At 63.7% G+C, this 56,346-nt stretch carries 54 protein-coding genes and 1 tRNA gene (1 of these 55 running past the window's edge); 28 read left to right on the top strand and 27 right to left on the bottom strand.

Annotated elements, in window-relative coordinates:
- The first annotated feature begins 63 nt into the window (after positions 1-63).
- Genes AU381_RS15570 through AU381_RS15545 form a run of 6 tightly spaced genes read left to right on the top strand, consistent with a single transcriptional unit; the run spans position 64 to position 6,273 of the window.
- Positions 64-1,269, top strand: coding sequence for a beta-hydroxybutyrate-binding protein (locus AU381_RS15570; RefSeq protein ID WP_064242635.1), 1,206 nt, complete (start codon positions 64-66; stop codon positions 1,267-1,269).
- A gap of 12 nt (positions 1,270-1,281) precedes the next feature.
- Positions 1,282-2,064: an ABC transporter ATP-binding protein gene (locus tag AU381_RS15565; RefSeq protein ID WP_064242634.1), complete on the top strand. Its 783-nt coding sequence runs from the start codon at positions 1,282-1,284 to the stop codon at positions 2,062-2,064.
- Between the two features lies 1 nt (position 2,065).
- The gene (locus AU381_RS15560) at positions 2,066-2,767 is read left to right on the top strand and encodes an ABC transporter ATP-binding protein (protein WP_064242633.1); all 702 of its coding nucleotides are present in this window, start codon (positions 2,066-2,068) and stop codon (positions 2,765-2,767) included.
- Positions 2,768-2,770: 3 nt separating this feature from the next.
- Positions 2,771-3,658 carry a branched-chain amino acid ABC transporter permease gene (locus tag AU381_RS15555; RefSeq protein WP_064242632.1) on the top strand — a complete coding sequence of 296 codons (888 nt, stop codon included), beginning with the start codon at positions 2,771-2,773 and terminating at the stop codon, positions 3,656-3,658.
- A gap of 1 nt (position 3,659) precedes the next feature.
- On the top strand, positions 3,660-4,652 hold the full coding sequence (locus tag AU381_RS15550) for a branched-chain amino acid ABC transporter permease (RefSeq protein ID WP_082910040.1): 993 nt from the start codon (positions 3,660-3,662) through the stop codon (positions 4,650-4,652).
- Between the two features lie 25 nt (positions 4,653-4,677).
- Positions 4,678-6,273, top strand: coding sequence for a GMC family oxidoreductase (locus AU381_RS15545; protein ID WP_064242630.1), 1,596 nt, complete (start codon positions 4,678-4,680; stop codon positions 6,271-6,273).
- A gap of 4 nt (positions 6,274-6,277) precedes the next feature.
- Here the strand turns inward: AU381_RS15545 and metH are convergent, their stop codons facing one another.
- The 4 genes from metH to AU381_RS15525 all read right to left on the bottom strand — a co-directional run bounded on the left by metH (position 6,278) and on the right by AU381_RS15525 (position 13,281).
- Positions 6,278-10,048 carry a methionine synthase gene (gene metH / locus AU381_RS15540; protein WP_064242629.1) on the bottom strand — a complete coding sequence of 1,257 codons (3,771 nt, stop codon included), beginning with the start codon at positions 10,046-10,048 and terminating at the stop codon, positions 6,278-6,280.
- A 414-nt stretch (positions 10,049-10,462) separates the two neighbouring features.
- A complete protein-coding gene (pmi, locus tag AU381_RS15535; RefSeq protein ID WP_064242628.1) occupies positions 10,463-11,620 on the bottom strand; it encodes a mannose-6-phosphate isomerase Pmi in 1,158 nt (385 codons plus the stop codon).
- Positions 11,621-11,631: 11 nt separating this feature from the next.
- Positions 11,632-12,129 (bottom strand): heme-degrading domain-containing protein, encoded by a 498-nt coding sequence (locus AU381_RS15530; protein WP_064242627.1) that lies wholly within the window; start codon positions 12,127-12,129, stop codon positions 11,632-11,634.
- 255 nt (positions 12,130-12,384) lie between these two features.
- Positions 12,385-13,281: an ROK family protein gene (locus AU381_RS15525; protein WP_064242626.1), complete on the bottom strand. Its 897-nt coding sequence runs from the start codon at positions 13,279-13,281 to the stop codon at positions 12,385-12,387.
- Positions 13,282-13,502: 221 nt separating this feature from the next.
- Between AU381_RS15525 and AU381_RS15520 the strand changes: the two genes are divergently transcribed.
- From AU381_RS15520 to AU381_RS15510, 3 genes are all read left to right on the top strand, one after another.
- A tRNA-Arg gene (locus tag AU381_RS15520) sits at positions 13,503-13,579 on the top strand.
- 69 nt (positions 13,580-13,648) lie between these two features.
- Positions 13,649-14,368, top strand: coding sequence for a hypothetical protein (locus AU381_RS29765; protein WP_156528611.1), 720 nt, complete (start codon positions 13,649-13,651; stop codon positions 14,366-14,368).
- A gap of 242 nt (positions 14,369-14,610) precedes the next feature.
- Positions 14,611-15,348 carry an SGNH/GDSL hydrolase family protein gene (locus tag AU381_RS15510; RefSeq protein ID WP_082910038.1) on the top strand — a complete coding sequence of 246 codons (738 nt, stop codon included), beginning with the start codon at positions 14,611-14,613 and terminating at the stop codon, positions 15,346-15,348.
- A 276-nt stretch (positions 15,349-15,624) separates the two neighbouring features.
- On the opposite strand, the gene AU381_RS30315 is transcribed toward AU381_RS15510, so the two are convergent.
- Complete coding sequence (locus AU381_RS30315) at positions 15,625-15,786, bottom strand: hypothetical protein (RefSeq protein ID WP_082910037.1); 162 nt, start codon at positions 15,784-15,786, stop codon at positions 15,625-15,627.
- 182 nt (positions 15,787-15,968) lie between these two features.
- Between AU381_RS30315 and AU381_RS15505 the strand changes: the two genes are divergently transcribed.
- From AU381_RS15505 to AU381_RS15490, 4 genes are all read left to right on the top strand, one after another.
- Positions 15,969-16,280, top strand: a complete 312-nt coding sequence (locus tag AU381_RS15505; protein ID WP_064242624.1) for a PepSY domain-containing protein — start codon at positions 15,969-15,971, stop codon at positions 16,278-16,280.
- A gap of 38 nt (positions 16,281-16,318) precedes the next feature.
- Positions 16,319-16,924 carry a general stress protein gene (locus AU381_RS15500; protein ID WP_064242623.1) on the top strand — a complete coding sequence of 202 codons (606 nt, stop codon included), beginning with the start codon at positions 16,319-16,321 and terminating at the stop codon, positions 16,922-16,924.
- Positions 16,925-17,104: 180 nt separating this feature from the next.
- Entirely contained in the window at positions 17,105-17,914 is an 810-nt protein-coding gene (locus AU381_RS15495) for a hypothetical protein (RefSeq protein ID WP_064242622.1), read from the top strand.
- A gap of 11 nt (positions 17,915-17,925) precedes the next feature.
- Positions 17,926-18,636 carry a metallophosphoesterase family protein gene (locus AU381_RS15490; RefSeq protein WP_064242621.1) on the top strand — a complete coding sequence of 237 codons (711 nt, stop codon included), beginning with the start codon at positions 17,926-17,928 and terminating at the stop codon, positions 18,634-18,636.
- Positions 18,637-18,723: 87 nt separating this feature from the next.
- Here the strand turns inward: AU381_RS15490 and AU381_RS15485 are convergent, their stop codons facing one another.
- Together AU381_RS15485 and AU381_RS15480 are read right to left on the bottom strand one after the other, a co-directional pair.
- Positions 18,724-19,893, bottom strand: coding sequence for a zinc-dependent alcohol dehydrogenase (locus AU381_RS15485; protein WP_064242620.1), 1,170 nt, complete (start codon positions 19,891-19,893; stop codon positions 18,724-18,726).
- Between the two features lie 59 nt (positions 19,894-19,952).
- Positions 19,953-20,936, bottom strand: coding sequence for an SDR family oxidoreductase (locus AU381_RS15480; RefSeq protein WP_064242619.1), 984 nt, complete (start codon positions 20,934-20,936; stop codon positions 19,953-19,955).
- A gap of 370 nt (positions 20,937-21,306) precedes the next feature.
- On the opposite strand from AU381_RS15480, the gene AU381_RS15475 reads away from it, so the two are divergent.
- Positions 21,307-22,386: a DNA topoisomerase IB gene (locus AU381_RS15475; protein WP_244520075.1), complete on the top strand. Its 1,080-nt coding sequence runs from the start codon at positions 21,307-21,309 to the stop codon at positions 22,384-22,386.
- Here the strand turns inward: AU381_RS15475 and AU381_RS15470 are convergent, their stop codons facing one another.
- The 3 genes from AU381_RS15470 to AU381_RS15460 all read right to left on the bottom strand — a co-directional run bounded on the left by AU381_RS15470 (position 22,387) and on the right by AU381_RS15460 (position 23,661).
- Entirely contained in the window at positions 22,387-23,070 is a 684-nt protein-coding gene (locus AU381_RS15470) for a BON domain-containing protein (RefSeq protein WP_064242617.1), read from the bottom strand.
- Between the two features lie 123 nt (positions 23,071-23,193).
- Positions 23,194-23,388: a hypothetical protein gene (locus AU381_RS15465; protein WP_064242616.1), complete on the bottom strand. Its 195-nt coding sequence runs from the start codon at positions 23,386-23,388 to the stop codon at positions 23,194-23,196.
- A gap of 27 nt (positions 23,389-23,415) precedes the next feature.
- Complete coding sequence (locus AU381_RS15460; protein WP_064242615.1) at positions 23,416-23,661, bottom strand: hypothetical protein; 246 nt, start codon at positions 23,659-23,661, stop codon at positions 23,416-23,418.
- Between the two features lie 167 nt (positions 23,662-23,828).
- On the opposite strand from AU381_RS15460, the gene AU381_RS15455 reads away from it, so the two are divergent.
- On the top strand, positions 23,829-24,686 hold the full coding sequence (locus AU381_RS15455) for an SDR family oxidoreductase (RefSeq protein WP_064242614.1): 858 nt from the start codon (positions 23,829-23,831) through the stop codon (positions 24,684-24,686).
- An 18-nt stretch (positions 24,687-24,704) separates the two neighbouring features.
- Here AU381_RS15455 and AU381_RS15450 read toward each other — a convergent pair whose 3' ends face one another.
- On the bottom strand, positions 24,705-25,028 hold the full coding sequence (locus AU381_RS15450) for a hypothetical protein (RefSeq protein WP_064242613.1): 324 nt from the start codon (positions 25,026-25,028) through the stop codon (positions 24,705-24,707).
- A gap of 17 nt (positions 25,029-25,045) precedes the next feature.
- Complete coding sequence (locus AU381_RS31030; protein ID WP_082910036.1) at positions 25,046-25,177, bottom strand: hypothetical protein; 132 nt, start codon at positions 25,175-25,177, stop codon at positions 25,046-25,048.
- Between the two features lie 170 nt (positions 25,178-25,347).
- Here AU381_RS31030 and AU381_RS15445 point away from each other — a divergent pair, with 170 nt between their 5' ends.
- Positions 25,348-25,854, top strand: a complete 507-nt coding sequence (locus tag AU381_RS15445) for a ferritin-like domain-containing protein (RefSeq protein WP_064242612.1) — start codon at positions 25,348-25,350, stop codon at positions 25,852-25,854.
- 172 nt (positions 25,855-26,026) lie between these two features.
- On the opposite strand, the gene AU381_RS15440 is transcribed toward AU381_RS15445, so the two are convergent.
- Positions 26,027-26,539, bottom strand: coding sequence for a DUF1236 domain-containing protein (locus AU381_RS15440; protein ID WP_064242611.1), 513 nt, complete (start codon positions 26,537-26,539; stop codon positions 26,027-26,029).
- On the opposite strand from AU381_RS15440, the gene AU381_RS30755 reads away from it, so the two are divergent.
- From AU381_RS30755 to AU381_RS15420, 4 genes are all read left to right on the top strand, one after another.
- On the top strand, positions 26,529-26,960 hold the full coding sequence (locus AU381_RS30755) for a hypothetical protein (protein WP_244520070.1): 432 nt from the start codon (positions 26,529-26,531) through the stop codon (positions 26,958-26,960). The genes AU381_RS15440 and AU381_RS30755 overlap by 11 nt on opposite strands.
- Before the next feature lie 71 nt (positions 26,961-27,031).
- Positions 27,032-27,310 carry a hypothetical protein gene (locus AU381_RS30750; RefSeq protein WP_244520069.1) on the top strand — a complete coding sequence of 93 codons (279 nt, stop codon included), beginning with the start codon at positions 27,032-27,034 and terminating at the stop codon, positions 27,308-27,310.
- 132 nt (positions 27,311-27,442) lie between these two features.
- Positions 27,443-27,781, top strand: a complete 339-nt coding sequence (locus AU381_RS15425) for a hypothetical protein (RefSeq protein WP_064242609.1) — start codon at positions 27,443-27,445, stop codon at positions 27,779-27,781.
- Between the two features lie 58 nt (positions 27,782-27,839).
- Positions 27,840-28,031, top strand: coding sequence for a hypothetical protein (locus tag AU381_RS15420; protein WP_064242608.1), 192 nt, complete (start codon positions 27,840-27,842; stop codon positions 28,029-28,031).
- A 142-nt stretch (positions 28,032-28,173) separates the two neighbouring features.
- On the opposite strand, the gene AU381_RS15415 is transcribed toward AU381_RS15420, so the two are convergent.
- Positions 28,174-28,449, bottom strand: a complete 276-nt coding sequence (locus AU381_RS15415; RefSeq protein ID WP_064242607.1) for a hypothetical protein — start codon at positions 28,447-28,449, stop codon at positions 28,174-28,176.
- 484 nt (positions 28,450-28,933) lie between these two features.
- Positions 28,934-29,659: an META domain-containing protein gene (locus AU381_RS15410; RefSeq protein WP_064242606.1), complete on the bottom strand. Its 726-nt coding sequence runs from the start codon at positions 29,657-29,659 to the stop codon at positions 28,934-28,936.
- Positions 29,660-29,821: 162 nt separating this feature from the next.
- Between AU381_RS15410 and dxr the strand changes: the two genes are divergently transcribed.
- Positions 29,822-30,997: a 1-deoxy-D-xylulose-5-phosphate reductoisomerase gene (dxr, locus tag AU381_RS15405; protein ID WP_064242605.1), complete on the top strand. Its 1,176-nt coding sequence runs from the start codon at positions 29,822-29,824 to the stop codon at positions 30,995-30,997.
- A 163-nt stretch (positions 30,998-31,160) separates the two neighbouring features.
- Here dxr and hemA read toward each other — a convergent pair whose 3' ends face one another.
- From hemA to AU381_RS15385, 4 genes are all read right to left on the bottom strand, one after another.
- Positions 31,161-32,375: a 5-aminolevulinate synthase gene (gene hemA, locus AU381_RS15400; RefSeq protein WP_064242662.1), complete on the bottom strand. Its 1,215-nt coding sequence runs from the start codon at positions 32,373-32,375 to the stop codon at positions 31,161-31,163.
- Positions 32,376-32,587: 212 nt separating this feature from the next.
- Positions 32,588-33,385 (bottom strand): FAD binding domain-containing protein, encoded by a 798-nt coding sequence (locus AU381_RS15395; RefSeq protein ID WP_064242604.1) that lies wholly within the window; start codon positions 33,383-33,385, stop codon positions 32,588-32,590.
- Between the two features lie 15 nt (positions 33,386-33,400).
- A complete protein-coding gene (locus tag AU381_RS15390) occupies positions 33,401-35,746 on the bottom strand; it encodes a xanthine dehydrogenase family protein molybdopterin-binding subunit (protein ID WP_064242603.1) in 2,346 nt (781 codons plus the stop codon).
- 58 nt (positions 35,747-35,804) lie between these two features.
- Entirely contained in the window at positions 35,805-36,293 is a 489-nt protein-coding gene (locus AU381_RS15385; RefSeq protein ID WP_064242602.1) for a (2Fe-2S)-binding protein, read from the bottom strand.
- Positions 36,294-36,721: 428 nt separating this feature from the next.
- Between AU381_RS15385 and AU381_RS15380 the strand changes: the two genes are divergently transcribed.
- Positions 36,722-36,973: a glycine zipper domain-containing protein gene (locus AU381_RS15380; RefSeq protein ID WP_064242601.1), complete on the top strand. Its 252-nt coding sequence runs from the start codon at positions 36,722-36,724 to the stop codon at positions 36,971-36,973.
- A gap of 83 nt (positions 36,974-37,056) precedes the next feature.
- Here the strand turns inward: AU381_RS15380 and AU381_RS15375 are convergent, their stop codons facing one another.
- From AU381_RS15375 to AU381_RS15365, 3 genes are all read right to left on the bottom strand, one after another.
- A complete protein-coding gene (locus AU381_RS15375) occupies positions 37,057-37,497 on the bottom strand; it encodes a DUF1801 domain-containing protein (RefSeq protein WP_244520068.1) in 441 nt (146 codons plus the stop codon).
- A gap of 49 nt (positions 37,498-37,546) precedes the next feature.
- Entirely contained in the window at positions 37,547-38,110 is a 564-nt protein-coding gene (locus AU381_RS15370) for a DUF1801 domain-containing protein (protein WP_064242599.1), read from the bottom strand.
- Positions 38,111-38,251: 141 nt separating this feature from the next.
- The gene (locus AU381_RS15365; protein ID WP_064242598.1) at positions 38,252-39,331 is read right to left on the bottom strand and encodes a mechanosensitive ion channel family protein; all 1,080 of its coding nucleotides are present in this window, start codon (positions 39,329-39,331) and stop codon (positions 38,252-38,254) included.
- 646 nt (positions 39,332-39,977) lie between these two features.
- On the opposite strand from AU381_RS15365, the gene AU381_RS15360 reads away from it, so the two are divergent.
- Positions 39,978-41,891 (top strand): autotransporter assembly complex protein TamA, encoded by a 1,914-nt coding sequence (locus AU381_RS15360; protein ID WP_082910035.1) that lies wholly within the window; start codon positions 39,978-39,980, stop codon positions 41,889-41,891.
- A 97-nt stretch (positions 41,892-41,988) separates the two neighbouring features.
- On the top strand, positions 41,989-47,610 hold the full coding sequence (locus AU381_RS15355; protein WP_064242596.1) for a translocation/assembly module TamB domain-containing protein: 5,622 nt from the start codon (positions 41,989-41,991) through the stop codon (positions 47,608-47,610).
- A gap of 204 nt (positions 47,611-47,814) precedes the next feature.
- Here the strand turns inward: AU381_RS15355 and AU381_RS15350 are convergent, their stop codons facing one another.
- Positions 47,815-48,294: a VOC family protein gene (locus tag AU381_RS15350; protein ID WP_064242595.1), complete on the bottom strand. Its 480-nt coding sequence runs from the start codon at positions 48,292-48,294 to the stop codon at positions 47,815-47,817.
- 79 nt (positions 48,295-48,373) lie between these two features.
- Positions 48,374-48,808, bottom strand: a complete 435-nt coding sequence (locus AU381_RS15345) for an Lrp/AsnC family transcriptional regulator (RefSeq protein ID WP_064242594.1) — start codon at positions 48,806-48,808, stop codon at positions 48,374-48,376.
- A gap of 140 nt (positions 48,809-48,948) precedes the next feature.
- Between AU381_RS15345 and rocF the strand changes: the two genes are divergently transcribed.
- The 4 genes from rocF (at position 48,949) to AU381_RS15325 (ending at position 54,120) form a co-directional block, all read left to right on the top strand.
- Positions 48,949-49,872 carry an arginase gene (rocF, locus tag AU381_RS15340; RefSeq protein WP_064242593.1) on the top strand — a complete coding sequence of 308 codons (924 nt, stop codon included), beginning with the start codon at positions 48,949-48,951 and terminating at the stop codon, positions 49,870-49,872.
- 65 nt (positions 49,873-49,937) lie between these two features.
- Positions 49,938-51,143 (top strand): ornithine--oxo-acid transaminase, encoded by a 1,206-nt coding sequence (gene rocD / locus AU381_RS15335; RefSeq protein ID WP_064242592.1) that lies wholly within the window; start codon positions 49,938-49,940, stop codon positions 51,141-51,143.
- Between the two features lie 197 nt (positions 51,144-51,340).
- Complete coding sequence (locus tag AU381_RS15330) at positions 51,341-51,820, top strand: chemotaxis protein CheW (protein ID WP_064242591.1); 480 nt, start codon at positions 51,341-51,343, stop codon at positions 51,818-51,820.
- Between the two features lie 521 nt (positions 51,821-52,341).
- A complete protein-coding gene (locus AU381_RS15325) occupies positions 52,342-54,120 on the top strand; it encodes a methyl-accepting chemotaxis protein (RefSeq protein WP_064242590.1) in 1,779 nt (592 codons plus the stop codon).
- A gap of 265 nt (positions 54,121-54,385) precedes the next feature.
- On the opposite strand, the gene AU381_RS15320 is transcribed toward AU381_RS15325, so the two are convergent.
- The 3 genes in view from AU381_RS15320 to fdhF are tightly spaced (at most 28 nt apart) and all read right to left on the bottom strand, a layout consistent with a single transcriptional unit that may run on beyond the window.
- Positions 54,386-54,619, bottom strand: coding sequence for a formate dehydrogenase subunit delta (locus tag AU381_RS15320; protein ID WP_064242589.1), 234 nt, complete (start codon positions 54,617-54,619; stop codon positions 54,386-54,388).
- A gap of 28 nt (positions 54,620-54,647) precedes the next feature.
- Positions 54,648-55,553, bottom strand: a complete 906-nt coding sequence (gene fdhD / locus AU381_RS15315) for a formate dehydrogenase accessory sulfurtransferase FdhD (protein WP_064242588.1) — start codon at positions 55,551-55,553, stop codon at positions 54,648-54,650.
- A gap of 8 nt (positions 55,554-55,561) precedes the next feature.
- On the bottom strand, positions 55,562-56,346 hold the 3' end of the coding sequence (fdhF, locus tag AU381_RS15310) for a formate dehydrogenase subunit alpha (RefSeq protein ID WP_064242587.1). It continues 2,095 nt past the right edge of the window; 785 of the gene's 2,880 nt are visible here — the last part of the coding sequence; its start codon lies off the right edge, out of view — the gene reads right to left on this strand; its stop codon occupies positions 55,562-55,564.

Raw genomic sequence — 56,346 nt, 5'->3', positions numbered from 1 at the left:
GAGCCCTATGTGTTTGCGCATTGCGGCCAGCGTCGCCCTGAACATCCTTTGGGAGGAGGACAAATGAACAATAAACTGATCGCCACGCTCGCAATGCTGCTCGCCAGCAGCACCGCCGCTCTTGCCGACGCATCGGACGGCAAGGTCAAGATCGGCATCTTGAACGACCAGTCCGGCGTCTATGCCGATTTCGGCGGCAAATTCTCCTATGAGGCGGCGCTGATGGCGGTCGAGGATTTCGGCGGCAAGGTGCTGGGCGTCCCGGTCGAAGTGGTGACAGCCGATCACCAGAACAAACCCGACATCGCCTCCAACATCGCCCGGCAATGGTACGATACCGAGCAGGTCGACAGCATCATGGAGCTTACGACCTCGTCGGTGGCTCTTGCCGTCCAGGCGATCTCGAAAGAGAAGAAAAAGATCGACATCGTCACCGGTGCGGCGACGACGGAGCTCACCGGCAAGCAATGCAGCCCCTACGGCTTCCACTGGGCCTACGATACGCATTCGCTCGCCGTCGGTACCGGCGGCGCCCTGGTCAAGCAGGGCGGCGACAGCTGGTTCTTCCTGACCGCCGATTATGCCTTCGGCTATTCGCTCGAGGAAAACACCAGCAACTACGTCAAGGAAAACGGCGGCAACGTGGTCGGCGCGGTGCGCCACCCGCTCGCAACAACCGACTTCTCGTCCTTCCTGCTGCAGGCGCAGTCGTCCGGGGCCAAGGTGATCGGGCTCGCCAATGCCGGTCTCGACACCTCGAACGCCATCAAGCAGGCGGCCGAGTTTGGCATCGTCCAGGGCGGCCAGCGCCTCGCAGCACTGCTCTTCACGCTTGCCGAGGTCCATGGCCTCGGGCTCGAGGCTGCGCAAGGCCTGACGCTGACCGAGGGCTTCTACTGGAACCGCAACGAGGAAAGCGCCAAGTTCGGCAAGCGCTTCATGGAGCGCACCGGCAAGATGCCGAACATGGTCCATGCCGGCACCTATTCCGCCGTGACGCAATATCTGAAGGCGATCGAAAAGGCCGGCAGCGACGACGCGGACGCCGTTTCCAAGGAACTGCATGCGATGCCGGTCAACGACGTCTTTGCCGAAAATGGGACGGTGGCGCCGAACGGCCGGATGATCCACGACATGTACCTGCTCGAGGTCAAGAAGCCGGAAGAGAGCAAGGAGCCCTGGGACTATTTCAAGGTCCTCGCGACCATTCCCGGCAAGGAGGCCTTCATCGATCCGGCCCAGAGCGGCTGCGACCTCGTGAAGTCCTGATCGGCGACGAGGATGTCTGTCGCCACGCCTTTGGAGAATGGAGCGCCGCGGGTGGTTCTGTCCGCCCGCGGTCTCCGCCGCGACTTCGGCGGCTTCACCGCCGTCAAGGACGTCGACCTTGATGTCCACCATGCGCGAGTGCACGCGCTGATAGGTCCGAACGGGGCCGGTAAGACTACGGTCTTCAACCTGTTGACCAAGTTCCTGCAGCCGACCCACGGGACGATCACGCTGCTCGGCGAGGACATCACCAACATGGCGCCGGACAAGGTCGCCCGCATGGGCCTCGTCCGCTCGTTCCAGATCTCGGCGGTGTTCCCGCACCTGACGGTCCTCGACAATGTCCGCGTCGCCCTGCAGCGGCCGAACGGCCTGGCGATCCAGTTCTGGAAACCGCTGTCGGCGCTCGACGCCTTGAACGCCAGGGCCGATCAACTGATCCGCTCCGTCGGCCTCGAAAAGGAGCGCAACGCCGTCGCGGCCGATCTCTCCTACGGGCGCAAGCGGGTGCTCGAGATCGCCACCACGCTCGCGCTCGACCCGAAGGTGCTGTTGCTCGACGAACCCATGGCCGGAATGGGCCACGAGGACGTCGGCATGGTCGCCGAGATCATCCGCGAGGTGGCGCGCGAGCGCGCCGTGCTGATGGTCGAGCACAATCTCTCCGTCGTCGCCACGCTCTGCCACCATGTCACCGTCCTGCAGCGCGGCGAAATTCTCGCCGAGGGCGACTATGCCACCGTGTCGGAGGATCCGCGGGTGCGCACCGCCTATATGGGCACGGAGGAGGCCTGATATGAAACCGCTGCTCAAGGTCTCGGGCCTCAATGCCTGGTACGGCGAGAGCCATATTCTCCATGGCGTCGACATGGTGGTCGGCGAGGGCGAGATGGTGACGCTGCTCGGCCGCAACGGCGTCGGAAAGACGACGACACTGCGTGCCATCATGGGCATCGTCCGCGAGCGTAAGGGAGAGATTACCTTTTCCGGCGAGGATCTGATCCGCGTGCCGCTCCATCGCGTCGCCCATCGCGGCCTCGGCTTCATCCCCGAGGAGCGCGGCATCTTCTCGACCCTCTCCGTCTACGAGAACCTCTTGCTGCCGCCGGCCGTCGCTGAAGGCGGCATGTCGATCGACGAGATTTTCGAGCTTTTCCCCAATCTCCACGAACGCCGCAACAGCCAGGGAACCAAGCTTTCCGGCGGCGAGCAGCAGATGCTGGCGATCGCCCGGGTCCTGCGCACCGGCGTCCGGATGATGCTGCTCGACGAGCCGACCGAAGGCCTCGCCCCGGTCATCGTCCAGCGCATCGGCGAGGTGTTAAAGAAGCTCAAGGAGCGCGGCATGACGGTCCTGCTGGTCGAACAGAACTTCCGCTTCGCCAGCAAGGTCGCCGACCGCTTCTATCTCATGGATCACGGCAAGGTGGCGGGCGAGTTTCCGGTCTCGGAGCTTTCCGCGCGCATGGACATGCTGCACGACGTGCTCGGGGTGTAAGAGATGACGACGATCTTCGGAATTCCGCTCCAGGCCTTTCTCGGACAGCTGCTGATCGGCCTCATCAACGGCTCCTTCTATGCGCTCTTGAGCCTCGGGCTCGCCATCATCTTCGGCCTGTTGCGGGTCATCAATTTCGCCCACGGCGCGCAATACATGCTCGGCGCCTTCATTGCCTGGCTGCTGCTCGCGCATTTCGGCATCGGCTACTGGCCGGCGCTGATCCTGGCGCCGCTTCTCGTCGGCCTCATCGGCGCCGCCATCGAGCGCACCATGCTGAGGCGCCTCTATTCGCTGGACCCGCTCTACGGCCTGCTCTTCACCTTCGGCCTGGCGCTGACGGTCGAGGGCACGTTCCGCTATCTCTACGGCGCCTCGGGACAGCCCTATGCGACGCCGGCGCTTTTGACCGGCGGCGCCAATCTCGGTTTCATGTTCCTGCCCATCTATCGCGGTTGGGCGATCGTCTTCTCGCTGTTCGTCTGCCTCGGCACCTGGCTCGTCATAGAGAAGACCAAGCTCGGCTCCTACCTGCGTGCCGCGACGGAAAATCCGGTGCTGGTGCAGTCCTTCGGCATCAACGTGCCCTTTCTGCTGACGCTGACCTACGGACTCGGCGCCGCACTCGCCGCGCTTGCCGGCGTGCTCGCCGCGCCGATCTATCAGGTCTCGCCGCTGATGGGGTCGAACATCATCATCGTCGTCTTCGCCGTGGTGGTCGTCGGCGGCATGGGCTCGATCATGGGGGCGATCCTCACCGGTTACCTGCTCGGCGTCGCCGAGGGCCTGACCAAGGTCTTCTATCCGGAGGCCTCGAATATCGTGATCTTCGTGATCATGGCCATCGTTCTCCTGCTGAGGCCTGCCGGCCTCTTCGGCCGGGATGCTTGATATGACGCTGACACTCGAACTTCAAAAGCAGAAGGAACGCTCGACCGTCGTCGCCCAGACGGTGTTTCTCGGGCTCGGCCTGGCGCTTCTCCTGCTTGCGCCCCTGTTCTTCTACCCCGTCTTCCTGATGAAGATCCTGTGCTTTGCGCTCTTCGCCTGCGCCTTCAATCTGCTGCTCGGCTATACGGGGCTGCTCTCCTTCGGCCACGCGGCCTTCTTCGGCGGCGCGGCCTACTTCACCGCCCATGCCATCAAGGAATGGGGCCTGCCGGTCGAGCTAGGGCTTCTCGTCGGCGTCGCCGGCGCCGCACTGCTGGGGGCGGTGATCGGCTTTTTCGCCATTCGCCGCCAGGGCATCTATTTCGCGATGATCACGCTGGCGCTGGCGCAGATGTTCTATTTCTTCTGCCTGCAGGCCGAGTTCACGCATGGCGAGGATGGCATCCAGTCGGTGCCGCGCGGCCATCTGTTCGGCTTCATCGACCTCTCGCAGTCCTCGAACATGTATTACTTCGTGCTCGCCGTCTTCATCGTCGGCATTGCCGTCATCTGGCGGATCATCAATTCGCCGTTCGGCATGATCCTGAAGTCGATCCGCGAAAACGAGACGCGGGCGATCTCGCTCGGCTATTCGGTCAGGAACTACAAGCTCGCCGCCTTCGTCATGTCGGCGGCGCTGACCGGGCTTGCCGGCGGCTTGAAGGCCCTCGTCTTCCAGTTCGCGACGCTCACCGACGTCGGCTGGCAGATGTCGGGCGAGGTCATCCTGATGACGCTGCTCGGCGGCATCGGAACGCTGATCGGACCGCTGTTCGGCGCCGCGCTGGTGGTGACGCTGCAGAACTATCTGGCGACCTCGGAATTTCCGGTGACGATCGTCACCGGCGTCGTCTTCATGGTCTGCGTGCTTTTGTTCCGCCGAGGCATTGTCGGCGAGTTCTATAATTCCCGCCTCGGCCGCAGGCTCGGCTTCGAGCACCGGCACAAGCACTGATCCCGCGCCGGGTAAGAGAAAGCCAATGGACACGTTCGACTACATCATCGTCGGAGCGGGAAGCGCCGGCTGCGTCCTCGCCAACCGCCTTTCCGAGAATCCGGCGCACCGCGTGCTGCTGCTCGAAGCGGGCGGCAACGACAACTACCACTGGATCCACATTCCGGTCGGCTATCTTTACTGCATCAACAATCCGCGCACGGACTGGTGCTTCACGACCGCGGCGGAGGAAGGCCTCAATGGCCGCTCGCTGGCCTATCCGCGCGGCAAGGTACTCGGCGGCTGCTCGTCGATCAACGGCATGATCTACATGCGCGGCCAGGCGCGCGACTACGACCTGTGGCGCCAGCTCGGCTGCACCGGCTGGAACTGGGACGAGGTGCTGCCCTTCTTCAAAAAATCCGAGGATCACTATCGCGGTGCCGACGACATGCACGGCGCGGGGGGCGAATGGCGGGTCGAGAAGGCGCGCGTCCGCTGGGCGGTGCTCGACGCTTTCCAGAAGGCGGCAACCGAGGCAGGCATTCCGGAAACCGACGATTTCAACCGCGGCACCAATGAAGGTTCCGGCTATTTCGACGTCAACCAGCGCTCCGGCATCCGCTGGAATACGGCCAAGGCCTTCCTGAGGCCCGCGAGAAACCGACGCAACCTTACGATCCTGACCAAGGCGCATGTCCGGCAGCTGACCCTCGAAGAGGGGCGCATCGCCGGCGTCGAGTTCCAGCATGACGGGGTCGCCAGGCGTGCGCGGGCGCGGCGCGAGACCGTGCTTTCCGCCGGCGCCATCGGCTCGCCGCAAATTCTCGAACTCTCCGGCATCGGCCGGCCGGAGATCCTGCGCCAGAACGGCATCGACGTCCGCCACGAACTGCCGGGCGTCGGCGAAAACCTGCAGGATCATTTGCAGCTGCGCCTCGCCTATAAGGTCACCGGCGTTCCGACCTTGAACGAGAAGGCGAGCTCGCTTGTCGGCAAGGCGGCGATCGGCCTCGAATATCTGATGCGCCGCTCCGGGCCGATGTCGATGGCGCCGAGCCAGCTCGGCATCTTCACCCGCTCAGGACCTGAAAAGGAGACCCCGGACCTCGAGTATCACGTCCAGCCGGTGACCCTCGAGAAATTCGGCGAACCGGTGCATCCCTTCCCGGCGATCACCGCCAGCGTCTGCAATCTCAGGCCCGAAAGCCGCGGCTCCGTGCATCTGAAGGGGCCGGATTTCGCCGCCGCGCCCGACATCCGGCCGCGCTATCTCACCGCCGAGGCCGATCGCGACGTCGCCGCGAAGGCGATCCGGCTTACCCGCCGCATCGTCTCGCAGCCGGCTTTCGCCCGCTACAAGCCGGTCGAATTCAAGCCCGGGCCGAGCTACGAGACCGATGAGGAGCTGAAGCGCGCCGCCGGCGACATCGGCACGACGATCTTCCACCCGGTCGGCACCTGCCGGATGGGGGCGGACCCGGAGAGCGTGGTCGATCCCGAGCTGCGCCTGCGCGGCCTTGCAGGCCTGCGCATCGCCGACGCCTCGATCATGCCGACAATTACGTCCGGCAACACCAACTCGCCGACCATCATGATCGCCGAAAAGGCGGCCGAGATGATCCTGGCGGCGAACCGGTAGCAGCCTATTCCGCCGCTTGCGTCTCCGGCATCGGCACGTAATTGAGGATAGGCGAAAGCCAGCGCTCGACCTCTCGGACCCCCATGCGCTTGCGCGCCGCATAGTCCTCGACCTGGTCGCGCTCGATCTTGGCGACGCCGAAATAGTAGGCGTCCGGATGGCCGATATAGAGGCCGGAGACGGAGGAGCCCGGCCACATGGCGTAATTCTCCGTGAGCCGGACACCGATCGCCCCCTCGGCATCAAGCAGCCGGAAGAGCGTTTCCTTTTCGGTGTGGTCCGGCTGTGCCGGATAGCCGGGCGCCGGGCGGATCCCCTGATAGGGCTCGGCGATCAGTTCCTGTGGCGTGAAGGATTCGTCCGGTGCATAGCCCCAGAGCTCCTTGCGGACATATTCGTGCATGCGCTCGGCAAAGGCTTCGGCGAAGCGGTCGGCGAGCGCCTTGACGAGGATCGAGGAATAATCGTCGTTGGCGCGCTCGAAACGCTCGGCGATCGCCACTTCCTCAATGCCGGCCGTCACCACGAAGCCGCCGAGATAGTCGCACCTGCCGCTCTCGACCGGAGCGACGAAATCGGCCAGCGCGACATTCGGCCGGCCGTCGCGCTTCGCCAATTGCTGGCGGAGCGTGAAGAAGGTGGCAAGCTCGTGCTTGCGCGTCTCGTCGGTGAAAAGGCGGATGTCGTCGCCGGCCGCGGCTGCCGGCCAAAAGCCGACCACCGCCTTCGGCGCGAACCATTTCTCCGCAATGATTTCCCCAAGCATCGCCTGGGCGTCGGCGAAGAGCTGCCGCGCCGCCGGCCCCTGGTGCTCGTCGTCGAGAATGCGCGGATAGACGCCCTTCAGCTCCCAGGTCTGGAAGAACGGCGTCCAGTCGATGTAGCGGGCAAGCTCCGCCAGATCCCAGCTCTCGAAGACGCGCGTGCCCAGGAATGTGGGCGTCTTCGGCTGATGAGCATCCCAGTCGATCTTCTGTGCGTTGGCGCGGGCCTGCGACAGCGGCAGGCGACGCTTTTCCGCTTCGTTGCGCGCATGCGCGTCGGCGACCTTCAGATACTCGGCGCGGATCGTCTGCTTGTAGCCGTCCCTCGCCTCCGGCGACAACAGGCTCGATACGACGCCGACGGCGCGGCTGGCGTCGGTCACATAGACCGTCTGGCCGAGGCTGTAGCGCGGATTGATCTTGACCGCCGTATGCACGCGGCTGGTCGTCGCTCCGCCGATGAGCAGCGGAATGTCGAAGCCCTCCCGCTCCAGCTCGGAGGCGACATGCACCATCTCGTCAAGGGACGGGGTGATAAGGCCGGACAAACCGATGACGTCCACCTGCTCTTGCCTTGCCACGTCGAGGATCCTCGCCGAGGGCACCATGACACCGAGGTCGATGATCTCGTAATTGTTGCAGGCGAGCACGACGCCGACGATGTTCTTGCCTATATCATGCACGTCGCCCTTGACGGTCGCCATCAGGATCTTGCCGGCGCTCTCGCGGGTCCCCGTGCCGCCATTGGCAAGCTTTTCCGCCTCCATATGGGGCAGCAGCACGGCGACTGCCTGTTTCATCACGCGGGCCGATTTGACCACCTGCGGCAGGAACATCTTGCCTGCGCCGAAGAGGTCGCCGACCACGTTCATGCCGGCCATCAGCGGACCCTCGATGACATTCAGAGGACGCTCGGCGGCAAGCCGCGCCTCCTCCGTGTCCACCTCGATGAACTCGTTGATGCCGTTGACGAGCGCATGCTCGAGCCGTTTGGCGACCGGCCACTCACGCCAGGCGAGGTCCTTTTCCCTGCCCTGCGCGCCGCCCTGCCCGCGATAACGCTCGGCGATCTCCAGGAGGCGCTCGGTCGCATCCGGACGGCGGTTCAGCACCACGTCCTCGCAGGCGTCGCGAAGCTCCGGGTCGATCGCGTCATAGACGGCGAGCTGGCCGGCATTGACTATGCCCATGTCCATGCCCGCCTGAATGGCATGATAGAGGAACACGGCGTGCATCGCCTCGCGCACCGGCTCGTTGCCGCGGAAGGAGAAGGAAAGGTTCGACACGCCGCCGGAGATATGGACATGCGGCAGCGTCGCGATGATTTCATGCGCCGCCTCGATGAAATCGACGCCGTAGTTGTTGTGCTCTTCGATGCCGGTGGCGACCGCGAAGATGTTGGGATCGAAAATGATGTCCTCCGGCGGGAAACCCACCCCTTCGGTCAGCAGCCAATAGGCGCGCCGGCAGATCTCGACCTTACGTGCCTTGCTGTCGGCCTGCCCCTGCTCGTCGAAGGCCATGACCACGACGGCGGCGCCATAGGCGCGCACCAGCCGCGCGTGATGCAGAAACGCCTCCTCGCCTTCCTTGAGCGAGATCGAGTTCACCAGCGCCTTGCCCTGGACGCATTTGAGACCGGCTTCGATCACCTCCCATTTGGAGGAATCGATCATCACCGGCACGCGGGCGATGTCCGGCTCGGAGGCGACGAGGTTCAGGAACTCGATCATGGCGCGGGTCGAATCGATCAGCCCCTCGTCCATGTTGACGTCGATGATCTGCGCGCCGTTCGCCACCTGGTCGCGCGCCACGTCGAGGGCCGCGGCATAGTCGCCGGCGGTGATCAGCTTGCGGAACTTCGCCGAGCCGGTGACGTTGGTGCGCTCGCCGATATTGACGAAGGGAATTTCGTCGGTGAGCGTGAAGGGTTCGAGGCCGGAAAGCCGCATGCGGCGTTCGATCTTCGGCACCGGGCGCGGCGGATATTTTTGCACCGCCTCGGCGATGGCGCGGATATGGGCCGGCGTCGAGCCGCAGCAGCCGCCGACGATGTTGACGAGGCCGTCGCGGGCAAATTCTTCGATCTGCGCCGCCATCGCCTCCGGGCTCTCGTCGTAGCGGCCGAATTCGTTCGGCAGACCGGCATTCGGATAGGCGCAGACGAGCGTGTCGGCGACGCTCGAAAGCTCGTCGATATGGGAGCGCATCGCGTCGGCGCCGAGGGCGCAGTTGAGGCCGATGGTAAAGGGCGCCGCATGGCGCACCGAATACCAGAAGGCGGTCGGCGTCTGGCCGGAAAGCGTCCGGCCTGAAAGATCGGTGATCGTGCCGGAGATCATCACCGGCAGGTGGACCTCCTTCTCGGCGAAGACCTCCTGCGTCGCGAAGATCGCCGCTTTGGCGTTCAGCGTGTCGAAGATCGTCTCGATCAGGATGATGTCGGCGCCGCCGTCGATCAGGCCGCGCACCTGCTCGGCATAGGCGAGCCTCAGATCGTCGAAGCTGACGGCACGGTAGCCGGGATTGTTGACGTCGGGCGAGATCGAGGCGGTTCGGTTGGTCGGGCCGAGCGCGCCGGCCACGAAGCGCCGCCGGCCATCCTCCGCTTCGGCGCGCTTCGCCGCCCGCCGCGCCAGACGCGCACCGTCGCGGTTGAGGTCGTAGACCATGTCCTCCATGCCGTAGTCGGCCTGGGCGATCCGGGTCGAGGAGAAGGTGTTGGTCTCGAGAATGTCGGCGCCGGCAAGGGCGTAGCGGTAGTGGATCTCCTCGATCGCCTTCGGCTGCGTCAGCGTCAAGAGATCGTTGTTGCCCTGCTGGTGGCAGGCGCAACCGCCGAACCGCTCTCCGCGAAAATGGTCTTCGGCGAAACCGAGCTGCTGGATCTCGGTCCCCATCGCCCCGTCCATGATTAGGATGCGTTCGGCCGCTGCCTGCCGCAGCGCGCGGAAGACTTCCGAGCCGTCGGGCCTGGGGGAGAGTTCTCCAAAGAGGGACGCGGCGGACATGGGAATTCTCCCGTTCTGAAAACGACAAATGCTTTGTCGATTAAGTCACATAAAGATATCTTTATGTCAACATACGACCCGATCACAATTTTGGCCAGAGGCAACAACGGGACGCAACAAAAAGCCCGCCGCGACGGGCCATCGAAGGGGAAACAGGATGGGGAACCGAGGAGAGATTCTTGCGGGGGCGCCCCTCATCCGGCTGCCGCCACCTCCTCCCCGCAAGCGGGGCGAAGGGATATGTCGCGCCGCCCAAGTCCCCTCTCCCCGCAGGCGGGGAGAGGGCTAGAGCGGGATGCGCTCACATACGTTCGCGCCTCCGCTCTAAGCCATTGTTTTTGCCGCATTTTTGCGACGTCAGGTGATTCCACCTGACTGCAAAATGCTCTAGGGTGAGGGGCAAATCAACGCCCGTCACATCCGCTCCAGGCAATCCTCGACTTCATAAATCGCACAGACGATATGATAGAAGCTGCTGGCCGGTGCGGGCTCGTCGACGAAACTGCCATCCGCCTTCTGCTTGTCGCGCCAGAGCCCGCGGATCGGCGTTTCGAGGAAGCGCTGAAGTGCTCCCGCCGCACGTGAGGCCGAGGCGAGATAGCGTTGCCGCTCGCTGCCGTCCGAAAGCGTGGCAAAGCGGATCGCCGCCTTCAGCCATTCCGTCTGCGGCCAGAGCCGCGCCACCGGGTCGGCGACCGACAGGTCGTCGAAGAGCGTCATGATCGCCACGTCGCGCTTGCCGCAGATGCCGTGTGTTTCGCCGATGTCGAAAAGCCGGCGCGCCTTGACGATCGCCTCCGCATTGCCGCGCCGCTCTGCCCAGCGCAGGAGCAGCCATGCCCATTCGAATTGGTGCCCGGGCTCGACGATGCGCCCCTTCTCGCCCGGAAAGGGCGCCCAGTCGCGATCGAAGAACTCGCGCAGCACGCCGGTCTTGGCGTCGACGAAGCAATCCATCGCCAGATGGGCGATCTCGTCGGCGAGGTTGGCCCAGGCGACCCGGTCGAACCCCTCGACCGCTTCGCTGGCGAGACAGGCCTCGAAGAGATGCATATGCGGGTTGGACCCAAGCGGCAGGCGCGGGGGGTTGTCCTCATCGAAACCCGCGACCGGATGCTTGCAGTGAGCCTCCAGCTTGCGCCTGAGATCGTCGCTGCGGCTGGCCATCTCGGCCTTCAGCTCCGGGATCACCTCAGCCAGATCGGCGAAGGAAAGCAGCGCGAAGGCCTGATTGTAGAGGTCGAAGGACGGGTCGACGATCTCCCCGTCGGCATTGGCAAGCGCACCATAGAAGCCACTCGGCTGCCTATAGACGCGATCGAAATAGGAAAGTCCGCCTTCGGCGACCGTGCGCCAGTCGCCGCTCCAGCCACGCCGCCCCGCCTCCGCGAAACAATAGACCTGGCGCGGCTGGACGCGCGAGCGGCGATCGGCCCGGGTCGGTTCGCCGGCCATGTCGATCGTTTCGACGAAGCCGCCGCCGGCCGCATCGAACCCCTTTTCGCGCCAGAGCGGCAGGGCGGCCTCCGCGAGCCAGCGGTCGAGCTCCCTCGCCTGCAATGCGATGTCCATCGGTCCGTCCGTCAATTCTCGAGTTTCAGCGCATCGTGATCGGCGCCGAGGAGTTCGGCCAGCGCTTCGACGACGAGATTGTGGTCGTCGCGCTGCGGCAGGCCGGAAACCGTGACGGCACCGATGCAGCCGGTTCCCTTCACGACGATCGGGAAGCTGCCGCCGTGGGCGGCGAACTCCGCATCCGGCAGGCCGAGCTTCGCCTGCAGGTTCGTCTGCTGTTTGAGGAGGTTGAGGCCGGTGGCGTAGCTGCTCCTGAACAGGCGGAAAACCGTGTTGCGCTTGCGCCGCACCCAATTCGGATTGTCCGGCGTCGCGCCGTCGAGCGCCGCATAGAAGACCTGCATGGAGAACAGGGTGATGTCGATGGCGACGCCGAGCTTGCGCTCGGCCGCCATGCGGCGAAGCGTCGAGCCGAGCGTCCAGGCCGTGTCGAGATCGAAGCGCTCGAACTGCAACTGTTGTTCCTGGAGCGCGATCCGGCGCAGATCATTGTCGATATTGTTCATGATGCCTCCGCTGTCGTTAGGGGAGCTGGACGGATGGGACTGGGGTGATGGCGATGCCCCCTCTGGCCTGCCGGCCATCTCCCCCACAAGGGGGAGAAAGGATGTGGCACGGTCTACGCATCCATGTAAGAGTTCCGTGTTCAGCAGTGTCTCGGCCGGAACGAGAGGTGAGCCGCCCGTATTCTCCCCCCTTGTGGGGGAGATGGCCGGCAGGCCAGAGGGGGAAATAGGGCGGACGCCGAGGCTTGACACGCGCTACTCCTTCCAGAGCCAGGCGGCACCGCGCACGCCGGAGCTATCGCCATGCACGGCCTTGCGGATCGGCGTCTCGAAACTGTCGCCGAATAGATACTTGGTTATCAGGTCCGGCAGCTCGCCATAAATCTCGTCGACATTGGACATGCCGCCGCCGAGCACGAAAACGTCCGGGTCGACGATATTGGTCAGCAGCGCCAGGCTGCGGGCGAGCCGGTCGACGAAGCGGTCGTAGACGCCGGTCGCGTCCGGGTCCCCGGCACGCTTCGCTTCGATGATATCGCGGCCGCGGCGGTCGACGCCGGTCGTCAGGCGATAGTCGAGCTCAAGCCCGGTGCCGCAGGCATACATGTCGAGACAGCCGAGCTTGCCGCACCAGCATTTGTGCCCGGGATATTCGTCTTGTCTCATCCAGGGCAGTGGATAGTGGCCGATCTCCGCAGCAACACCCTGGTAGCCGGCATGCACCTTCTTGCCGATCGCCAGCCCGCCGCCATGCCCGGTGCCGACGATGATGCCGAAGACGACATGCGCATCCTTGCCGGCCCCGTCGACCGCCTCGGAGACCGCCAGGCAATTGGCGTCGTTGGCAAGCCGCACCTCGCGCCCAAGCGCCGCCTCGAGGTCGCGCCCGAGCGGCTTGCCGTTGATGAGCACGGCGTTGGAGTTGCGCACGATCCCGGTGCGCGGATTGGGACTGCCGGGAATGCCGATGCCGATCGAACCGCGCGCGCCGGCCGTCTGTTCGGCGGCGGCGACGAGATCGACCACGGCGCGGATGCACGCGTCATAGCCGCTGGTCGGAGTTGCAACACGGTGCCGGGCACGCGTTTCGCCATCGCGGTCAAGCGCGATGACTTCCATTTTGGTGCCGCCCCAATCGATTCCGATAAACATGCGCGGATCAGGTCCCAGGATGGATTCGGGAAAGGCGGCATCTCCTCCGACCGCCGCCGGCCCCTGCTTAGCATTCACTCTGTCGGCTATGCTAGCCCCATGACTCGCATCGCCACATCGGAACTTCGCACTCGCCTTCCGCCTGCGGCGGCAAATCGCCGGCCATGAGCGCAAAAACACTTGGCGAACAGGCCTCGCTTTTGTAAGGGTCTATACCGAGTGGTCCCGTAGCTCAGCAGGATAGAGCACCAGATTCCTAATCTGGGGGTCGCGCGTTCGAATCGCGCCGGGATCACCATTTAAGCGTCTTCCTCCGAGATAGCGCGATCGGTCATGACTCGATCGGTGGGAAAAATCGCCGGCGATTGTGATCATCTTCGATGATGGCGTAGCGCCGCTGCATGCCGACTTGATGACTGGGATTGCCGAGAAGGATACTGCCTGCCGCCATGACGCAAGATGGCGGTGGAGGGCTAATTCGCGGAACCTTGTTGGGGCCTGCCGGTTCGAAGCGGTGCGCGTGGTGCGCGCTGACAAAAGGACAACGCAGATGAAATACAATTATCTTCTGGCGGCCGCCATTTCCCTTGCCATGGCATCCGCCGCCATCGCTCAAAGCAGTTCCGGTTCTACATCGGGCAGTACATCGGGCTCCGCATCCGGGACGACGTCCGCCACTCCTGAAAGCAGCTCCGGAACGCCGGGGATGATGCAGATGAATGAAGCGGAAAGGAGCACTACGTCGAAATGGCCAGAGCCGGTTCGCAATGCCCTCTTTTCCGATGCCTCCGGTTCGACCTTGCGCAGCCAGGATGAAATCAAGGCGAACTGGTCGAATCTCACGGCCGAGCAGCAGAACCAGATCAAGGAGGATTGCAATACGATGCAGACTGCATCGGCAGCGGGAGCCGGCAGTGCATCAGGCGACGCGAGCGGTTCGGCGGCTGGAACCACACCCAAGGTTTCGGGTGAGACCACTGCAAGCACCACCACCGGATCGACGGCATCCGGTTCGGCGGCGGGCACTTCCGCTACAGGCGGCACGATGACGATCGCGCAACTCTGCACCATGGTCAACGCGATGTAGAGCTGAACAGCCGTATCGCGGGTGATGCCGGCGCTCCCGCGATACGACCATCCTGCCGGAGCCCGCTCTACTTCATCTCCATCGGCCTGATTGACGTTTGCTGGTGTGGCCTGTCCATGCGGCCGACCGCCATGTTGTCGTCCAGTCTTTGATCATGGCCTCGCCCGGGCGTCGATGTAACCTTGCCTTGAGGGACAGCGCCATTAGCTAATTCAGGACAGCTGCCTGGAGGAGGAATTCCGGTGAAATTCCCGATGCCGCGCCGGCACTTCTTTCTGTTCGCAGCCGCCGCACTGTTTGCAAAGCCGGATTCGCAGAACGCTTTCGCCAGGGATGTGGCAATGACGAACAAGATCGTTCTTCTAGGGGATTCGGTATTTGACAACGGCTCCTATGTAGCCGCCGGCGCCGACGTAATGGCTCACCTGACTCGACAGCTGCCGGTCGGCTGGTCTGCCGCGCTGCTTGCCAATGACGGCAGCGTCATGAAGGACGTGCGCCTGCAGCTGGAGCGCCTTCCCGCCGCTACAACCCACCTCGTCGTGAGCATGGGCGGTAACGATGCTCTCGGCGTTTCCTCCGTCTTGGACGCTCCCTCGCGCTCTGTCGCAGACACGTTGCTAAGGCTGGCAGACATAAGAGAGCAGTTCTGCTCTGAATACGCCTCCACATTGGATGCTGTTTTGGCCGCCAAGCTGCCGACGGCCATATGCTCGATCTATGACGTCCGGTACCCGGAGCCGGACCGAAGGCGCATCGCCGTCACGGCACTCGCGATCCTCAACGACTGCATCACGCGCGCGGCCACTGAACGTGGTGTCCCGTTGATCGACCTTCGCGTCATCTGCAACGAGGACACGGACTTCGCCAACGCAATCGAGCCCTCGGCAGAGGGTGGCAAAAAGATCGCCGCCGCGATCATATCTTTTCTCACACGAGAAAAGGCATCAAGCGGCCGCGCCGAATTGATCGCGCGATGACGCTGCAGGACTTCGGTCTCTCGGCTTCGGACGAAGGTCTGGGTTAGGGCAACGGAGGACACAGCAGCGACAAGAGCCTGCGGATTAAATTGGCTAGCCGAACGCAGGGTCCGCGAAGACATAACCATCCATTTGGCCGTCTTGCCACTGCAACAATCGGCCCCTACACTGCCTTTACTGTCCCTCTCGTCGCTGACCACGGATGTACTGGCAGCGGCGGGAGGTGGCGATGAAAGGTCGGGCTGAGCCCGGCCTTTTCGTTTGAGGGCTGTTGCCTCAGCCCTTGCCCCGCTGCGGGTCCTTGCCCGCCGCCTGGCTGCTCTTCTTGACCTCGCCTTTTTTGGCCGCGTCCCTGTTGGGCTGGTCGCCGGCACGGTTTCCGCCATGCGTGCCTTTTGAACTCTTGGGCGCCTTGCCGTCCTTCACATTCGTAGCCATTACGCTCTCCTCGAAAATCTCGGTTCACGGCAGCGGCAACCGGCCAATCTCAAGAAAGTTCCGCGGGAGTAGCTTCTCCCCGGCGCGGGCGGCCGGTTCGATCCTCCCCGGGAGGCTTCGGAACCAAACCATGCCCGGACGGTTTGGTTGGTCGGGAAATGACCCCCGAGAGAGGAAAGGCCATGAAGAACACGATCTTTGGCGTTGCAGTGCTCTTGAGCGCTGCCGCGATGCCGGCGCTTGCGCAGACGGCGACCTCGGGCGGAAGCACACCGGCAATCGCCACGCCCGGCACGCAAAATCCCGAGGCGCCCGTTCCCGGCAAGAACAGCTTTACGGAAGACCAGGCGCGTGAGCGGATCGAGGATGCCGGCTACGCCGACGTCGGCGACCTGAAGCTCGACGACAAGGGCATCTGGCGGGCAACCGCAATGAAGGACGGCAAGTCCGTCACGGTCGCTCTCGATTACCAGGGCAACGTCACCGCCCTCTAGGTCGATGATTGCTCGGCGCTACAGAAAGGGAGAAGAAGATGAGAACAGTGGCAGGGCTTTTCGACGACTACCACGATGCCCGACAGGCGGTGAACGATCTGGAGGCGGCCGGCATTCCGTCGGAGGATGTCAGCATCGTCGCCAACAATGCCGGCGATCGTTATTCGGGTGAGAGTTCCGGGGCTGCCGAAGGAGCAGGCATCGGCGCGGGGCTCGGTGCGGCCGGCGGCGGCGCGGTCGGCCTCCTGACCGGACTGGGGCTGATGGCCATTCCGGGAGTTGGGCCCGTCGTCGCCGCCGGTTGGCTCGCATCGACAACAGTGGGCGCGGTCGCCGGGGCGGTGGCTGGTGCCGCCACCGGCGGTATCATCGGGTCGCTGACCGATTCGGGCATCCCGGAAGAGGACGCGCATCTTTACGCCGAGGGCGTGCGCCGGGGCGGCACGCTGGTCGTGGCCAAGGTCGACGAGTCCCTGGTCCCGCAGGCAGACGCGATCCTCAGAAACCGCAATGCCGTCGACACCTCGGTGCGCCGGCGGGCCTACACGGAAGAGGGCTGGACGCGTTTCGACGAGGCGGCCGCGCCCTACAGCCTCGACGAGGTTCAACGCGAGCGTGAACGCTATCGACCGCCGGCGCTGTAACTGTCGCCATCCGGCAAAGTGCTCAGCGACTGCCGTGCGCCAGAAGAGACGCACGGCAGCCGCTTGTGGCTGCTTATGTCACTGTTCGCCATCTATTTCCTGCGGCGTTCGCCTCGATGCTGCGGAACTTAGCCGAGTTCTCGCGTGTTCTCGTAGGTGTTCCTTCGCAGGAGAAAAAGCATGCCATCGGCAATGCCACCGAAGTCGAAGACGCCGCGAGCGGCCCGTCATCCACTTGCCCTGCCACAGCTTGTCGACGAGAAGGCGGAGGCCTTCGTCGCCGGCGCCATAGCCGAGCTCGTCAGATCGAAAATCCCGTTTCTGATCGCCGGCACCTTCGCCGTTAGCGCCTATACCGGCATTTCGAGGCCGACGAAGGATCTCGATGTCTTCTGCAAGGCCGGCGACTACACCCGAATACTCAAGCATTTCAAATCGCGCGGCTACTCGGTGGAAATCGAGGACGACCGGTGGCTGGGGAAGGTCTATAAGGGCAAGTTCTTCTTCGACGTCATCTTCGCCTCGCCGAACGGAACCATGCTCGTCAACGATGCATGGTTCGAACACGCTCTTCCGGTGGAGATCAGCGCGTCGCGGGTGTTGATCGTCGCTCCGACCGAATTGGTCTGGTCCAAATCCTTCATCCAGCTTCGCGAGCGTTACGACGGCGCCGACGTCGCCCACACGATCCTAAAGACCCACGACCGGATCGACTGGCGCCGGCTGCTCGAATATATGGAAGCGCACTGGGAAGTGCTCCTGATCCATCTCCTCAACTTCCGATGGATCTATCCCTCCGAGCGTGACCGGATTCCCTTGTGGCTCATGGACGAGCTCCTCAGCCGGCTGGCGGCGCAGCGGGATCTGCCGCTCCCGCAGACGAAGATTTGCCGCGGAAGAATGTACTCGCGGCGCGACTATGAGATCGACGTCACCGAATGGGGATTCGCCGATGTCGGCGGCGACGTCGAGATGCGGACAGCAAAATAGGGAGTAGCACCATGAGCAAGCTGAAGGTGGCAGCGGTCGCGGACCTCCATATGAAAGAGGATGGCTCCGTCTCCTATACGGAGTTGTTTTCGGAGATCTCAAAAATCGCCGACGTGCTGGTGATCGCCGGCGACCTGACGGATCTCGGCAAACCCGCCGAAGCGGAACTTCTCGCCGCCGATCTCAAATCCTGCACGATCCCGGTGGTCGCGGTTCTCGGAAACCACGACCATCAATGCGATGCCGTCGAGGAGATCTCGTCGATCCTGATGAAGGCTGGCGTCCATCTCCTTGACGGACAGGCTATCGAAATCGCCGGCATCGGCTTTGCCGGCGCGAAAGGCTTCGTCGGCGGGTTCGGGCGTTACATGCTCGGCTCTTTCGGTGAGGCCGCCATCAAGTCCATGGTCTCGCATACGGTCGACGAGGCGATGCGCCTGGAAAATGCCCTGCGCAAGATCAGCGCCCAGCACTCGGTGGTCGTGCTTCATTACGCGCCGATCGCCGAGACCGTCGCGGGGGAGCCGGAAGAGATCTTTCCGTTCCTCGGTTCCTCGCGCTTCGCCGAGACCATCGACCGCTTCCGTGTCAGCGCCGTCGTTCATGGTCACGCCCACAAGGGCACATACAAGGGAAAGACCCCGGGCGGCGCGCCCGTCTTCAACGTCGCCGCCCATGTGGAGAAACCGACGGGACGGCCCTATGCGATCCTGGAGTTCTGATTGCCGATCGTCGCCTGCGGCGTGTCCGGCAAGGCTTCATCTCCGTGTACCGTGCATCCGACAAGACGCGCGGCGCTGTCGCCGATCTCACGGTTTCAGGACAACCTTGACGCAGCCGTCCGCCCTCTTGTTGAAAGTCTGGTAGAGGTTCGGTCCGTCATCGAGCGAGCCGCGATGGGTGATCACGAAGGAGGGATCGATCTCGCCCTTGCGGATGCGGTCGAGCAGCAAGGGCAGGTAGCGCTGCACGGGTGTCTGCGCCATCCGGAAGGTCAGGCCCCGATTGATCGCGGATCCGAAAGGAATCTTGTCCAGATAGCCGCCATAGACGCCGACGATGGAAACCGTCCCGAAATTCCGGCAGCAATGGATCGCCTGCCGCAGCACATGCGGACGATCGGTGCCGAGATAGGCGGCAACCTTGACGCGGTCGACGAGCGAATCGAGGCTTGCCCGGCTGTCGGCCTCCGTCCCCACCGCATCGATGCAGGCATCCGCGCCGCGCCCCTGGGTCATCTCCATGATGCGCTCGTAGATGTCCTCCTGCATGTAGTCGAGGGTTGCCGCGCCCGCCGTTTCCGCAAGCCGCAGCCGCTCCGGGATTGTGTCGACGGCGATCACCCGTTCCGCTCCGAGCAGGAAGGCGGAGCGGATCGCCATCTGGCCGACAGGCCCGCAGCCCCAGACGGCGATCGTGTCGCCGGGCTCGATCTCGCAGAATTCGGCCGCCATGTATCCGGTCGGGAAGATGTCCGAGAGGAACAGGACCTGCTCGTCGGTGAGTTCCTCCGGTATTTTGATCGGCCCGACATCCGCATGCGGCACGCGGAGATACTCCGCCTGGCCGCCGCTGTAGCCGCCGAGAAGATGCGAATAGCCGAACAGGCCGGATGGCGAATTGCCCCACATCTTCACCGCTTTCTCCCGGTCGGGATTGGTACGCTCGCAGGCCGAGTAATAACCCCGCTGGCAGAAGAAGCACTCGCCGCAGGCGATGGTGAAGGGCACCACGACCCGGTCGCCGACCTTCAGTTCCGTCGCGGCCTTGCCGACCTCGACCACCTCGCCCATGGTCTCGTGACCGATGACGTCGCCGTGCTCCATCGCCGGAATCAGGCCGTTGTAGATGTGCAGGTCGGAGCCGCAGATGGCACAGGCGGTAACCTTGATGATGGCATCGCGTTCGTCCTCGATCGCCGGATCGGGAACGCCCTCGCACCGGATGTCGCCCTTGCCGTGCCAGGTCAAAGCCTTCATTGGGGATTGCCTCCTCTGTTGTCGAACGGGCTATGTGTGCCGAGGCGGCAGGCGGGCCTTCAGCGCCGTCGATACGAGATGCGGGGTACGCCGCCGATCACGGCAGCAAGTGCCAGGCCGACGACGGCCGCGGCCGCAACAGCGGCGATCGGAACTCTGCGCTCGGAACGCCATCCCCCTTCGATGCCGCCGGGATTTTCCGGAGCCCTGAACAGGTTGCCGTTGCTCCTTTCGGCGCGCGGCGCCCGCCTGAGATAGGACGAGGTCAGGCGGGCGAGGAGCCGGGACGTCGTATTTGGAGCGAGAAAATGCGCAAGGCGCGCCAGGTCGGCGACGGCACCGACGGTGACGGAGCTGCGCGGATGCTGCGCCAGGCGGACGATGGCGCGAGCGGCCCGGCGTGCATCGTAGACGGGAGGCGGAACGCTGAGCCTGCGGCCGGTGTAATTCGCACCATGTGCGACCCCGGGCGTGTCCATGAAGGTCGGGTAGACGTCGCAGATATGAATGTCCGGTTCATCGGCGAGCTCGGCTCGCAGCGCTTCGGAAAAGCCTCTAAGGCCGAATTTGCTGGCGCTATAGGCAGCCGCGTAAGGCGTCGAGGCGAAGCCGCCGAGCGAGATCATGTTGATGAAAGTGCCGCGGCCCTGCTTAAGAAAAATCGGAATGGCGGCATACGCATCGTTGAAGTGGCCGATGAGGTTCGTGCGTATGACCTGCTCGTGGGCCTCGATCGGCGTTTCCTGGAACCGGCCCACCGCGCCGACGCCGACATTGCTGAACCAGACGTCGATTTTGCCGAAGCTCAGCGCCCTCCTCGCCAATTGCTTGACCGCATCCGCATCCGTCACATCGGTCGGCACGACCAGGACCTCTGCCCCGAGATTGCGGCAGCTCTTCGCAACGAGCTGCAGCGCCGCCGCGTCGCGCGCCGCAAGCACGAGTTTCGAGCCTCGCCGGGCAAACTCTTCCGCCGCTGCCTGCCCCACGCCGGATGAGGCTCCGGTGATCACTACGACCGCATCTTTGAGAGATTTCCTCATGGCGCGCCTCCCTCTCGACGACAGCGCCGTGCGCCTTCCAGACGCACAAAGGACGCTGTAGCGTTTTGATTTGCTGCATGTTTTGCCCTTAATCGACTGCGATTTAAGGAAACATGCAGTGGTGCCGATGGAACTGCCCGCGACCGATTATGTTCCCCTGCCGCTGCAAGCTTCGATGCCTAAATCGACCCGGCGCCGCATCTCGCATGGAACCTGACCCACACGCCGATGCGTTAGTCTGCGATCGAAAATTCAGAGCCCGAAGAAGAGGCCCGCGATGCCGCTGCAACTCACCTCCAATCCGGCCTGCCGTGCGGCGGCACGTGGCCGGCCCGGCGCCGGGCGCAGTCGCAACCGGCTAGATGTGGCCATGGAAGAGGTTCCGCCGAAGGAAAGCGGGCTCGTCTATGTCAGCGATTCCGAGCCGGGCATCAGACGCCAGCGTTCCGGCAAGGGGTTCGTTTACCGGCTGCCGGACGGCTCGATCCTCACCGATCCTGCGGTGAAAGCTCGAATAGCGTCGCTGGGCCTGCCGCCCGCCTATGAGAGCGTATGGATCTGCCTGAACGAGCACGGCCACCTGCAGGCGACCGGCTATGACGCGCGCGGCCGAAAGCAATACCGCTACCACACGGAATGGCAGGCGCTGAGAAGCGGCGACAAGTTCGCTCAGCTGCTCCTCTTCGGCAAGGCTTTGCCGAGGATCCGGCGCACGATCCGCCGCCACATGGAAGGGGAAGCCGGCGACGCCCGCACCGTTCTCGCCGCGCTGGTCGCCTTGCTCGACGAAGTGCATCTGCGCACGGGAAGTCCCGCCTATGTCCAGGCGAATTCGACCTATGGCGCGACGACGCTTTTGAAGCGCCACCTGCGGCTCCTCGACGGCTGCATAGAACTGCGGTTTACCGCCAAGGGAGGCAAGCGCGTGCAAAGGCGGCTGCGACGCCCGAAACTGCAGCGCCTGCTCGAGGACATCGCCGACCTGCCGGGACGGCAGCTCTTCGTCTGGAGGGACGACAACGATATCCTGCGTCCCGTCGACTCGGGTCGTCTTAACCGTTACCTGGCGGATGTCGCCGGGTTCCCGGTTTCGGCCAAGACATTCCGGACCTGGGCGGGCAGCGTTGCCGCCTTCACGGCCGCACGCGGGGCGATGGAGAAAGGCGACCGCCCGACTGTCAGAGGGATGTGCGAGGCGGCCGCCGAGGTTCTCTGCAACACGCCGGCAATCTGCCGCAAGAGCTACATCCATCCGGACGTCATCGCTCTCGCGGATAGCGGCAGTGCCGCCTCCGCCAAGCAACTGCGCCGTCGCGGGCGGGCGAACCCGGAACTTCGCGCCGAGGAGGCGCGCATGCTCAATTTTCTTGCGCGCACAGCCCGTGCGGAGTCGAAGGCAACCGCCCCGTTGAACGGAGTGACGGCGGGACTGAGCCCCGCCGTCGGCTGATCAGAGATTTTGGGTGGTCCCGCCCGTCCAGCCGGACGTTCCCCCGGACGACCCGGTGCCCCGGACACGGATATTGTTCTGGACATGGCCGACGCCCGAGACATTTTCCGCCAGGTCTTCGGCGCGGCGTTTTGCCCATTTGGACTCGACGAAGCCGCTGAGCTGAACCTCGCCACCCGTGACCGAAACCTCGATGTCGGAAGCGTCGAGTGCTCCGTCATCGCTCAGGCGGTCGCTGACATCCTCCTGGATGCGGCTGTCGGAACGGGTATAGCCTTTCGGACCCTTGCCGCGATGCTGGTCCATTTGGCGGCGGCGCTCGGCATCTTCGTCGCCGAACCACGAGGCAACCTCGTCACCGGCCCGTTCGAAGAAGCCCCTCTCCTCGTCCCAGTCCCGGCCGGAGCGCGAATAGGAAGACCGCCCCCGGCCGTATTCGGAACCATAGTCGCCATAGCCACGCTCGCGGTTCCAACGCCCATAGTCTTCGTCCATCCGGCGGTACGGACCCACGCTGGACTCGGCACCCGGGAAATACTCGGAACTCTCGTATTCGGCACTGCGCGGTTCGACTGTTCCCGTGAAGCGCCGCCCGGCGCGCCGTTCGTCCTCATACCAGTCCCTCCCGGATTCGCGCGAACGCCAATAGGGATCGTCCCGCCGCCATTCCTTCTTTCTGGCCATCGGTTGCTCCTTTCGTTTTTCGATGCGTTCGATCGTTCAAACCACCGAGCAGCGTCTCGGTTCCGGCGCATGCAGCACGCAACTGAATGCACGCGAGCGACAGCCCACCGGAGCGGCGCGGCCTCAGTCGTCCTTTGTCTTGAGTGCGTCCGAGACCTTGCGCCGAGGCGGGTCCTTCAGGTTTTCGCCGGCCGCATCCCGGTCATGATCCGGGTCGTCCTTCGCCGGCAGATAGCCTCTTGGCCGTGTCTCCTTCGGCCCTTCCCACCGCGGCGATTGCTCCGTGGTGCCGGGCGCTCCGTCCTTTGGGGTCTTCATGATCTTTCTCCTGTGCAGCCCGCCTTGTCAGTCCTGGTCTTTCATCGTCGGAAGGGGGAAGCGCTGGTCCTCGTCCTCGAGGTCGGACTCGACGACATAGTCGTCCCTTTTCCTGCGCATTGCCTCCCGGGCGGCCCGCTTCTTGATAAGCTCATCCGGCTCCAGCGGCTGCGCGCCCGCTTCCGGATGCAGGTCGCTGTCGGTCTCGACGGGCTCGCGGGTGTCCGACCCGACGTCCGGGATGCCCTTCGGTCTGTTTTCGAATTTCGCCATTTCGCCCTCCTCGGGTTGTCGCTTGGTCAACGCCAGCCCGGGGGCGAAGTTCCATCACGCGTCCTTATGGCGAGCTGTCGGAACAAAGCCCGGCGCGCCCGAGTTAGGCTGCGGCCGTCATGCCGAAAAATCGTTCGTACCTGAATCAAACCAAGGAGGCCTGGACCATGGAAAATTTCCCGCGCCCGCCGTTCAAGCGTCAGACCCAACCCATGCCCGGGACCACGGACCGCATGGACCCGCTGCCGGACCACGGGGAAAACTCCTATAAAGGGTCGGGCCGGTTGCAGGGTAAGAAAGCCATCATCACTGGCGGCGACAGCGGCATCGGCCGGGCTGTGGCGATCGCCTACGCCCGGGAGGGCGCCGATGTGCTGATTTCCTATCTGAATGAGCACGAGGACGCGAAATCGACCAAAGCGCTCGTCGAAGAGGCCGGGCGCAAGGCCGTTCTCGTCGCCGGCGACATCCAGGCGTCGGCCCATTGCGAGAAAATTGTCGAGACGGCGGTCAACGAACTCGGTGGCATCGACATTCTCGTCAACAACGCCGCGCACCAGGCCTCCTTCCCGGACATCGCAGACATCACCGACGAGGAATGGGAGTTGACCTTCCGCGTGAACATCCATGCCATGTTCTATCTCACGCGCGCGGCGGTGCCGCACATGAAGCCCGGCAGTTCGATCATCAACACCGCCTCGATCAATGCGGATGCTCCGAACCCGATCCTGCTCGCCTATGCGACAACCAAGGGCGCGATCCAGAACTTCACCGCGGGTCTGGCGCAAATGCTTGCCGACAAGGGGATACGCGCCAATGCGGTGGCGCCGGGCCCAATCTGGACACCGCTGATCCCGTCCACCCTTCCCGAGGACTCGGTTATGAATTTCGGCAAGCAGGTGCCGATGAAACGGCCCGGGCAACCGGTGGAACTCGCATCGACCTACGTCATGCTGGCGGATCCGCTGTCGAGCTACGTCTCCGGCGCGACGATCGCGGTGACCGGCGGCAAGCCGATCCTGTAGCGCCGGGCCCGACGACCTTCAAAGCTCGGTGGAAACAATGTTGTCGACCGCGACCTGGCCGGCGATCACGCCGCGGTCCGAGCCCGGAGGCGCCGGCCCCTCTTCGATCACCGTGTAGAGCTTCTCGCTGCGAAAGGCGCTCGCCATGTCGGTGGTGACGCCCTCGGCCGGTTTTGCATCGATCTCGCGGAAATCGAGCTCGGCCTCGGAGGCGACGATCCGGGCATCGCCGCTCGTTCGCGCAATGACGACCACTTCCCCCTGGTACCTGGCATTCTCCCAGTTCGGATCAGAGGGCTCGGCCAGCGGCGACAGCCGGTAAATCTTCAGCTCTTCCTGCATGGGCATCCTCGATTGTGTCATTCAGACTGATCGATCGCATGCGGTGCCGGCTGTCCCTCTTCGGCCGGTCCGTCAAACGGGAAAATCGTCCAGAGCACAGCGACCAGTATCAGGGCGCCGATCACTGCTGCGGCCACGGTTTTCGACATCGTACTTCCGGTATTGCTGTGAATGGATCAGAAAAACCTGCGGTTTTGCCGCCTCCACTATCAATCTCCAGGGATTGGAATTGTTCCGCCGAAGCTTCGCTCCGCATCGCGCCCCTGCGGAACCTTTCGGAGTACGGCCGGTTGGATCACCTCAAAAGGAGGAACGTGCGATGCATAAGGCGAGCGACAACTTGCAGGCTTGGCTCCGGGATGCGCATGCCATGGAAGAACAGGCGATCACCATGCTCACCAGTCAATCCCGGCGGCTGGAAAACTATCCTGAGCTCAAAGCCCGGATCGATCGGCACTTGCAGGAAACCCGCGACCAGGCCGCAATGCTCAAGCGTTGCCTTGAGCGACTGCACGGCGGGACCTCGACCGTCAAGGATATCAGCGGCAAGATCGTAGCCATCGGGCAGGGTTTGAGCGGGCTGTTCGTCAGCGACGAAGTCGTCAAGGGCTCGCTTGCCAGCTACACGTTCGAACATATGGAAATCGCCAGCTACAAGATTCTGATCGCTGCCGCCGACTTTGCGGGCGACCAGGAGACAAAGCGCGTCTGCGAGACCATTCTGCAGCAGGAAGTCGAGATGGCCGAGTGGCTCGATCAGCATGCCGCGGAAATCACCCGCACGTTCCTGGATCGGGATCAGCGCGGCGTGACGGCCAAGCATTGACCGGTGAGACGGCGCCAATAACCTCCTCCTGGCGCGCAGATCGCCGGAGAAAGCTTGTAGTCGCACGCGCTTGTCGAGGCGTCACGCCAAGACTTGAGACGGGAACCATTGCGGCAAATGGAGGCTCGCCTTCGACAAAGGCGGGCCTCATGGCTGACGGTGTTTCGCCCGCTCAGGCGATGACCGCGACAATCTGCATGTTGTTCGGATCGACAATGACAATCCGCCCGTCCGCGAGCATGAAGTACTTGTAGTTCTCGTAGGCGGGAACGATCTCGACGATCCGCGGCGGCAAGGCGTGGAGGGTTACGCTCTGCGGCACGGCTACGCCGACGGATACGTCAAACTCCACCTTGTCGACGGGTTGGACGCTGCTTTCCTTTATGACGCTGCGCAGTTGGGTTTGCTGCTCGGAGGTGACCTCGACCGACCCTGAGGAACTGATGGCGCCGGTCGTGGCGGCGTCAGGGGCCTTTGGGCAGTCGGCCGGCGGATTCGGTTGCGTGCAACGGTCTTCCTTCTGGCCGGTCACGGTCTGGCTGTCGCTGCCCTGCATCTGCTGTGTCTCGGTCCCCTGCGTCTCAGGCATGGGCTGCTTCGGTTGCTGGGCGTCCTGTGCGAGTGCGAGCGGCGATATTCCGGCGGCGAGCACGAAGGCGAGTATGGTTGGGTGCTTGAATTTCATCGCTTTCCTCCTTCCTGGAATCGACGCCCCCAACCGCTCCGCCGCGCTTTTGTTCCTGCTAATATACCAACCGAAGTTTTCCTTAGCGCTGCCACTCGGCGGCAGAACGGAACAAAGTGCCCGGCTCCGCTTTCCCCTCTCAGGAAGAAGGAAGGATACGATGGCACGCAACAATCCGGACGAGCCGACGCGCAGGAAGCCCGCTCTGCCCACCGATGAACAGATGCCGGCCGGGACGCCGAAAAGCATGAAAGTGCAGACGGTCGTTCAAGGTCGGGTCCCGCCCGTACGCAGCAGAGACGAACAGAACGTCGATCCGGACGAAGCACTTCCGAACGACGACGAAGAACGGTCGATCGCCGATAATCCCTCGCGCGAAGAAGTGCGCTTTGGCGAGACGAAAACGCCGAAGCCCGACTGACCCGCCCGAGCGGCTAGTGCATGTTCCTTAAGTCGTAGCCGATTTAAGGACACAAACATGCAGAGATTCCAGTGCTGCAGCGTCCTTTGTCCGACAAGATGCACGGCGTTGCAGGTCCGGGAACCTTCGCCGGCGACGCCGGTTGGCTTCATCGCAAGGAGGCACCGAACATGTTGATGGACTATTTTTGGCTGTTGGTAACCGGGGGCGGTGCCCTCGCGCTCGGCGCTGCGATCGCCTATGCGGCCATGCGGCAAAAGCGGCTGCCACCCGTGACCGAGGAAGAACAGAAGCGGGAGATCGACAGGCTTTACGAGCGCCCGAACGGCAACAAGGCCCGCCGAACTTAGACTAAAGCACGAGTAGGGTTCGAGGCTCTCTTGCCGCGCGGATCCGCCGCGATACCGCCTTATACGGAGCCGCGAGAAGGGAACAAACTCCCCCCGAGCCGGTTGTTCTGACACGGCAGAAAGGACCGAAACATGTCCAGTTCGCCCGAGACGGAAAGCAATCCCGCACAGGTGCGCGGAGACATCCAGCGCGGAAGGACCGGCGACAAACGGCCGGGCTTCGACCCGGCGGCGGCACCGCTCGAGACCGATGCAGAGGCAGCGGGTACTCCGCTCGACGCCGAGGCAACACGGAACGCCCGGGCGGCGCAGGTCCATGGCAAGCCGACCGACAGATCGACCGAGTTCGGCGATGCGATGCGCCCCTTTGAAACTGCTCGATCCGGTGAATCGTCGAGGCCGCGGCTCGGTATGGCCCTGCTGATCATCGGCGTCCTGTTCGCGGCGGCCGTTCTTGTGTACGCTATCTGAGGCGAGTGGTTATGATTAGGAGGACGCGCCATGACGAGGCGAACCGAAGGAGTTTCGAATGCCTGATCCTCGCTCCGATAAAAGAAACCCCCTGCCGGAATTGACCGCCCGGGAAGAGGCGCTTTACCTGCGCCGGTCTTCGATACGCTTTCTGGAATGTGCAATTCACCTCTGTGCCACGCACATGTCGCTTGAAGAGGTGGCCGAGCTGCTCGAGAAGGAAGCGGAGCAGTTGAGGCGGTTTGGCTGATCGGTAGCGCGTAGTCGCTGACGGTCTGCCGTGCCGGGAACGCGCCGGATCTTCCCGCGCAGGGCCTGGGCTGGGGCGCCCGGGCTTCCGAGAACAATGCGCCTCGCGTCGAAGTATTCCCGCAGGCTTGAGGTTGGGCCGCTCAGTCGAACATGGCCCCTTTTGCCCCCTCATATTCCCGCGCCAGGGTTTCGATTGCGGCAGCCGCCTCTTCGAAGCGCCAGCCTGCCGCTTCGGCCTGGCGCGCGAGAGCGACCAGGTCACCGGTCATTTCTCCGCCAATTGCCGCGACAATGCTGTCCTGGGACGTTGCAGCGAGGTCGGAGACGGCCGGCCTCAAAGCCGCCATGCAGTCTGCCTGCCGGCCCGGATAGTCGGTGTCTCGTTGCGGCCGGGAAATCGCATGTGATTCGGCCATGTCGCTCTCCTTCGCGTTCGATCTGAATCCCTCTTGCAGCGGAGGGAGTAATGTTCGGTTCCGCCAATTGTTCCGACGGCGCAGTTCGCACCGCTGTTGATCGCCCGCCCGCAGACCGTATCGGCAGGGTCGCTATAGCACCTTGAATTGCTGCATGTTTTTAATCGGCTACGATCCAAAAACATGCAGTAGGGCACCGGAACAATTTTCCGCGTGGCGAATTATTTAGGTATCGCTCCATTACCGGAGCGACATTTAAGTCCCCCACCTTCGCTGTAGGCAGTGTCCGCATCTGCGGGCACTGCTGGCGCTATCGAGCTTGTAGGGGAATATCCCGGTCGGACATCAAGTTGGACGCGGAACGGCGAACGCCTGAACGTCGCAAAGCTCGCCCGCATCCTGATCGAAGACACCTCGAACATCTGGAAATGCTGAGAACAGGAATCGGGTAGCGCACCGTGCGTGCCGCGCACCGTCGGGTCTGCTATCCCCTCTTCTCGCAGGGGATACCGGGATCCTCCTCCCCCTTCGAGACATCGAAGAGCGTCGCCTCGTCGCCCTCCGTCCACCAGATGTAGCGGCCGCCTGCATATCGCGCCCCTGACCCGGAGATCACGCCCGACGCGACGATATAGTTGCCGCCGATCGAGAAGGTCACGAGCGAGACGGATCCGGCATCGATGTATTCGGCTTCGACCGTCTCCCCGCCGCAGTCGTAACGAACCCTCTGCCGATCGGCTGCACCGGCGCCGGGAATTCGCAGCGTCACCTCGGCGCTCCTAGAGGAGGGTGATTCTGCAGACACAAGACGCATGACAGGGCCGCCGTCTGGTCCTGACAGGGTGAGTCGGGCGCCATTCACGTTCCAGGAGAGTTCGCTTTTCAGCGTGTCGAGATATCTCTGCTCCTGCTCCATGATGGCGGGGGCGCACATGGTGCGCGCCGCGGCGGTCGGGCCGAAGGAGATGGTTCGTTCCGAGACGCTGAATGCGCCCGTAAACATGTTGCAGCCGCCCGTGCCGCCATAGGTTCCGTCCTCGCGAATTTCGAGCACCGTCTCGAGATCGGCGATAACCCCGGCCCCGCCGATATCCTCGGCGAGCCAGTAGCCGATCAGCTCCTCCGGGACGTGTTCGGCAGCGACCGTCTGCATGGAGGCAAGCTCGATCAGCACGCAGGCGCAGGACGCGGCCGTCAGGGCTTTGAGCATCGGGAATTCCTCACGCAGATCGGCGCGACTTTGCCGCCACTTTTATTCTTACTCCAGCGGTACCGCATAGAGAAGAGTGGCCGCTTCTACCCTTGTTGCCGGCGGCTTTCGGCTGTACAGCCTATCTAAATCGTTCGAGCGAGAAGAAAACGGGATTTGGCAATGGCATCCGGCGACGAAGGCAAGCGCCGCCTGACGATACTGGGCTCCACCGGATCGATCGGAACCAACACCCTCGACGTTGTCGAGCGGCTCGGCGGGCGCGACCGCTTTGAGATCGCTGCCCTGACCGGAAATGGCAACATACCGCTCCTCGCCGAGCAGGCGCGACGCGTGGGTGCCGAACTGGCGGTCACCGCCGACGAACACCGCCATGGCGAACTCAAGGATGCGCTGGCCGGCAGCGGCATCGAAGTGGCCGCCGGCCGGAGCGGCCTGATCGAGGCGGCCGAACGGGATGCCGGCTGGGTGATGGCGGCGATCGTCGGCAATGCGGGCCTTGGCCCCACGCTTGCCGCGGCTTGCCGCGGCGCCGATATCGCGCTCGCCAACAAGGAATGCCTCGTCTCCGCCGGCAGCCTGTTCATCGAGGCGGTCGCCAAGGGCGGCGGCCGCCTGCTTCCCGTCGACAGCGAACACAACGCGATCTTCCAGGTGCTGGAGAACGATCAGCGCCACGCCGTCGAGCGCATCATCCTGACGGCTTCCGGCGGCCCGTTCCGCACCAAGACGCTCGAGGAGATGCGGCATGTGACGGCCGACATCGCCCGCGCCCACCCGAACTGGTCGATGGGGTTGAAGATCTCGATCGACAGCGCCTCGATGTTCAACAAGGCGCTGGAGATGATCGAGGCGCGCCATCTCTTTCGCCTGCGACCCGACCAGATCGAGGTGATCGTCCATCCGCAGTCGGTCATCCATTCGATGGTCGGCTACAGCGACGGATCGGTGCTCGCGCAACTCGGCTGCCCCGACATGCGCACGGCGATCGGCTATGCCCTTTCCTACCCGAAACGCTGCGATCTGCCGATCGAGCGGCTAGATTTCGCCAAGCTCGCCCGGCTCGATTTCGAGGCCCCGGACGAGGCACGCTTCCCGGCGCTCCGCCTGGCGCGACGCGCCATGCAGGCGGGCGGCAGCCAGGGTGCGGTGCTGAACGGCGCCAAGGAAACGGCGCTGGAGGCCTTCATCAAGGGCCGCATCGGCTTCCTCGCCATGGCGGAAATCGTCGAAAAGGTGATGGATAGATTGTCCGACCTGCCGGCCGCGGTCACCATGGACGACGTCTTCGCGGCGGATGAAAAAGCCCGGCAGACGGCCGCCGGGCTCATTCATTAAGAGGCTTTAGGGCAAAATCTGCCCCTGATCCGGCCTGCCCGCCACCTTCTCCCCGCAGGCGGGGCGAAGGGGACTCGCGGCGGCCGCCTAAAGTCCCCTCTCCCCGCGTGCGGGGAGAGGATTAGGGTGAGGGGCATATTTCCCAGGAAATGTCAGCAGAAGCTTACGCCACGGCCCTTGCCAGCGCGCAACGCGACCAGAGCGAATGCAGCGCGCCGACGAGATGATCGATATCGGCGTCCGAGTGCAGCGGCGTTGGCGTGATGCGCAGGCGCTCGGTTTTCTTCGCCACGGTCGGATAGTTGATCGGCTGGACATAAACGCCGAAATTGTCGAGCAGCAGGTCGGAGATCCACTTGCACTTGGCGGCGTCGCCGACCATCACCGGCACGATATGGCTCGGATTGACCATGTGCGGGATGCCGCGCTGGTCGAGCAGCGAGCGCAACCGGCGCACACGCTCCTGGTGCGCGAAGCGTTCGACCTGGCTTCCTTTGAGATGCCGGATCGAGGCGAGCGCGCCGGCGGCGAGCGCCGGCGGCAAGGCGGTCGTGAAGATGAAGCCGGAAGCGAAGGAGCGGATGAAGTCGCAGAGCGCCGCCGAGCCGGTGATGTAGCCGCCCATGACGCCGAAGGCCTTGCCGAGCGTGCCTTCGATCACCGTCAGCCGGTGCATCAGCCCCTCGCGTTCGGCGATGCCGCCGCCGCGCGGCCCGTACATGCCGACCGCATGCACCTCGTCGAGATAGGTCATGGCGCCGTATTTGTCGGCGAGGTCGCAGAATTCCTTGATCGGCGCTATGTCGCCATCCATCGAATAGACGGACTCAAAGGCGATGATTTTTGGCGCACGCGGATCAGCCGCCGACAGTTTCGCCTCGAGGTCGGCCACCGAATTGTGCTTGAAGATGACGCGCTCGCATTTCGAATGACGGATCCCCTCGATCATCGAAGCGTGATTCCCGGCATCCGAGAAGACGATGACGCCGGGAATCTTCGAACAGAGCGTGCCGAGCGTGGCCCAGTTGGAAACGTAGCCGGAAGTGAAGAGCAGCGCCGATTCCTTGCCGTGCAGATCGGCAAGCTCGCGCTCGAGCAGGACGTGGTAATGATTCGTGCCGGAGATGTTGCGGGTTCCGCCGGCGCCGGCGCCGCATTCGTCGATCGCGCGCTTCATCGCTTCGGTGACGATCGAAGACTGGCCCATGCCGAGATAATCGTTCGAGCACCAGACGGTGACTTCCTGGGTGCCGTCGGCCGTGTAGCGCGTCGCCTTCGGAAAGTCACCGCGGTGGCGGGCAAGATCGGCAAAGACCCGGTAGCGGCCTTCCTGATGCAGCCCATCCAGCTCGTTCTTAAAGAAACTCTCGAAATCCATCATCATCTCCGATGCCCTGCCGCCTTTGTTCCTTCAAAGCGAGCAGGGGTCAACCCCGGAACGGCCTCAAGCCCGCAGCTGCGGCAAAAGGCCTCTAGTTTTGAACTATTCCAAAATGGTTAGGGCAACTCAATCCCCTGAACTTTGATCGAAGTCAAGCAGTTGCAAAAAAAGGACGGCCGCAGCCGTCCTTTTTTGTGTCCGCCCGCCCGTCAGGCGGCCGCAACGGCGCGCTTCGTCATAACCTTGACGAGGTTGGCGCGGTAGGCCGCGCTGGCATGAAGGTCTGCCAGCAAATCCGATGCATCGACCGTCACATTCGCCACCGCATCCGGCGACCAGTTGGCGGAAAGCGCCGCCTCGAGCCCCGAATGGCGGAAGACGCCGTTCGAGCCGGCCCCGGTCACCGCGACACGGACATCGCCATTGTCGCGGCGCGCGACGAAAACGCCGGTCATGGCATAACGCGAGGCCGGATTGGGGAACTTCCGATAGGCCGCCTTCGCCGGCGTCTCGAAACGCACCGCGGTGATGATCTCGCCTTCCTCCAGCGCGGTTTCGAAAAGGCCGGTGAAGAAGTCGCCCGCCATGATCTCGCGCCTGTCGGTGACGATCACCGCATCGAGCCCCAGCATCGCGGCCGGGTAATCGGCTGCCGGGTCATTGTTGGCGATCGAGCCGCCGATCGTTCCCATATGGCGCACGGCGGGGTCGCCGATGTGACCGGCGAGCCCGCAGAGGGCCGGGCAGACCGCTGCCAGTGCGGCGGAGGTGGCGACCTCCTCATGCGTCGTCGCAGCCCCGATCCGGACCGACCGGCCATCGACGGCGATCCCCTTCATCTCCGCGATATGGCGAAGGTCGATAAGGTCGCTCGGCGCGGCAAGCCGCTGCCGCATCGTCGGAATGATCGTCATGCCGCCGGAGAGATACTTGCCTTCCGCGGCAGCGCCCATCATCTGCACCGCCTCCTGGACCGAGGAGGCTCTGTGATAGTTCGTCTCGTACATCCCGGTTCCTCCCCGTCAGTTGGCGGCTTGGGCGGCCGCCCAGACCTTTTCCGGCGTCGCCGGCATGGTGAGCGCATTATTGCCGATGGCATCGGTGATCGCGTTTATCAGCGCCGGCGGCGAGCCGATGGCGCCGGCCTCGCCGCAGCCCTTGATGCCGAGCGGATTGTTCGGGCACGGAGTGTTCGACGTAGACACCTTGAAGGACGGCAGGTCGTCGGCCCGCGGCATGGCATAATCCATGTAGCTCGCCGTCAGCAGTTGACCGCTGTCGTCATAGTAGACCCCCTCGAGAAGCGCCTGGCCGATCCCCTGCGCCACGCCGCCATGCACCTGCCCCTCGACGATCATCGGGTTGATGACGTTGCCGAAATCATCCGCCGCGACGAACTGCACGATCTTCGTGCGGCCCGTCTCGGGATCGACCTCCACCTCGCAGATGTAGCAGCCGGCCGGGAACGTGAAGTTGGCCGGGTCGTAGAAGGCGCCCTCTTTCAGGCCCGGCTCCATGCCGGGCGGCAGGTTGTGCGCGGTATAGGCGGAAAGCGCCAGCTGCGACCAGGGCACCGCCTTGTCGGTACCGGCGACCTTGAGGCTGCCGTCTTCGAAGACGATATCGTTCTCGTCCGCCTCCATCAGGTGCGCCGCGATCCTCTTCGCCTTGACCTCGATCTTGTCGAGCGCCTTGACGATGGCCGACATGCCGACCGCACCGGAGCGCGAACCGTAGGTGCCCATGCCCATCTGCACCTTGTCGGTGTCGCCATGCACGATGTTGACGCTGTCGATCGGCACGCCGAACCGGTCGGCGACGAGCTGGGCGAAGGTCGTCTCGTGGCCCTGGCCGTGGCTGTGCGAGCCGGTCATCACCTCGATCGTGCCGACCATGTTGACCCTGACCTCGGCCGATTCCCACAGGCCCACGCCGGCACCGAGCGAACCGACCGCCGCCGAGGGCGCAAGCCCGCAGGCCTCGATGTAACAGCTCATGCCAATGCCACGCTTCATTCCGCGCCGCTCGGCCTCTGCCTTGCGGGCCGCAAAGCCGTTCCAGTCGGCAGCCGTCATCGCCGCGTTGAGCGACGCTTCGTAGTCACCGGCATCGTAATTCATGATGACGGGCGTCTGGTGCGGGAAGGAGCGGATGAAGTTGCTGCGACGGAGCTCGGCCGGCGAAATGCCGAGCTCGCGCGCCGCCGTCTCCATCGTCCGCTCGAGAAGATACGTCGCCTCCGGCCGCCCGGCGCCGCGATAGGCGTCGACCGGGGCCGTATTGGTGTAGACGGTGCGGACATTGGCGTGGATCGCCGGGATATCGTATTGCCCGGAAAGCAGCGTCGCATAGAGATAGGTCGGCACGCATGAGGAAAAGAGCGACATATAGGCGCCGAGATTGGCGATGGTGTCGACCTTCAGCGCGGTGATCCGGTTGCCGGCGTCGAAGGCCATCTTCACGGTCGAGACGTGATCGCGGCCATGCGCGTCGGTGAGGAAGGCTTCGGTGCGGTCCGAGGTCCACTTGACCGGCACGCCAGTCCGCTTCGAGGCCCAGAGACAGACGATCTCCTCCGGATAGATGTAGATCTTCGAGCCGAAGCCGCCGCCGACGTCGGGGGCGATCACCCTGAGCTTGTTTTCCGGCGCGACATTGTAGAAGGCGCTCATCACCAGCCGCGCCAGATGCGGATTCTGGCTGGTCGTATAGCAGGTGTAGTGATCGTCGCCGGCATCGTAGATGCCGAGCGTGGCGCGCGGCTCCATCGGATTGGGCGACAGGCGGTTGTTGTAGATCTTCAACTCCGTCACATGCGCCGCGGCGCCGAGCGCCCGGTCGACCGCCCCCGCATCTCCGAGCTCCCAGTCGAAGATCAGATTGTTGGGGGCTTCCGGATGAAGCTGCGGCTGCCCCTCGGCCAGCGCCTGCACCGGATCGGTGACGACCGGCAGGAGATCGTAATCGACGACGACCGCTTCCGCCGCGTCGCGCGCCTCGGCGACGCTGTCGGCCACGACGATCGCGACGGCGTCGCCCACATAGCGCACCGTCCTGTCGGCCAGCGGCCGCCAGGCGCCCATCTTCATCGGCGAGCCGTCCTTGGAGTGGATCATCCAGCCGCAGATCAGGTTGCCGATCCCGTCGGCCAGCAATTGCTTGCCATCGAGCACGTCGATGACGCCGGGCATCGCCTTGGCTGCCGTCGAGTCGATCCCCGTAATGGTCGCATGCGCATGCGGACTGCGCACGAAAACCGCGTATTTCATGCCCGGCACCGACATGTCGTCGGTATAGCGTCCCTTGCCCGTCAGGAAACGCCTGTCTTCCTTGCGCGCCACACGCGCGCCGATCCCATCAACGCCCATTGCCTATCTCCTCCCGAGATTCAGCGAAAATCCTGGATTGTTTCGAGCGGCTTGCCGCTCATTCCGCGGCCTGACGCACGCCGCCCGTTTCATGGACCGCGGCGAGGATCGCCTTGACGATGTTGTGGTAGCCGGTGCAGCGACAGATATTGCCTTCCAGTTCGGCGCGAACCGTCGCCTCGTCGAGGTCGCTGCCGTGACGCCGGATCATGTCGACGGCCGTCATCACCATGCCGGGCGTGCAGAAGCCGCATTGAAGGCCGTGATGCGCCTTGAAGGCCGCCTGCACCGGATGGAGCTCGCCGTTCTGCGCCAGCCCCTCGATAGTCGTGATCGACGAACCTGCGGCTTGCGCCGCAAGGATGGAACAGCTCTTCACCGATTGGCCATCCATGTGGATGACGCAGGCGCCGCACTGCGACGTGTCGCAGCCGACATGCGTGCCGGTCAGCCCGAGATTCTCGCGGATAAAGTGCACCAGCAGCGTCCGGTCATCACAGACGCCGCTCACCTGGCGACCGTTGACCGTCATCGTTATTTTCGCCATTTCGCTCCTCCGGGGTCGGTCCGTACCAAAGCGAGCGCGGCTTCAAATCGGGTGAGATATGTTCACGCGACTGAAAGGTACGCGCCCAGATATCAATGCCCTTTGCCAGCGGTCCGCTCCTCCCGGACCATTGGCGACGTTGTATCATTTGTCTTTTTTCCGAATGTCGCAACCGTCTCGGCTGCAGAAGGGTAAAAAAATGCGACACGGCATGTAACGCCGGAAACAGCGCCTTCATCTTCTGTTCAGGAAGGATCGCATTATCTTGCGGGCGGACGATCGCGCCGCCTCCAGTGGACATTCCTGGGCGGCGGGGTATTTTCCGCATTGCAAGTTCAAGTGGAGGGACGCCGGTCGCGTCTTGCCACCATCACCCAAGAGACGGACGAAGCGACAGGCTGACATCCGTAGACATCGGAGAGGACAACATGAAGAAAGCCATCGCACTTGTTCTGGTCGCCCTGTCGGTCGCAAGCTGCACGCAGACGGAAAAGGGTGCCGGCATCGGCGCCGCGTCGGGCGCGATCATCGGCGGCGCGATCACCGGGGACGTGCGCGGCGCGGCCGTCGGCGCGGCCATCGGCGGTGTTTCGGGTGCCGTGATCGGCCATGTCACCGACCAGCCGGGCCAGTGCTACTACCGCGATCGCTACGGCCGCCGCTACATCGACGCGTGCTGATTGCCGCGGCGCTCATCGAACGAACGGCCCCGGAGCGATATCCGGGGCCCATGTTTGTGACGTGGCCGCTTGCAGGAGCGCTCTCAAGCGCGCTTTGGTTTCTTTCGAGTGTGGCCGGCGGCTTGCACCGACGTGTTCAGGGCCACGGCGGCCTGAACAAGCGCTTTCAACGCCTCTTCGTCGATCCTCTCGCCCTCACGGAGGTCGATGGCTCGCCGGGTGTTGCCTTCGAGGCTGGAGTTGAAGAGGCGTGCAGGGTCCTCCAGCGAGGCGCCCTTGGCGAAGGTCAGCTTGACCACACTCTTGTAGGTCTCGCCGGTGCAGATGATACCGGCGTGCGACCACACCGGAACGCCTCTCCACTTCCACTCCTCGATCACTGCGGGATCAGCCTCCTTGATGAGCATTCGGGCGCGCGCAAGCGTCTCGCCGCGCCAATCGCTCAGTTCTTCGATTCTCTCATCTATCAGCTGAGAGGGAGACTTTTCTCCCTCGGATTCCGTCAAGCCCGTCTTCTTGATCATTCCCGCCGCTTTCCTTCTGTTTTGTCGATCACCGTCCATGTGCCGATCTCTACGGGATCCAGCCGGGCAGCTTCGATGCCTGTTCGACCCAACTCGCCACAAGTTTCTCGTCCATCTGGTCGCCCTCAAAAATGTGGAAATAGCGCACATCCTTGTCCTTGGACTCAACCGGAGGAACAGGACTGAGCGATGCACCGCGGAAGAATGCCACCTTGATGTATTTGGTGAAGCAATGAAAGCTGAGGAACCAGCCCTGGCCCTCGATGCCATAGAAGGGCGAGTTCCATTTGACCGCCTTGCGCACCTCGGGGACGGTGCGCACGATGAGCGCATCGAGCCGGCGCCCGACCTCGCTCTTCCAGCCCGGCATGGCCGCGATGTAGGCCTGCACCGGGGCGTCGCCGTCGGCCTTGGCGATCTGGGGATTGCCGCCGGACAGGAGGGCCGGTTTCGCAGCGATCGCGCGGCCGTTGCTCGTCGTCACGATGGCCTTCGGCACTGTCGGCAGCTTCTTCGTCACGGATCCGCGGGCCGATGATTTGGCGGACTGCTCGCGCCGTTTGGCGGCCTTCGGAGCAACCCTGGTCGATTTGATTGACGTCTTGTCAGCCATGGAATTCCCTCCGCTGATAGACGACAAGTAGTCAACGATAGTTCGATTTCCAGTGATGTCGACCGGCTGGGTATGACGGTACCCGGGCTTGCCTGCCGCGACGCGGCCGATTTGACTCCTCGCCGGCGTGCGCGAGGAAGTTCACCTCAGATTGCTCCTCGGAAACAGCACCCGATCGGGCTCTGCATTCATTCGCGCCAACATTTCCTTGATCAAGCGTGTCTTGGTGCGCCCCGCTTCCTTCGGCGGCACGAGGTAACGCACGATGGCTTCGAGCCAGGTGTTTTCACTGACGCGAAAATGAACCACGGGATGCTCCTTCACTTCGAGTTCGTCCACCGGCGTCTTCGATAGGATGTGCTTATAGACCTTGACCTTCTGGCTCATGATGTCGCCGATCTGCTCTTCCACGACCTCTCTCATCGTTTGCGCTACGAATTCCAGATCGCTTTCATAGGCGAGCTGGAACTTGATTTCGTTCCAGACATAGGGAAACAGCGGCCAGGAATAGTTGAAGACCGGCGTGTCAAACACGGTGGAGTTCGGAAACTTGATGATGCGTCCGCTCGGATGATCGGTCCAAAGATGTTCGCCGCCGAATTCCCATAACGTCGTGTCGAGATAGCTGACATCAACGACATCGCCATGCGCATCGCCGATGCGAATGCGGTCACCAACGCGATAAGGCGCCCTTGCCAGAATATAAATCCACGCGATGAAACTGGAGATCGGCATTTGCAGCGCAAAGCCGAGAATCAATGAAATCAGGCCAAGCGAAACAACCGCGGCGTACCAGTTCACGAACAAGACCGAAATGACCACGAAGACGATGGCGACGACGACCACCAATCGAAGAATACGTTTCAGGTTGAAACGCGAGACACGATTGGGAATTCTGCCAATGAGAAAGACTTCGACAACATTCGCCACGGTCAGCAAAACGAAAATGAGTTGGCCGCCCCTGACGTAGTTCAGCAAGCGAACGCGCAAAGGCGCCTCAAGCCAATCCAAGCGCCAATTGATCAGCACTTGGATGCCAAACAGCAGCAAGGCGGCGGCAGCGAAGCCAGCCGTCCACCAGACTTCTCCCTTGCGTAGGCTGAGTTGAAGTTTTTCCTCGGGCTTTTTCGCCTTCCGCTGCATGGTTTTTGGATCAGCAGTCTGTTGCGCGGCCCGTTCAAGCCGAGAAAGGTTCTCCTGTTCCTTGTCGCGTCGTTCCATGGGTTCACCCCGATGTGGCCATCCGCTCCAGCCAGGGGCCTCTCGTTCCTCGACGGCAGCATTCCGGTGATGCTTCGCCCTATCGCGAGGTTTGATGGACAGTCCGGAGCAAGCCCCGTCGTCGTTTAGCAGGCCTGTGCTTCATCGAAACTCGTCCACACGGCCTGCTGCATGTCAAAGACATGCAGCTATTCGAAGTGTTACAGCGAGTAATCCATTATATCCATCATGGGCACTTACCTCTACTGCATGTCTCCTCGAATCGACCTCGGTTAGGGACAAAGACATGCAGCAATTCAAAGTGCTGCAGCGACCTTTGCGCGTCTGATAACACGCGCGGCGCTATAGGCATTCCATCCATGATTAGCAATTGCTGAGCCGATGGCTATCGGCCGCAAATGGGTCGATTCCAACCGAGACATCGCCGCTCGAGCCGCAAGCCGCCCGAAGCGGTATCTGCCCTGCCGTTTGTGCCCGAAGCACCACAGAACGCGCCCTTTTGCCGAAAATCTGACCGGAATCACCGCTCCGGCGCTGGATACTGCCGCCGCTCATCGTTAACAGATAGAGAACCAAGCGATGTTAAAGTGCCATTGCCGCACATGCAGGCATTGAGTAAAGAGTCGCCTGAAACGGGATGCGGAGGATGTCTCCACCACGCTCGAGTACCGCGTATTGGAAGGCGGCGACAGTGCTCGCTCTTGCGGCCTCGACAGCGCTCGGGCCGATTTTCGCCGGCAAGGCCCATGCGATCCGGATCTTCGGCATGCGCTTTTTCGAAAGCGCCGAAGAGCAGGTTCAGGTTCTCGATCCCGTCAACTACGCGCTGACCTTCGAACCCGGCACGGACGACGAGGAACTGCGCGAGGCGCTCGAAAATGCTTCGCAGCTCAACCAGGATCAGGACGAGCCGGTCTCCGGCGACCTCGGCCTGTTGATCAAGGCGCGCGACGACCGGGAGCGGCTGCTTGCCGCGCTTTATGAAAAGGCGCGCTACGGCGGCACCGTTACCATCCTGCTCAACGGCCAGGACATCGACAGCCTGCCGCCCGACCCTTCCTTCCCCGATGGCCAGGCCGTGCCGGTGACGGTGCGGGTCGCTCCGGGGCCGGCCTTCACCCTCGGTTCGGTGAGGTTCGAGGGCGATGCCGCCGGGCTCGATCCGGCGACCTACGATCTCACGCGCGGCGCCCGCGCCGACTCGACGCTGATCATCAAGGCGGGCGAGCAGATCGTCGTCGATCTCAAGGAGCAGAGCCGGCCGCTTGCCAAGCTCACCGAGCGCAGCGTCGTCGCCGACCATGCCACCTCCACGGTCGACGTGACGATCAGGGCCGAATCCGGGCCTGTCGCGCCTGTCGGCGCTCTCACGGTCACCGGCACCAGGACCGTCGACCCGAATTTCGTCCGCGACTATTCACGGCTCAATCACGGCCGGCCCTACTCGCCGGAAAACATCCGCAAGGCCGCCGAGCGGCTGCGGACGCTCAACGTCTTCTCCAGCGTCACGATCGTCGAGGCCGATCAGCTCGCGCCGGACGGCACGATCCCGATGAACATCCAGGTGTCCGAGGGCAAGCACAGGTATTTCGGCTTCGGCGGTCAGGTCTCGACGACCGACGGTCTCGGCCTGCAGGGCTATTGGGGCCATCGCAATCTCTTCGGCCGTGCCGAATCGCTCCGGATCGAGGGCTCCGTCGACCGGATCGGCGAGACCACGGATGTCGGCGGGCTCGACTATTCGGCCGGCATTCTCTTCGCCAAGCCCGGTGCCTTCGGGCCTGCATCGACCTTCACGGCGAGCGTCAGGGCGGCCATCGTCGATCCGGATGCCTACAATGCCAAGACGATCACCGCCGCGGCCGGCGCGGGCTTCGAGCTTTCGCCCGAGGATACGGTCTCCGTCGGTGCGGAGCTGAGCTGGGCCGACATCGACGACGCCTTCGGCTCGAATTCCTATCTGACCGCCGCGATCCCGCTCGAATATGTCCGCGACACCCGCGACGACAAGCTGAACGCCACGGAAGGCTACCGGGCGATGATCAACGCGAAACCGAGCTACGAGATCGAGGGCCAGACCTTCTTCAGTTCCTTCGAGACCTCCGCCTCCGCCTATCATGCGCTGGGCAGCGAAAAACGCTTCGTGCTCGCCGGCAAGCTCGGCGCCGGCACGCTTGTCGGCGGCGACGAACTTTCCGACATTCCGGCGACCCGGCGCTTCTTCCTCGGCGGCGGCGGCTCGGTGCGCGGCTATTCCTTCCAGGAGATCAGCCCGCGCAACGCCGACAACGAGGAGACCGGCGGGCGCTCCTATGTGAACGGCTCGCTGGAGGTCCGCATCGCGGTAACCGATACGATCGGTCTCGTGCCCTTCGTCGACGCCGGCAGCGTCTCGGCGGGCACGGCACCGGATTTCTCCGACATACGCGCCGGGGCCGGCATCGGCCTTCGCTATGCGACGCCCTTCGGGCCGATCCGCCTCGATTTCGCGGTTCCGCTCAACAAGTATCCGGGCGGTACCGATTACGGCATTTATGCGGGCATCGGCCAATCCTTCTGATGCCAGGCGGAGATGCCGTGCTAAGATAGGCAAGTCCGACGCGGGTGCTTCCGTCCTGCCGATTCCAGAGCGGCGTCACATGGTCTATGGATAGGACATGAATCAGGTCATCGGCACATTTCGATCAGCGCTGCGCTACATCTTCGCCCTTGTCGGCGTGCTCGTCGTCGCGTTGCTTCTCCTCGTCGCCTTTCTCGGCTTCACCGTGCCCGGCGCGCGCGTCGTCGCCTGGGCGATCGAAAAATATGCGGCAACGCCCGACCAGATCGTCCGCATCTCCGATCCGGGTGCGCTGCTCACCGGCGACTTCACCGCCGGAACGGTGACGCTCTTCGATAGCGAGGGGACTTATGCGGAGGTTCGCGACCTCTCGGTCAACTGGACGCCGTCCGAACTTCTGTCGATGCGCTTCGATGCACGCAACATCTCGGCAGGCTCCGTCCGCCTCGAACGGCTGCCGATCCCCTCCGCCGAAACGAGAGAAGTGCGACGGACGCTCGCTTTGCCGGTGGACGTGAAGATCGGTGCCCTCGATCTCAAGGAGATCGTGATCGGCAAGGCGATCGCCGGCAAGGACCAGTTCCTGACCGCGAAAGGCAAGGTCAACGCCACCAACTCGAGCATCGCGCTCGCCTTCGACGCGGCCGAGCGCGACCGCCCGGAGGCGCGCGCCGTCGCCGATCTCGTCTTCAATCCAGCCGGAAACGAGCTGAAGCTCGAGGCTGAAGTCGCCGAACCGAAGGGCGGGCTGCTCGCCAAGCTGCTGCGGCTGCCGGGGGAACCCTCAGTTGATATCCAGATCACGGGACAGGGGCCCCTCTCCGACTGGACGGGCTCCGGCACTGCATCGCTCGACGGCAGCGAGATTCTTCGGCTCGAAGGGCGACACGTGCTGGTGGCCGACGGCATGCACAATCTTGCGCTCACCGGCGGCGGCGCTTTCGCCCGGCTGATGCCGGCCGCCTTCAGGCCGCTTTTCGAGGGGACGACCAGCATCGACCTGACCGCCGCCTTCGACGGCAAGAGCAAGTTCCGGATCGACGCGGGCAAGCTTGCGACCGGGGCCCTGACGCTCAACGCCTCGGGAAGTGTCGACAGCCGCGGCGAGAACAATCTTCAGGCAAGCGTCGCCGGCACGAACGGTCCGTTCGATTTCCGATGGCCGCTGAAGGATGGAGAGTTGCAGGCACGGATCAACACGGCCAACCTGTCACTGATCGGCGAGGGGCAGTCGGCGATCCTCGACATCGCCGCGGACATCGCCTCGCTCGGCCTGCCTCAGGGAGATCTCGGTGCCATCCGGCTCTCGGCACAAAGCGACTCCTTCAACCTGGAAACGCAGACGGGATCGCTGAAGACAACGGTGGAGATCGCCGAGACCCGGTTTGCAAGCGCCGATCTCGACAGGGCCATACAGGCGCCAATGAAGCTCGCCGGCACGATCGCGATCGCGCCGGATAGCATCCGTTTCGACCCGTTGACGCTCGAAAGCGCCAGCATCGGCGGCTCCGTCACCGGCAGTCTCGATCGCGCCGACACCACGCTCGAGGCGGCGTTCAAGCTCTTCGCCGTTCCGGGCGTCCTGCCGCCCGCGCTCGCGCAAAAATTCGAGAAGACGATCGCCGTCAACGGCAATCTGGTGACCGAAGAGGACGGAAGCGTCCAGTTGAGCGGCCTTGAGATCAAATCCGAAGCCGTGGAAGCCTCCGGCTCGCTCACCCTTTCCGGCGAAACGCTGACTGCGGACATCAAGGGCACACTCCCGGAACTCGGCCGCTTTTTGCCAGACGCCAAGGGCAGCGCCGCCTTCCAGGCCGCCGCCTCCGGTCCCATGAACAAGCTCGGCGTTAAGGCAGAGATCACTTCGAGCGGCGCGACGCTTGCCGGGCGTACGTTGACCGATCTGACGATCAATGCCGACGCGACGGCGACGCCCGGCAGCCCCGAGGCGAAGCTCACCGCCACCGGCACGCTTGACGGCCAGGCGGTCGACATTCGCGCCGACGTCGTCTCGAAGGACGGCCGCACCTCCGTTCCCGCGCTGGAAGCGAAAATCGGCGGCAACAGCCTCACCGGCGCGATCGACCTGACGGCCGACTTCAAGCCGAACGGCAAGCTCGACGTCAACCTTCCCGATCTTGCCCTGCTCGCCGCCATGGCCGGCCAGCAGGCCTCCGGCGACCTCACCGGTTCGGCGACGCTTGAGACCGTCGGTGGCGTCACCTCGGTCGTGATCAAAGCCAATGGCAGCAGCGTAGAGCGCGGCGCGCTGACGATCGCGAAACCGGTGGTCGACCTTGGTATCGCAGACATAGCCAGGCTTGCGATCAAGGGCAGCGTCCAGGCGGAGAGTGTAGCACAGGGCGAAAACCGGGTGTCGGACGTCAACGTCGCTTTCGAGCAGCAGGGCGGCAGGACCGGCTTTTCGGCCGAGGGCCTCTATGACGGCGCACCGCTTCGGGCGGCGGGCGAGCTGACGAGCGACGCCGGCCGCACCGAGATCCGCCTTACCTCTGCCTCGGCGGCACCGAGACGCCTGCCGCTGCAGCTCGCAGAACCGACCGTGATTGCGATCGAAGACGGCGTGGCTCGCCTCGACGGCCTGTCCGTCCAGGCTTCGACGGGTACCGTGGCCGTCTCCGGCACGGCCGGCGACCGGCTCGACCTCCGAGCGAGCCTGAGCGACCTGCCCGCCATGCTCATCAACACTTTCGCGCCGACGCTCGGCGCCGAAGGTGCTATTGCCGGCACCCTCGACATCGACGGCGATGCGCAGGCGCCGGTGGTCGCATACGACCTCGTCTGGAGCGGCGCCTCCATGTCCTCGCTCAGATCCGCCGGCCTTGCCGCGCAGGATCTGACCGCAAAGGGCATGGTCACCGTCACGGACGCGACGATCAGCTTCGACCCGACGACGATCGAAAGCCCCGGCTTCCGCGGAAATCTCACCGGCAGCCTCGCCCGCGCCGAGAAAACGGCAACGGCAAACTTCGAGGTCCGCGCGGAGCCGAGCTTCCTGCCGGCTGGCCTGGCAACGCGATTCGACACGCCGGTTGCCGTCTCCGGCAAGGTCGAGACTGGCGGCGATGGCAGCATCAAGCTGAGCGCCCTCGAGGTCCAGTCCGGCACCGTCAATGCCAACGGTTCGGCGACAATCGCAGGAGGTCAGCTGACGGCCGATCTGGAGGGCACGCTGCCCGACCTCGGCAAGCTGCTCGCCGATGCGGACGGAAAGGCCGACTTCAAAGCCGAGATTTCCGGCCCGCTTGAGGCGCTCGCCGTCAAGGGAGAGCTGACCTCGAGCGGCGCAATGCTGGCCGGCCGCTCGCTGACGGACCTGACGGTCACCGCCGACGCGACGGTCAAACCGGGGAGCCCTCAGGCGAAGCTGACCGCGACCGGCGGGCTCGACGGCCAGCCCATCGACGTCAGGGCCGAGGTGGTTTCGGCGGAAGGGCGCACATCCATCCCCACACTCGAGGCAAAGATCGGCGGCAATCGCCTGACCGGCGCGATCGACCTGACGGCGGATTTCAAGCCGAACGGCACCATCGGCTTCAACCTGCCCGATCTCGGACTGGTCGCCGCCTTGGCCGGCCAGAAGGCGTCCGGCGATCTTTCGGGCTCGGCGGCGATCACGACGGCGAACGGCGTCACTTCCGTGTCGGTCAAGGCCAGCGGCGGCAGCATCAAGCGCGACGCGCTGACGGTTACCAGGCCCGTGGCTGATATCCGCATCGCCGATATCGCGACCCTGGCGATCCGCGGAACCGTCAAGGCCGAGAGCGTCGCACAGGGGCAGAACCGCGTCTCAGCCGTTAACCTGACTTTTGAGCAACAAAGCGGTCGGACCGGGTTCGAGGTCGCTGGCCAATATGACGGTGCCCCGCTCTCGGCCAAGGGCGATCTGGCGAGTGCCGGCGGCCGTACCGAAATCCGCCTTGCTTCGCTTTCGGCAGCGCCTCGGAGATTGCCACTGAAGCTTGCCAGGCCGACCGTCCTCGCTATCGAGAACGGCACCGTCCGCCTCGGCGATCTCACCATCCAGGCGTCGAAGGGGACGATCGCCGTCGCCGGAACCGCAGGCGAAACGCTCGACATCTCGGCGAAGCTCAATGCCTTGCCAGCCGCCCTCATCAACACCTTTGCGGCGACGCTCGGCGCCGAGGGAACGATCGACGGAACGGTTGAGATCAGCGGCACCGCCGCAGCGCCCGTCGTCAATTACGATCTGAGATGGAGCGGCGCTTCGGTTGCGGCCGCGCGCGGCGCCGGCGTATCGGGACTCGACATCGCCGCGAAAGGGCGGTTTGCCGACAACCGCGTGACGCTCGACGCGACCGTCTCGGGGCCGGCTGGGCTTTCCTTCCGGGGCGGCGGCCATGTCGACGTCGGCGGCAACATGCCGCTGTCGATGAAATTCGCCGGCGACGTACCGTTCGCACTGCTTGCCGCCACCCTGGCGGAACAGGGTTTCACGCTCACCGGCGCGGCGAAGCTCGATCTGTCGCTCTCCGGGCCGGCGAAAGCGCCGCAGATCACAGGCACGATCTCGACCGCCGGCGGGCGGCTTGTCGACGTCCGGCGCAATCTGGCGCTCAATGATCTTGCGGCCAATGTCACGCTCGACGGCAGGCAGGCGACGATCAATCGGCTTACCGGCAATCTCGCCAGCGGCGGATCGATCGAGGCGAGCGGCACCGTTGGCATCACCGCCGGTTCCAGCTTCCCGGCCGACCTCCGGATCCGGCTCAACAACGCCACCTATGTCGACGGCACCCTCTTCACCGCCAATCTTGCCGGTGATCTTACACTCAAAGGCCCGCTCGTCGCCACGCCGGTGCTTGGCGGCGAACTGACGATCCGCAAGGCGGCGATCACCGTCCCGGAAAAACTGCCGACCTCGCTTTCGGCGATCGACATCCAGCACAGGAACGCGCCGGCCGGCGTGCGGCAGATGGCACGCGACGTGCGCAGGGAAACGTCCGCATCCGGCGGCGCGGGCGTCAACGCCGGCGGCGTCATCGCCTTCGATCTCGCGGTCCGCTCGCCTGGCCAGTTCTTCGTGCGCGGACGCGGCATCGATGCCGAGCTCGGTGGCGACCTGACGATCCGCGGCACCGCCGTCCGGCCGATCGTCTCCGGGGATTTCGACATGCGGCGCGGCCGGCTGGAAATCCTCGGCAAGCGGCTGACCTTCACGGAAGGCCATATCGGCTTCGGCGGCGACCTCGTTCCGACGCTCGATCTCGACGCGAGCTCGAGCGCCGGCTCGACCACCATCACCGTCAACATCGCCGGGCCGGCCAACAATCCGACGGTGACCTTCTCCTCCTCGCCGGCGCTGCCGCAGGACGAGATCCTGGCGCAACTGATCTTCAACCGTTCGCTCAATAACCTGTCGGCGTTCCAAATCGCCCAGCTCGCCTCCGCCGTCAGCCAGCTTGCCGGCGGCGGCTCGACATCGCTGCTCGACGGGCTGCGCAACAAGCTCGGCGTCGACGACCTCGACATCACCACCGACGAGAGCGGCGGCGCCCAGCTTCGAGCCGGCAAATATCTCAACGACCGGACCTATCTCGAACTGCAGCAAGGCTCGGATTCGGCCTCCAGCAAGGCGATCATCAATCTCGATGTCGGCCGCGGCGTGAAGCTGAAGGGCGAGGCGGCAGGCGACGGCTCGGCCGCCGGCGGCATCTTCTTCGAGCGGGAGTATTGAGAGGGACCTGTGCTGAAAGACCCCGCCCCAACCCCTCCCCACAAGGGGGAGGGACTTCCCCGGCGGTACTCTGCTCCAGTCCCCCAATTCCTATGAGGCGGCTGCAACGGTCAAGAAGGAGAGGAAGCGGGCCCGGCATCGGAGCCCCTCCCCCTCGTGGGGAGGGGTTGGGGAGGGGTCTTCACTCAAGAACGCAACCCTTGCTCAAGCCGCATTCCTCTCCACCCCGAACGCGTCCAGCAGCTCGCCCTCGTCGATGGCCGTGAACAGCGCCCAGATATGGCCGAACGGATCGATGAGCGCGGCGACGCGGTCGCCCGTCGGCAGGGTCTCGGCAGCGTTGCGCAGGCTGGCACCGCCGCCCATCGCGCGGGCGAGCACGCGGTCGACGTCATCGACATGCAGTTCGAGGATCGCGGCGGTCGTGCCGAGCGCATGCGGCGAGCGCGGCCCGCCGAGGTGCGGCTCGGCATCCCGGCGCGGATTGGCGCCGGCCACACGGAAGATCGAGTCGCCGATGCTGAGATCGGCGCTCGTCAGAATGCCGCGCCATTCATGGCGCTGGAGGAGCTCGGCACCGAAGACATCACGATAAAAGGCGATTGCCCGTTCCTCGTCCCCGTGCCTGACGAACAGTTTTATGCAGATCTGCCGCGCCATTGGGCCGCCACCGGAAATGGCCATGACATTCCTCCCTTGTTCGCTGAGACGGAACATCTTAATCGTTCATCAGAACAAAGCAAGAACAAACTTGAGGAGGCGATCAGAAAGCCCCGGTCATCTTGCTCGTCTTGAGCAGGATGTTCGTTTCCGTGACGGTGATGCCGTCGATCAGCCGGATGCGGCGCAGCGTCTCATCGAAGCTGGCGAGGTCACGGTCTTCGAGCTCGGCGATGAAATCCCACCGCCCGTTGGTGCTGTGCAGCGCCCTCACCTGCGGCAGACCGCGCAATTGCTCGGCGACGCGGTCGGCCATCTTGCCGTGAACCTCGATCATCACGACGGCCCGCACCCCGGAGGCGGGAATTTCCGATCCGGTCCGTATGGTGAAGGCCGTGATCGTGCCATTCGACACCAGCCGGTCGATGCGCGCCGCAATGGTCGCACGCGACACGCCGGTCCTGGCCGAAAGCGTCGAAACAGGGATTCGCGCATTTTGCCGAAGGGCGCTGATCAGGGCTTGGTCGAGATCATCCATTTCCGTCACTTTGTCGAATGTCGTCTGCCATTATGCTAAGATTAGCCTTCTTATCGGCAGTTTTCCATCTTTTTGCTGTCACAGCTTTTGGCGATAATCGGCATCGACCCGACAGATTCGAAGGAAGTGAAGAGGCGGACATGAAGACCATCACGTTGATCGGCGCACCCATAGAGGAAGGTTCCGGGCGCCGCGGTGCGGCTATGGGCCCGACGGCGCTCAGGATTGCCGGCATCGACACGGTCCTCGCTGAACTGGGCCATACGGTCCACGATGAAGGCGACCTGCGACCGCTGCCGGCGCGCGACCTTGCAAGCCATTCCGGCGCCAACAACCTGCAGATGGTCTCCGCTTTTGCCCGGGCGCTCAACGACGCGGTGCACGACTCGGCCCGCAAGGGACATTTCCCCATCATCCTCGGCGGCGACCACGCCCTTTCGATGGGCAGCGTCTCCGGCATGGCACGCTATGCGGCCGAAGTCGGCCGGCCGCTCTTCGTGCTCTGGCTCGACGCCCATGCGGATTTCAACTCGCCCTCGACCTCGCCATCCGGAAACATGCACGGCATGCCGGTCGCCTTCTTCTGCGGCGAAGCGGAATTCGCGCCGATCCTTGCCGCCGACCGGCCGCTCGTCGACCCGAAGAAGGTTTACCAGGTCGGCATCCGTTCGGTCGATGCGCGTGAGCGCGAGGAGATCGCCGAACACGGCGTCAATGTCTACGACATGCGCGCCGTCGACGAGATGGGCATGGCCTTTATCATGCGTCAGATCCTCGACGAGGTGCGTGCCGCCAATGGCCTGCTGCATGTCAGCCTCGACGTCGATTTCATGGATCCGGAGTTTGCGCCGGGCGTCGGCACCACAGTCCCGGGCGGCGCCACCTTCCGCGAGGCCCATCTCATCATGGAAATGCTTTGCGACAGCGCCCTCGTCTCTTCGCTCGACCTCGTTGAACTCAACCCGTTCCTCGACGACCGCGGCAAGAGCGCCCGCATCCTGGTGGAACTGACTGCCAGCCTCTTCGGCCGCCGCATCCTTGACCGTCCGACCCGGAGCGCCTGAGAATAGCCGATCCGTGCCCCGCCGATCGAAGCTGCGGGCCGGAAGGAGACAGCGGAGGGGGATTGATGAAGACCACGGCAGCCCTGATCGAGACCGAGCATCTGCTCGGCGCTCACAACTACAAGCCGCTCGACGTCGTGCTGACGCGCGGCGAAGGCGTATTTGTCTGGGACATCGAGGGCAACCGCTATCTCGACTGCCTCTCGGCCTATTCGGCCGTCAATCAGGGCCATTGCCACCCGAAGATCCTCGAGGCGATGGTGGAGCAGGCGCAGAAGCTGACCCTCACCTCCCGCGCCTTTCGCAACGACCAGCTTGCCCTCTTCTACGAGGAGGTCGCCGCACTCACCGGCTCGCACAAGGTGCTGCCGATGAATTCCGGCGCCGAGGCGGTGGAGACGGCGATCAAGGCCGTCCGCAAATGGGGCTACGAGGTGAAGGGCGTCGCCGACGATGAGGCCGAGATCATCGTCTGCTCCGACAATTTCCATGGCCGGACGATCGGCATTGTCGGCTTTTCGACCGATCCCGACTCGCGTGATGGCTTCGGGCCCTTCGCGCCCGGCTTCAAGATCGTGCCCTTCGGCGACATCGACGCCTTCCGGGCCGCGATCAGCGAAAACACCGTTGCCTTCCTAGTCGAGCCGATCCAGGGCGAGGCCGGCGTGATCGTGCCGCCCCCCGGCTATTTTGCGGCGGTGCGCGAGCTTTGCACGAAGCACGGCATCACACTTGTTCTCGATGAGATCCAGACGGGCCTCGGTCGGACCGGCAAGCTGCTGGCGGAAGAGCACGAAGGCATCGAGGCGGATGTGACGCTGATCGGCAAGGCGCTCTCCGGCGGCTTCTATCCGGTTTCTGCCGTGCTTTCGAACTCGGAGGTCCTCGGCGTCCTGAAACCCGGCCAGCACGGGTCCACCTTCGGCGGCAACCCCCTCGCCTGCGCGATCGCCAGAGCGGCACTCAGGGTGCTTACCGAAGAGGGCATGATCGAGAATTCGGGATTGATGGGCGAGCGCTTCATGACGGGCCTGACGGACATTCGCTCCAACACCATCAGGCAAGTCCGTGGCCGCGGCCTGATGCTCGCCGTCGAACTCGTGCCGGAGGCCGGCGGCGCCCGCAGATATTGCGAGGCTCTGAAGGAGCGCGGCATCCTCGCCAAGGACACCCACGGCGACACGATCCGCATCGCCCCGCCGCTCGTCATCACCGCCGATCAGGTCGACTGGGCCCTCGAACAGTTTGCGGCGGTACTCGCTTCCACCTGAGCCGTGCCACAGGGCGGAATGCTCCCCTCGAAGCTTCGGAAAAAGCAAGTCTTAACGAATGCCGGCCTAATATGCCCCCAAAGCGCAAGGCGGGCTCCCCGCGCATGATGCGGCTTGCGCCTCGCCGGATGTCGTCGGCGGTCCCATCACGAAGTCGCGCCTCGCGGGCGCCGACGGGAAGCCGGAAGGAGCTTCGAATGACAGGCACGTTAAAATCGGCCGGGTTTGACGGCGAAACGCTGGAGATCATCGCGTTCCGCCTCCACGATCAGGAATTCTGCGTCAAGACCACGACGATCCGCGAGATCCGCGGCTGGGCGCCCTCGACGCCGATCCCGCATTCGCCGCCGGAAGTGATCGGCGTCATGAACCTGCGCGGCACGGTGATTCCGATCATCGACCTTGCCCACAAGCTCGGCATGAAATCGACCGTCGCAAACGAGCGCAGCGCCATCGTCGTCGCGGAAGTCCACAACATGGTGATCGGCCTCGTCGTCGACCGCGTCTCCGACATCCTGACGGTGCAGGGCAGTCAGGTGCAGCCGGTGCCGGAAGTCACCGCCTCGTTCGACAAGAGCTTCGCCGAAGGGATCATCGCCAACGAGAACGGAATGATCTGCTTCCTCAACCTCGCCCGCATGTTCAAGGAGCGCGAGGTGGAAGACCTCGCCGCCTGACATACGACAATGCGACTGCATGCCTCCTTGAACCGTAACCGATCGAAGGGCAAAGACATGCAGCAATTCAAAATGCCAGGGCGACCTCTGTTCGCCTGACAAGACGAACGCTCCGTATCGATCAAGGCCGTCTCGCCCCTGCGAGACGGCTTTTTGCTTTGCGGCTGTCATGCCGGGACAACCGTTCGGCCAAATTACGCCTGGGAATACAACTGGCAATGATCTAGCAAATTTATGCAACCGGTATTTGATAATTACTATTTAATACTGCATTAACTCATTAAATCTAATATAGGTTGTGTAATAGCCAGGGGCATGAAGCCCCGGATGTTCGAGATCTCCCCCCCGACATCAAGCGCTGACCTGCGTGCGACGGCGCGCGGCAGACCAGACACAGTCGCCAGACATCCTGTTCTTGTTCCCGGGAGCAGATACCGATCAGCCGCAAGCCCGGCCGATCAGGAACTCATCCAGTATTGACTTCGATTTAGCACGCGAACGAGTTTGGAGAGGCAACCATCATGTTTTCTTTTGCGAAACGCTTGGATTCAAAGCACATCATTGCAGCATTGTCGAAATCGCAAGCCATCATCCAGTTCGATCTCACCGGCAATATTCTCACCGCCAACGAGAATTTCTGCAAAGCCCTCGGATACAACCTCCAGGAGATCGTTGGCCAGCACCATCGCATATTCTGCCCTGCCGACTATGCCGCAACTCCGGAATATCGCGAGTTCTGGGCCCGTCTCGGCCGTGGCGAATTCGACAGCAACGCCTACAAGCGTGTGACCAAGGCCGGGCGGGAAATATGGATCCAGGCGACGTACAATCCGGTCTTTCGCAACGGCAGACCGTACAAGGTCGTCAAGTTCGCCACCGATATTACGGACGCAAAACTCAAAGCCACCGAAGACGCGGGCAAACTTGATGCGATCTCCCGCTCGCAAGCGGTGATCGAATTCACCCCGGCCGGGGAGATCATCACCGCCAACGAGAATTTCTGCTCCGCGCTCGGCTATCGCCACTCGGAAATAGAGGGGCGCCATCACAGCATGTTTTGCGAGCCCAACTACACGCGCACGGCCGAATATGCCGACTTCTGGAAACGGCTTGCCCAAGGCGAGTTCATCGCCGGCGAATTCGTCCGCTATGGCAAGGGCGGCAAGGAGATCTGGATCCAGGCCGCCTACAACCCGATCCGCGACCCCAACGGCAAAGTATACAAGGTGGTCAAGTTCGCGACCGACGTCAGCGAACGCATGGCGGCGATCAACGCACTCGGCGCCGGCTTGCGCGCGCTGGCGGAAGGCGACCTCACGCTATCCCTGGACACGCCTTTCGTGCCGAGCATGGAGGCGGTGCGCACCGACTTCAACGAAGCGCTCGTCCGACTCTGCCGTGCCATGCAAGCGGTCGGCGAAAATGCCGGGGCCATTGCCGGCGGCGCGCGCGAGATCAGGTCCGCCGCCGACGACCTGTCGAAGCGCACCGAACAGCAGGCCGCATCCGTCGAGGAAACGGCCGCGGCACTGGACGAGATCACCACCACGGTCGCCGATTCGAGCCGCCGGGCCGAGGAAGCCGGCCACCTGGTGGCAAAGACAAAGGACGGAGCCGAACAGTCGAGGCTCGTCGTCAAGAACGCCATCGGTGCGATGGACCAGATCGAGCAATCATCGCGCGAGATCAGCAACATCATCGGCGTGATCGACGATATCGCCTTCCAGACCAATCTGCTGGCGCTCAATGCCGGCGTGGAGGCGGCGCGCGCCGGCGAAGCAGGCAAGGGCTTCGCGGTCGTGGCGACGGAGGTTCGGGAACTCGCCCAGCGCTCGGCAAGCGCCGCAAAGGATATCAAGGCGCTGATCACCAACTCCGGCGAGCACGTCCGCAACGGCGTCTCACTGGTCGGACAAACAGGCGCGGCGCTGGAACAGATCCTCGTCCAAGTCCAGGACATCAATCTCAACGTCTCGGCGATCGTCGAAGCGGCGCGAGAACAGGCGACCGGCCTCAGGGAAATCAACCAGGCGGTCAACGCGATGGATCAGGCGACGCAGCAGAACGCAGCCATGGTCGAGGAAAGCACGGCTGCAAGCCACGCCATGTCGCGCGAGGCCGAGGCTCTTTACAACCTTCTCCGGCAATTCCGCATCGGCCAGGAGATCAATGGCGGTCCGTCCGAAATGCGCGAAGCGCCCGCCTCGCCGCCTCGGTCTCATCCCGCGAGGGCGGCAAAAGGCGCCCAAAGGCGAAACCTAGCAGTCGTTCCGGTCGCCGAAGGCTGGCAGAATTTCTGAGCGCAATCCCGAAGGCCGCGCTCGGAGAAAGTGGAAGGTGACACCTGCGGCCACCTTCCCTGATGGCTTTCAAAGGTGAGGTCGAGGACTACGCAAGATACCCCTCCCCAACCCCTCCCCACAAGGGGGAGGGGCGCCTGCCGCGCCTTAACTGCGCCTCCCAAGCTTGAGCCTTGCAGCAGCGATCAAGAATGACGGAGAGGCTACGGCCTCGGGAGCCCCTCCCCCTTGTGGGGAGGGGTTGGGGAGGGGTTCCCGGTTTCGATTACGCCGCTTCCGGCCGGCGGATCTTCGGTGCTGCTTCAAGGACCAGCGGGTTCAATCCCTCCCCGCCGCGGTCGATGTGCTCGAACAGCTTGCGGCGCATGCGGACCTCCCAATATCTGTTGATGTGCGTCGCCACACCTTGCGCTGCCACATCCGCCGGCTGGCTCTGAAAGAAGGTCGCGATCTGGTTCGCCATGTAGATCAGCTTGGCGTTGGGATTTTCAGGCGACATCGGCGACTGCTCCGCTCTCTATTGTTGTTCAGCGCGGAATGCGGGCGGAAAAGCGCGCACACTTTTCCTCATCCCGCTCTATGCGCTCGGCATGGGTGAAGATTTCGAATTCATCGCCGCGCACCAGCGCGATCAGCGTCATGCCGGCCTCCTCGGCCGTGCGGATGGCAAGCGCCGTCGGCGCGGAAATGGCAATGATGACGGGGCTGCCGGTGATGGCAGTCTTCTGCACCATCTCGACGGACACGCGCGAGGTGATGACGACGGCGCCTTGCGCGCCCTTGAAGCCGGCGCGCGCGGCGGCACCGGTCAGCTTGTCGAGGGCATTGTGGCGGCCGACATCCTCGCGCACCGCGATCAGCCCCTCGCCCGGTACGTAGAAGGCCGCCCCATGAACCGCACGCGTTTCGATGTGCAGCGGTTGCTGGCCGTTGAGCAGCCCAACCGCCTTGACGACATCGGCATCGGAGAGCCTCAGCGGCGAGCCGGACACATCCGGCGTCGTTCGCACCGCCTGCTCGATAGATTCGATGCCGCAAAGCCCGCAACCGACGGGTCCAGCCATATGGCGCCGACGCAGGCGCAGCGCCTCGTTCTGCTCGTCCCTGAGGCGGATCTGCAGGTCGATGCCCTTGTCCTCGGCGACCACATCGACCGCTTCGATCTGATCCGGGTCGGTGATGACGCCTTCGGTCAGGCTGAACCCGACGGCGAAATCCTCGAGATCGGCGGGCGTCGCCATCATCACGGCATGCGTCGACCCGCCATAGGACAGCGCAATCGGAGTCTCCTCCGGCACGACGCGCGATTGCGGGACGAGCAGGCCCGCGCGCCGCGCTGCTTCCGGAACCGTCGCGGTCGTTATGAATCCGGTCCTGTCGGCCGCGCCGACCGTGACGGCAGTCGGAGAAGCCGGAAATCGTTTGCCTGCCATTCCGCTCCCTACTCCGCCGCCTCGAGCTTGCCGGCGATCCGCCGCGATTGGCGGGCCTGCTCGTCATAGTCGACCTGCCAGTCGGAGGGGCCGTTCGAAGGCGACACCTGCACCGCCGTCACCTTGTATTCCGGGCAGTTGGTGGCCCAGTCGGAGAAGTCGGTGGTGATGACGTTCGCCTGCGTCGTCGGGTGATGGAAGGTGGTATAGACCACACCCGGCGCGACCCGATCGGTGATCAACGCCCTGAGTGTCGTCTCACCCGAACGGCTGGCAAGCCTGATCCAGTCGCCGTCGCGGATGCCGCGCTGTTCGGCGTCGTGCGGGTGGATCTCCAACCGGTCTTCCGGGTGCCAGACGACGTTCTCCGTGCGACGCGTCTGCGCGCCGACATTGTAGTGGCTGAGGATACGGCCGGTGGTGAGTAGCAGCGGGAAGCGCGGCCCGGTCTTCTCGTCGGTCGCCACATATTCGGTGCGGATGAACTTTCCCTTGCCGCGCACGAAGCCTTCGACATGCATGATCGGCGAACCGGCAGGGTGCGCCTCGTTGCAGGGCCACTGCACCGAGCCCATCTTGTCGAGGTAGTCATAGGAGACAAGCGCAAAGGTCGGCGTCGTCGCGGCGATCTCATCCATGATCTCGGACGGATGACGATAGTTCCAGTCGAGCCGCATGGCCTGGGCGAGCTTCTGCGTCACCTCCCAGTCGGCATAGCCGTTCTTCGGCGTCATCACCTTGCGCACGCGGTTGATGCGACGCTCGGCATTGGTGAAGGTTCCGTCCTTCTCGA

It is taken from the genome of Sinorhizobium glycinis (assembly GCF_001651865.1).
Taxonomy (GTDB): Bacteria; Pseudomonadota; Alphaproteobacteria; order Rhizobiales; family Rhizobiaceae; genus Sinorhizobium; species Sinorhizobium glycinis.
This window is presented reverse-complemented; position numbering and strand designations above follow the sequence as displayed.

Coding starts and splice junctions, on each gene's coding strand:
- AU381_RS15570 (WP_064242635.1), top strand. CDS start 64: ATGAACAATAAACTGATCGCCACGCTCGCAATGCTGCTCGCCAGCAGC.
- AU381_RS15565 (WP_064242634.1), top strand. CDS start 1,282: ATGTCTGTCGCCACGCCTTTGGAGAATGGAGCGCCGCGGGTGGTTCTG.
- AU381_RS15560 (WP_064242633.1), top strand. CDS start 2,066: ATGAAACCGCTGCTCAAGGTCTCGGGCCTCAATGCCTGGTACGGCGAG.
- AU381_RS15555 (WP_064242632.1), top strand. CDS start 2,771: ATGACGACGATCTTCGGAATTCCGCTCCAGGCCTTTCTCGGACAGCTG.
- AU381_RS15550 (WP_082910040.1), top strand. CDS start 3,660: ATGACGCTGACACTCGAACTTCAAAAGCAGAAGGAACGCTCGACCGTC.
- AU381_RS15545 (WP_064242630.1), top strand. CDS start 4,678: ATGGACACGTTCGACTACATCATCGTCGGAGCGGGAAGCGCCGGCTGC.
- metH (WP_064242629.1), bottom strand. CDS start 10,048: ATGTCCGCCGCGTCCCTCTTTGGAGAACTCTCCCCCAGGCCCGACGGC.
- pmi (WP_064242628.1), bottom strand. CDS start 11,620: ATGGACATCGCATTGCAGGCGAGGGAGCTCGACCGCTGGCTCGCGGAG.
- AU381_RS15530 (WP_064242627.1), bottom strand. CDS start 12,129: ATGAACAATATCGACAATGATCTGCGCCGGATCGCGCTCCAGGAACAA.
- AU381_RS15525 (WP_064242626.1), bottom strand. CDS start 13,281: ATGTTTATCGGAATCGATTGGGGCGGCACCAAAATGGAAGTCATCGCG.
- AU381_RS30315 (WP_082910037.1), bottom strand. CDS start 15,786: ATGGCTACGAATGTGAAGGACGGCAAGGCGCCCAAGAGTTCAAAAGGC.
- AU381_RS15505 (WP_064242624.1), top strand. CDS start 15,969: ATGAAGAACACGATCTTTGGCGTTGCAGTGCTCTTGAGCGCTGCCGCG.
- AU381_RS15500 (WP_064242623.1), top strand. CDS start 16,319: ATGAGAACAGTGGCAGGGCTTTTCGACGACTACCACGATGCCCGACAG.
- AU381_RS15495 (WP_064242622.1), top strand. CDS start 17,105: ATGCCATCGGCAATGCCACCGAAGTCGAAGACGCCGCGAGCGGCCCGT.
- AU381_RS15490 (WP_064242621.1), top strand. CDS start 17,926: ATGAGCAAGCTGAAGGTGGCAGCGGTCGCGGACCTCCATATGAAAGAG.
- AU381_RS15485 (WP_064242620.1), bottom strand. CDS start 19,893: ATGAAGGCTTTGACCTGGCACGGCAAGGGCGACATCCGGTGCGAGGGC.
- AU381_RS15480 (WP_064242619.1), bottom strand. CDS start 20,936: ATGAGGAAATCTCTCAAAGATGCGGTCGTAGTGATCACCGGAGCCTCA.
- AU381_RS15475 (WP_244520075.1), top strand. CDS start 21,307: ATGGAAGAGGTTCCGCCGAAGGAAAGCGGGCTCGTCTATGTCAGCGAT.
- AU381_RS15470 (WP_064242617.1), bottom strand. CDS start 23,070: ATGGCCAGAAAGAAGGAATGGCGGCGGGACGATCCCTATTGGCGTTCG.
- AU381_RS15465 (WP_064242616.1), bottom strand. CDS start 23,388: ATGAAGACCCCAAAGGACGGAGCGCCCGGCACCACGGAGCAATCGCCG.
- AU381_RS15460 (WP_064242615.1), bottom strand. CDS start 23,661: ATGGCGAAATTCGAAAACAGACCGAAGGGCATCCCGGACGTCGGGTCG.
- AU381_RS15455 (WP_064242614.1), top strand. CDS start 23,829: ATGGAAAATTTCCCGCGCCCGCCGTTCAAGCGTCAGACCCAACCCATG.
- AU381_RS15450 (WP_064242613.1), bottom strand. CDS start 25,028: ATGCAGGAAGAGCTGAAGATTTACCGGCTGTCGCCGCTGGCCGAGCCC.
- AU381_RS31030 (WP_082910036.1), bottom strand. CDS start 25,177: ATGTCGAAAACCGTGGCCGCAGCAGTGATCGGCGCCCTGATACTGGTC.
- AU381_RS15445 (WP_064242612.1), top strand. CDS start 25,348: ATGCATAAGGCGAGCGACAACTTGCAGGCTTGGCTCCGGGATGCGCAT.
- AU381_RS15440 (WP_064242611.1), bottom strand. CDS start 26,539: ATGAAATTCAAGCACCCAACCATACTCGCCTTCGTGCTCGCCGCCGGA.
- AU381_RS15425 (WP_064242609.1), top strand. CDS start 27,443: ATGTCCAGTTCGCCCGAGACGGAAAGCAATCCCGCACAGGTGCGCGGA.
- AU381_RS15420 (WP_064242608.1), top strand. CDS start 27,840: ATGCCTGATCCTCGCTCCGATAAAAGAAACCCCCTGCCGGAATTGACC.
- AU381_RS15415 (WP_064242607.1), bottom strand. CDS start 28,449: ATGGCCGAATCACATGCGATTTCCCGGCCGCAACGAGACACCGACTAT.
- AU381_RS15410 (WP_064242606.1), bottom strand. CDS start 29,659: ATGCTCAAAGCCCTGACGGCCGCGTCCTGCGCCTGCGTGCTGATCGAG.
- dxr (WP_064242605.1), top strand. CDS start 29,822: ATGGCATCCGGCGACGAAGGCAAGCGCCGCCTGACGATACTGGGCTCC.
- hemA (WP_064242662.1), bottom strand. CDS start 32,375: ATGGATTTCGAGAGTTTCTTTAAGAACGAGCTGGATGGGCTGCATCAG.
- AU381_RS15395 (WP_064242604.1), bottom strand. CDS start 33,385: ATGTACGAGACGAACTATCACAGAGCCTCCTCGGTCCAGGAGGCGGTG.
- AU381_RS15390 (WP_064242603.1), bottom strand. CDS start 35,746: ATGGGCGTTGATGGGATCGGCGCGCGTGTGGCGCGCAAGGAAGACAGG.
- AU381_RS15385 (WP_064242602.1), bottom strand. CDS start 36,293: ATGGCGAAAATAACGATGACGGTCAACGGTCGCCAGGTGAGCGGCGTC.
- AU381_RS15380 (WP_064242601.1), top strand. CDS start 36,722: ATGAAGAAAGCCATCGCACTTGTTCTGGTCGCCCTGTCGGTCGCAAGC.
- AU381_RS15375 (WP_244520068.1), bottom strand. CDS start 37,497: ATGATCAAGAAGACGGGCTTGACGGAATCCGAGGGAGAAAAGTCTCCC.
- AU381_RS15370 (WP_064242599.1), bottom strand. CDS start 38,110: ATGGCTGACAAGACGTCAATCAAATCGACCAGGGTTGCTCCGAAGGCC.
- AU381_RS15365 (WP_064242598.1), bottom strand. CDS start 39,331: ATGGAACGACGCGACAAGGAACAGGAGAACCTTTCTCGGCTTGAACGG.
- AU381_RS15360 (WP_082910035.1), top strand. CDS start 39,978: ATGTCTCCACCACGCTCGAGTACCGCGTATTGGAAGGCGGCGACAGTG.
- AU381_RS15355 (WP_064242596.1), top strand. CDS start 41,989: ATGAATCAGGTCATCGGCACATTTCGATCAGCGCTGCGCTACATCTTC.
- AU381_RS15350 (WP_064242595.1), bottom strand. CDS start 48,294: ATGGCCATTTCCGGTGGCGGCCCAATGGCGCGGCAGATCTGCATAAAA.
- AU381_RS15345 (WP_064242594.1), bottom strand. CDS start 48,808: ATGGATGATCTCGACCAAGCCCTGATCAGCGCCCTTCGGCAAAATGCG.
- rocF (WP_064242593.1), top strand. CDS start 48,949: ATGAAGACCATCACGTTGATCGGCGCACCCATAGAGGAAGGTTCCGGG.
- rocD (WP_064242592.1), top strand. CDS start 49,938: ATGAAGACCACGGCAGCCCTGATCGAGACCGAGCATCTGCTCGGCGCT.
- AU381_RS15330 (WP_064242591.1), top strand. CDS start 51,341: ATGACAGGCACGTTAAAATCGGCCGGGTTTGACGGCGAAACGCTGGAG.
- AU381_RS15325 (WP_064242590.1), top strand. CDS start 52,342: ATGTTTTCTTTTGCGAAACGCTTGGATTCAAAGCACATCATTGCAGCA.
- AU381_RS15320 (WP_064242589.1), bottom strand. CDS start 54,619: ATGTCGCCTGAAAATCCCAACGCCAAGCTGATCTACATGGCGAACCAG.
- fdhD (WP_064242588.1), bottom strand. CDS start 55,553: ATGGCAGGCAAACGATTTCCGGCTTCTCCGACTGCCGTCACGGTCGGC.